General features: G+C 60.1%; 39 protein-coding genes and 1 tRNA gene (2 of these 40 only partly in view). 26 read left to right on the forward strand and 14 right to left on the reverse strand.

The features are described 5' to 3' along the window. On the forward strand, window positions 1-2087 hold the 3' portion of the coding sequence (locus J5M57_RS11615) for a UvrD-helicase domain-containing protein (protein ID WP_207848469.1). The gene continues 388 nt to the left of window position 1, outside the view; the window shows 2087 of its 2475 coding nt (coding positions 389-2475); its start codon lies off the left edge, out of view; it ends in the stop codon at window positions 2085-2087. Between the two features lie 58 nt (window positions 2088-2145). Here the strand turns inward: J5M57_RS11615 and J5M57_RS11620 are convergent, their stop codons facing one another. Further along, on the reverse strand, window positions 2146-2418 hold the full coding sequence (locus tag J5M57_RS11620; RefSeq protein WP_064590002.1) for a DUF1652 domain-containing protein: 273 nt from the start codon (window positions 2416-2418) through the stop codon (window positions 2146-2148). Window positions 2419-2857: 439 nt separating this feature from the next. Between J5M57_RS11620 and J5M57_RS11625 the strand changes: the two genes are divergently transcribed. From J5M57_RS11625 to J5M57_RS11690, 14 genes are all read left to right on the forward strand, one after another. Then, complete coding sequence (locus J5M57_RS11625) at window positions 2858-3673, forward strand: helix-turn-helix domain-containing protein (protein WP_207848468.1); 816 nt, start codon at window positions 2858-2860, stop codon at window positions 3671-3673. 52 nt (window positions 3674-3725) lie between these two features. Beyond that, window positions 3726-5132, forward strand: a complete 1407-nt coding sequence (locus J5M57_RS11630; protein ID WP_207848467.1) for an FAD-dependent oxidoreductase — start codon at window positions 3726-3728, stop codon at window positions 5130-5132. A gap of 31 nt (window positions 5133-5163) precedes the next feature. After that, entirely contained in the window at window positions 5164-5508 is a 345-nt protein-coding gene (locus tag J5M57_RS11635) for a cupin domain-containing protein (RefSeq protein WP_169841667.1), read from the forward strand. A gap of 56 nt (window positions 5509-5564) precedes the next feature. Then, window positions 5565-6650, forward strand: coding sequence for a polyamine ABC transporter substrate-binding protein (locus tag J5M57_RS11640; RefSeq protein ID WP_207848466.1), 1086 nt, complete (start codon window positions 5565-5567; stop codon window positions 6648-6650). A 480-nt stretch (window positions 6651-7130) separates the two neighbouring features. Further along, a complete protein-coding gene (locus J5M57_RS11645; protein ID WP_207848465.1) occupies window positions 7131-8594 on the forward strand; it encodes a serralysin family metalloprotease in 1464 nt (487 codons plus the stop codon). Between the two features lie 92 nt (window positions 8595-8686). Then, window positions 8687-9121 (forward strand): AprI/Inh family metalloprotease inhibitor, encoded by a 435-nt coding sequence (locus tag J5M57_RS11650; protein ID WP_207848464.1) that lies wholly within the window; start codon window positions 8687-8689, stop codon window positions 9119-9121. Window positions 9122-9326: 205 nt separating this feature from the next. Beyond that, window positions 9327-11102 (forward strand): type I secretion system permease/ATPase, encoded by a 1776-nt coding sequence (locus tag J5M57_RS11655; protein ID WP_064587606.1) that lies wholly within the window; start codon window positions 9327-9329, stop codon window positions 11100-11102. Further along, the gene (locus J5M57_RS11660) at window positions 11099-12448 is read left to right on the forward strand and encodes an HlyD family type I secretion periplasmic adaptor subunit (protein ID WP_064587605.1); all 1350 of its coding nucleotides are present in this window, start codon (window positions 11099-11101) and stop codon (window positions 12446-12448) included. Before J5M57_RS11655 ends, J5M57_RS11660 begins: the two co-directional genes overlap by 4 nt. A 2-nt stretch (window positions 12449-12450) precedes the next feature. Further along, entirely contained in the window at window positions 12451-13821 is a 1371-nt protein-coding gene (locus J5M57_RS11665) for a TolC family outer membrane protein (protein WP_169841671.1), read from the forward strand. A 190-nt stretch (window positions 13822-14011) separates the two neighbouring features. Beyond that, entirely contained in the window at window positions 14012-16963 is a 2952-nt protein-coding gene (locus J5M57_RS11670; RefSeq protein ID WP_207848463.1) for an autotransporter serine protease, read from the forward strand. 298 nt (window positions 16964-17261) lie between these two features. Further along, window positions 17262-20348: an autotransporter serine protease gene (locus J5M57_RS11675; RefSeq protein ID WP_207848462.1), complete on the forward strand. Its 3087-nt coding sequence runs from the start codon at window positions 17262-17264 to the stop codon at window positions 20346-20348. Between the two features lie 56 nt (window positions 20349-20404). After that, window positions 20405-22093 carry a polyurethanase gene (locus J5M57_RS11680; protein WP_207848461.1) on the forward strand — a complete coding sequence of 563 codons (1689 nt, stop codon included), beginning with the start codon at window positions 20405-20407 and terminating at the stop codon, window positions 22091-22093. Between the two features lie 272 nt (window positions 22094-22365). Beyond that, window positions 22366-24219, forward strand: a complete 1854-nt coding sequence (locus J5M57_RS11685; RefSeq protein WP_207848460.1) for a polyurethanase — start codon at window positions 22366-22368, stop codon at window positions 24217-24219. A gap of 238 nt (window positions 24220-24457) precedes the next feature. After that, window positions 24458-24832 carry a hypothetical protein gene (locus tag J5M57_RS11690; protein ID WP_207848459.1) on the forward strand — a complete coding sequence of 125 codons (375 nt, stop codon included), beginning with the start codon at window positions 24458-24460 and terminating at the stop codon, window positions 24830-24832. A 63-nt stretch (window positions 24833-24895) separates the two neighbouring features. On the opposite strand, the gene J5M57_RS11695 is transcribed toward J5M57_RS11690, so the two are convergent. Beyond that, a complete protein-coding gene (locus J5M57_RS11695) occupies window positions 24896-25120 on the reverse strand; it encodes a YgdI/YgdR family lipoprotein (protein WP_064590001.1) in 225 nt (74 codons plus the stop codon). 205 nt (window positions 25121-25325) lie between these two features. Here J5M57_RS11695 and J5M57_RS11700 point away from each other — a divergent pair, with 205 nt between their 5' ends. The 4 genes from J5M57_RS11700 to J5M57_RS11715 all read left to right on the forward strand — a co-directional run bounded on the left by J5M57_RS11700 (window position 25326) and on the right by J5M57_RS11715 (window position 31877). Further along, on the forward strand, window positions 25326-26978 hold the full coding sequence (locus tag J5M57_RS11700; RefSeq protein ID WP_207848458.1) for a VRR-NUC domain-containing protein: 1653 nt from the start codon (window positions 25326-25328) through the stop codon (window positions 26976-26978). Then, window positions 26975-29242, forward strand: a complete 2268-nt coding sequence (locus J5M57_RS11705; protein WP_207848457.1) for an ATP-dependent DNA helicase — start codon at window positions 26975-26977, stop codon at window positions 29240-29242. Before J5M57_RS11700 ends, J5M57_RS11705 begins: the two co-directional genes overlap by 4 nt. Window positions 29243-29339: 97 nt before the next feature. Then, on the forward strand, window positions 29340-31283 hold the full coding sequence (locus tag J5M57_RS11710; protein ID WP_207848456.1) for a PAS domain-containing sensor histidine kinase: 1944 nt from the start codon (window positions 29340-29342) through the stop codon (window positions 31281-31283). A gap of 57 nt (window positions 31284-31340) precedes the next feature. Further along, window positions 31341-31877: a hypothetical protein gene (locus J5M57_RS11715; RefSeq protein WP_064587595.1), complete on the forward strand. Its 537-nt coding sequence runs from the start codon at window positions 31341-31343 to the stop codon at window positions 31875-31877. Window positions 31878-31934: 57 nt separating this feature from the next. Here the strand turns inward: J5M57_RS11715 and J5M57_RS11720 are convergent, their stop codons facing one another. The 4 genes from J5M57_RS11720 to J5M57_RS11735 all read right to left on the reverse strand — a co-directional run bounded on the left by J5M57_RS11720 (window position 31935) and on the right by J5M57_RS11735 (window position 35977). Beyond that, complete coding sequence (locus J5M57_RS11720) at window positions 31935-32231, reverse strand: hypothetical protein (RefSeq protein ID WP_207848455.1); 297 nt, start codon at window positions 32229-32231, stop codon at window positions 31935-31937. A gap of 187 nt (window positions 32232-32418) precedes the next feature. Then, complete coding sequence (locus J5M57_RS11725; protein ID WP_207848454.1) at window positions 32419-33762, reverse strand: cation:proton antiporter; 1344 nt, start codon at window positions 33760-33762, stop codon at window positions 32419-32421. Window positions 33763-33768: 6 nt separating this feature from the next. Then, the gene (locus J5M57_RS11730) at window positions 33769-34626 is read right to left on the reverse strand and encodes a glucose 1-dehydrogenase (RefSeq protein ID WP_207848453.1); all 858 of its coding nucleotides are present in this window, start codon (window positions 34624-34626) and stop codon (window positions 33769-33771) included. 196 nt (window positions 34627-34822) lie between these two features. After that, entirely contained in the window at window positions 34823-35977 is a 1155-nt protein-coding gene (locus tag J5M57_RS11735; RefSeq protein ID WP_207848452.1) for a PatB family C-S lyase, read from the reverse strand. A 245-nt stretch (window positions 35978-36222) separates the two neighbouring features. Here J5M57_RS11735 and fdnG point away from each other — a divergent pair, with 245 nt between their 5' ends. The 7 genes from fdnG to J5M57_RS11770 all read left to right on the forward strand — a co-directional run bounded on the left by fdnG (window position 36223) and on the right by J5M57_RS11770 (window position 45294). Then, window positions 36223-39288 carry a formate dehydrogenase-N subunit alpha gene (gene fdnG / locus J5M57_RS11740; protein ID WP_207848451.1) on the forward strand — a complete coding sequence of 1022 codons (3066 nt, stop codon included), beginning with the start codon at window positions 36223-36225 and terminating at the stop codon, window positions 39286-39288. Next, on the forward strand, window positions 39289-40224 hold the full coding sequence (gene fdxH, locus J5M57_RS11745; protein ID WP_064587588.1) for a formate dehydrogenase subunit beta: 936 nt from the start codon (window positions 39289-39291) through the stop codon (window positions 40222-40224). It begins immediately after the preceding gene. Further along, window positions 40221-40886 carry a formate dehydrogenase subunit gamma gene (locus J5M57_RS11750; protein ID WP_064587587.1) on the forward strand — a complete coding sequence of 222 codons (666 nt, stop codon included), beginning with the start codon at window positions 40221-40223 and terminating at the stop codon, window positions 40884-40886. Before fdxH ends, J5M57_RS11750 begins: the two co-directional genes overlap by 4 nt. A gap of 3 nt (window positions 40887-40889) precedes the next feature. Continuing rightward, on the forward strand, window positions 40890-41816 hold the full coding sequence (gene fdhE, locus J5M57_RS11755) for a formate dehydrogenase accessory protein FdhE (protein WP_064587586.1): 927 nt from the start codon (window positions 40890-40892) through the stop codon (window positions 41814-41816). Window positions 41817-41865: 49 nt separating this feature from the next. Continuing rightward, complete coding sequence (selA, locus tag J5M57_RS11760; protein WP_207848450.1) at window positions 41866-43278, forward strand: L-seryl-tRNA(Sec) selenium transferase; 1413 nt, start codon at window positions 41866-41868, stop codon at window positions 43276-43278. Next, window positions 43275-45191, forward strand: a complete 1917-nt coding sequence (gene selB / locus J5M57_RS11765) for a selenocysteine-specific translation elongation factor (RefSeq protein ID WP_207848599.1) — start codon at window positions 43275-43277, stop codon at window positions 45189-45191. Before selA ends, selB begins: the two co-directional genes overlap by 4 nt. A gap of 7 nt (window positions 45192-45198) precedes the next feature. Next, window positions 45199-45294, forward strand: a tRNA-Sec gene (locus tag J5M57_RS11770). A gap of 93 nt (window positions 45295-45387) precedes the next feature. Here the strand turns inward: J5M57_RS11770 and J5M57_RS11775 are convergent. The 8 genes from J5M57_RS11775 to J5M57_RS11810 all read right to left on the reverse strand — a co-directional run. Continuing rightward, on the reverse strand, window positions 45388-46398 hold the full coding sequence (locus J5M57_RS11775) for a fimbrial protein (RefSeq protein ID WP_169841686.1): 1011 nt from the start codon (window positions 46396-46398) through the stop codon (window positions 45388-45390). Between the two features lie 84 nt (window positions 46399-46482). Continuing rightward, a complete protein-coding gene (locus tag J5M57_RS11780) occupies window positions 46483-48939 on the reverse strand; it encodes a fimbria/pilus outer membrane usher protein (protein ID WP_347709558.1) in 2457 nt (818 codons plus the stop codon). A gap of 199 nt (window positions 48940-49138) precedes the next feature. Next, on the reverse strand, window positions 49139-49876 hold the full coding sequence (locus J5M57_RS11785) for a molecular chaperone (protein WP_169841688.1): 738 nt from the start codon (window positions 49874-49876) through the stop codon (window positions 49139-49141). A gap of 71 nt (window positions 49877-49947) precedes the next feature. Next, window positions 49948-50544, reverse strand: coding sequence for a fimbrial protein (locus J5M57_RS11790; RefSeq protein ID WP_169841689.1), 597 nt, complete (start codon window positions 50542-50544; stop codon window positions 49948-49950). Between the two features lie 120 nt (window positions 50545-50664). Then, entirely contained in the window at window positions 50665-51312 is a 648-nt protein-coding gene (locus J5M57_RS11795) for a response regulator (RefSeq protein ID WP_207848448.1), read from the reverse strand. A 52-nt stretch (window positions 51313-51364) separates the two neighbouring features. Further along, entirely contained in the window at window positions 51365-54583 is a 3219-nt protein-coding gene (locus tag J5M57_RS11800; RefSeq protein ID WP_207848447.1) for a hybrid sensor histidine kinase/response regulator, read from the reverse strand. Window positions 54584-54650: 67 nt separating this feature from the next. Then, window positions 54651-57500 carry an ATP-binding protein gene (locus J5M57_RS11805; RefSeq protein ID WP_207848598.1) on the reverse strand — a complete coding sequence of 950 codons (2850 nt, stop codon included), beginning with the start codon at window positions 57498-57500 and terminating at the stop codon, window positions 54651-54653. A 97-nt stretch (window positions 57501-57597) separates the two neighbouring features. After that, a protein-coding gene (locus tag J5M57_RS11810) for an OprD family porin (RefSeq protein ID WP_207848446.1) crosses the window boundary here: on the reverse strand, window positions 57598-57671 show its 3' portion. It continues 1219 nt past the right edge of the window; 74 of the gene's 1293 nt are visible here — the last part of the coding sequence; its start codon lies beyond the right edge, outside the window — the gene reads right to left on this strand; the stop codon is at window positions 57598-57600.

Below are 57671 nucleotides of genomic sequence, written 5' to 3' on the forward strand. Positions count from 1 at the left end.
GCGCCCAATGGAAGATGATTTTCAGTGATACGCCTTCAACCTCGGTGATTGCCGGGGCCGGTGCTGGCAAGTCGACGACCCTGGTGCTGCGTATCCTGTTGCTCACGCACTACCTGGGGTTTGAGCTGGATTCGATGACGGTGGTGACGTTCACCCGCGAGTCACGCAAGGACTTCATCAACAAACTGATCGAGTTGTTCGCCCTGTGGGGGCAGGCACTGAGCCTGAAACAGGCGCGGGAACTGGTGCGAACCTTTCACTCGCGCATTCTGCCAATGGTCCGCAGCCTGCCGGGGTTCGAGCGCTTGCAGGCGTTCGAGAATCTCAGTGACCGGGTACAAGGTGCTGACGAGGAGGTCGACAGCAACTCGTTCGACCTGCGCATCAACGACGCCCAGCGGCGCCAGCTCAACGCCTGTTACCACCGTCTGTTTACTGAAGACGAACGTTTCCGTCAGTTGATTCAGCCGTTGGCCAAGGCCGGGTTGCAGCTCAAGGAGCTGGAACGCGATCACCCGGACGTGCAGAAGCGCGTGGCGGTGACCGAGTTGGCGGCCAAGCGCGATGAGGAGTTGTGCGATGCCATTGAAGATTTGTGGTTTCGCGCCGGTGCCTGGCCGATCAAGGGCATCGAACCCAGCCGGCAGACCTTCGAAATCAACGGCTCGACCTTCCATTGCCACGGCTACATTCCCAGCCTGAATGCCTGGGTGGTGCTCGGTTTCGACCCTCGGGAAAACCCGCAGATTTGCCGGCCCAACGCCAAGCTCAGCGTGCGCGCCGAGTGGGCGGTAAAGCGCACCCTGTTTCAAGCTTTCTGTCGTAAGCCATTGATTTGGCTTGATAGTTACGAAGCATCAAAACGGGTTTTGTCGACATTGGCCGGAGACGCGAGCGCGGGTCCCGGGTTCGATTACAAGGTCAAGGGTGAGCTGGTCTCAGCGCCGTTGCTGGATTGTTTTGTCGCGGCGGCCGGCTTCATCGAAAACCTCGGGCTGGATGTTCCTGACGCTGTCGGTCGCATGAGTTTTGCCAAGGACGATCCGGACCGGTTCTTCTTCGAGGCGCTGAGTCTGTTCTGGCGCGCACTGGAAGATCATCTGCTCGATCAGAAACCGCCGGTGATGACCTACAACCGGATGTTCGCGCTATTCAGCGAGCACTCCCCGGAGAACCTCAAACTCCTGGGTGATGAACTGTTACGGCCGATGTCGCACCTGATGATCGACGAGTTTCAGGACGTGTCGCCGCAGATCGTCTCGTGGATCCGTGCCAGCCTGGCGGAAATCCGCAGCCGTGGTCCGGCCATGCATGTCGGGCGCGGCGCGCAGCGCTCATCGTTGTTGTGCGTGGGGGACGACTGGCAGTCGATCTACGGCTGGCGCGGCAGTTCGCCGAGTTACTTCATGGAATTCAACAAGGAATTCCCGTCGCCGAGCACCACCCGGGTGATGCTCAGCGACAACTATCGCAGTCATCAGCACATCATCGATGCGGCTGAACACATCGTCCGCGCCGCTCCGGCGATCCCGGGGAAAAAAGCCAAGGCCAGCGGCGCCCCCAAGCCGCTGCAACCGGTCAACGTGCTTGATCGCGACGATCAAGCCATGGGGCAGCGCTTGGTCGAGCATTACAATCGCGGCGATTCAATCTTGATGCTTTATCGAAAAAGCAGCGATAAGTTATTGATAGAGCAGCATATTCAGCCTGTAGTTAATGTTGATTCCAGCTTGCCGTATGAAGCGCGACGCCTGAAACAGCTCACCTACCACAGTGCCAAGGGCCTGCAGGCGGATGCAGTTTTCCTGCTCGGTGATTGCCAGCACCTGACCAGTTCGCCCTATAAGAATCAGGTTTACCGCATGGCCGGACTGGGCAAGGCTGGCGACAGCGAGCCGTATGACACGGCGCAAAAGGACGAGATCCTGCGTTTGGCCTACGTCGGCATTACCCGCGCGGTCAGTCACTGTTATTGGTACGTTGAGCCGCAGGATGCCCAAGCCGTGAACATGCCAAGGGCGTCCGACCGGGTTGCCCAAGGCAAAGTGTTCTTTGCCGATCACCGCGCCAAGGTGAAAACCGCATAAAGACCAGGCATAAAAAAGCCCGCGATGATTCGCGGGCTTTTCGTTTTAAAACAAGAGGTTATGCGTAACTCTTAAGAGATTCCGAAGGAATAAAAGCCTCCAGTTCGTCCTCCACAGCTTCGATGATGCGCTCGACATCGGCAGCGTTCATCACCGTGGCGCAAGGAATACCGGCAATGGCGATCATGGTTTCTCCGCTGGCACGATCAAACAGACGGGCAATCATGCTGCCCGGTGCGTCCATCGTCGCTTCGAAGCCCATCGGGTGAAAGTGCCAGCGCATCAGCTGGCACGCGTTGGGGAACGTGACTTTACTGGAACCTTTATTCATGTGTTGCCCGCCTTCTTCATCGAGCGCTTCCATTTGCTCATGTTAGGTGGGAAGAACCTTCAATGGCTCAACCGGTCAGTGACATTAAAAGTAGCATCCAAAGGTGAATTTTCTGTGAGATTTTTCAGTTCATTTTGCGATTGCTGCGCATTTTTTGATGTAAGTCACGCCCGGATCAGCCATCGCCAAAAGGCCACTATGGCTTTAATGCTGCTCACTCAAGAAATTTCGCGTTCAATTGAAACCTGTGGCGAGGGAGCTTGCTCCCGCTGGACTGCGTAGCAGTCCCTCTTTTGGGGCCGCTTCGCGACGCAGCGGGAGCAAGCTCCCTCGCCACAGTCACAGTGTCGGGCTTGAGTGAACAGCATTACGCTATGGCTTAGCCGTTGATCGCTGCGCCGGACTTGGGCAAGCTCGATTCTTTTGTCCCGAGCGCCTTATGCACGCAGACGATGACGGCCCAGAACAGACCCCGGCCACGGCCGCCACGGTCATGCGCTATCACCTGAGCTGGAAACACCGCGATCTGGACAGCGTCATGGCGCTGTACCACCCGGAGGTCCAGTACAACGATTTCTTCCAGAACCGCGTCCTTGGTCTCGACGAATTGCGCGAGTACGTGCGCGTCAGCATGCCGCGAGAATCCGACGAAGCGCTGGAGCACTGCGACCGGATCCGGGTAGATGGCAACACGGCATTCATTCAGTACGAAGTGACGCTGCGCGGCGGCGACGGACTGGTGTCGTTCCGTTCCAGCGAAGCGATCACGGTCAAGGACGGCTTGATCTGGCGGGTGAACGAATATGCCTCGCTGGTTCGCGCACAATCTCATGGTGATGCCGTGCCCAGTCAGCGTCCGGCGGTCAGTCGCCTGGGGTTGTCGCCGCGTCAGTTGAGCTTCATGGCGCAAGACCTGCAGCAATACTTCGAACGGCAGCAGCCGTACCTCGATCCGGAGCTGGACCTGCAACGGGTGGCGAAGGAGTGCGGCTACAGCCGTAATCAGATTTCCTATTTGCTCAATCAGGTGTTGGGGCAGAGCTTCTATCGCTACGTCAACCAGGCGCGTCTGCAACATTTGCTCAAGTCGCTGGACCACGCCATGCCGCCGCTGCGTATCGACGAACTGGCGTTTGCCGCCGGGTTCAACTCGCTGTCGGCGTTCTACAGTTGTTTTCGCCAACACACCGGCCAGTCGCCCAAGGCTTATGCCAAACAAATTTCTTTGCGGGCACGCGCGCAAGACAGCCATTGAAGTCACGCACTAGGATCGACGCCATCGAAGGTTTTCAGTGGCGGAGTCTTGCATGCCGGCGTGGCGCACTATCAGTTTGTGGATGGATCAACTCGACGAGCCGCTGATCGCGCGGCCGACGCTCGAGCAGGATCTGGATGTCGACGTGGCAATCATCGGCGCCGGTTACACCGGTCTGTGGACCGCGTACTACCTGAAAAAACTCGCGCCGGGCCTCGACATCGCCATCGTCGAGGCGCAAACCGCCGGTTTTGGTGCGTCCGGACGCAACGGCGGCTGGCTGATGGGCAATCTGCTGGGCGAGGATCGTCTGCTCGCCGGTCTTTCGCCGCAACAGCGCCGCGCCTCGTTTGACTTGCTGCACAGCATCCCGGATGAAGTGGAAGTCGTCCTCGAACGTGAGGGCATCGACTGCGATTACCGCAAAGGCGGGGTGCTTTATTGCGCGGCGCGCTACCCGGAGCAGGAAGCCAGCCTGCGTGAATACCTCGCCAAATTGCATGCCCAAGGTCTGACCGACAACGATTACCGCTGGCTGAGCCCCGAGCAACTGGCGCAACAGATTCGCGTCGCCAAGCCTTATGGCGGAATCTATGCGCCGCACGTGGCGACCATCCACCCGGCGAAACTGGTGCGCGGTCTGGCGCGTACCGTGCAGAACATGGGGGTGAAGATCTACGAAAACAGCCCTGTCACCCACTGGCAGTCCGGCAGCTTGCGCACGGCCAAGGCCAGCGTGCGCAGTCGCTGGATCGTGCCGGCCGTCGAAGGCTATTCGGTCACGCTGCCGCCGCTGGGTCGCTATCAGTTGCCGGTGCAAAGCCTGATTGTCGCCACCGAGCCGTTGTCGGCAGCCACCTGGGATGAAATCGGCCTCAACCGTGGCCAGGCCTTCAGTGAGTTCAGCCGCCAGGTCACTTATGGTCAGCGCAGTGCCGACAACCGCCTGATCTTCGGCGCCCGTGGCGGCTATCAGTTCGCCGGCAAGCTGCGCCACAACTTCGACCTGACCCGCGATGAGGTCGAGCTACGCCGCTATCTGTTTGGCGAACTATTCCCGCAACTGAAAAACGTGCAGATCACCCACGCATGGGGCGGCAATCTCGGCATGTCCCGGCATTTCAAGCCGCACATGCTCTGCGACCGCGCCAACGGCATTGCGCTGTCCGGTGGTTACGGCGGGGAGGGTGTCGGTGCCAGCAACCTGGGCGGCCGGACCCTGGCCGATCTGATTCTGGAGCGCGATACCGAACTGGTGCACCAGCCGTGGGTGCTGCCGGACGGCGGGATTCATGCGTTGCGCGCCTGGGAGCCGGAGCCGTGCCGCTGGCTGGGCTACAACGCGATCATCAAAAGTTTCGTCCACGAAGACCAGACCCTGGCCAACCCGGCCACCGCACCGTGGCGGCGCAAGCTCGCCAGTCAGGTGGCGGGCTTCATGGAAGGTTTCATGCACTAACCGCCGTTTTCTTCAAAAGACAGGTCCCACCATGAGCATTACGCAGTTCAAGAACACTGCCACCCTGCCACTCGAGGAGTCGAATCCGGTGGCTGTGCCACTGGGTGAGCCGATCGCCATTGCCTCGACCACCAGCGTCGAGCGCGACGACGGCGTCGAAACCGGCGTCTGGGAATGCACCCCGGGGCGCTGGCGCCGGCAGATCACCGCTCAGGAGTTCTGCCATTTCATTTCCGGCCGTTGCACGTTCACCCCGGACAACGGCGGTGAAACCCTGCACATACAAGGTGGCGACGCACTGATGTTGCCTGCCAACACGCTCGGTATCTGGGATATCCAAGAGACTGTGCGCAAGACCTACGTGCTGATTTTCTGATTGTTTGATCCTTTGATTGCCTGCCAACAACAATAGTCTCTACAGGAATCGACCCCATGCTCCAGAAAGCCCTTACCCTGGCGCCGCTGCTGCTGGCCGCCTCGATCAGCCATGCCGCGGAAACGGTCAAGGTTTATAACTGGTCCGACTACATCGCGCCGGACACCACGAAAAACTTCCAGAAAGACACGGGCATCGGCGTCACCTATGACGTCTATGACAGCAACGAAACCCTGGACGGCAAGTTGATGACCGGCAAATCCGGTTACGACGTGGTGTTCCCGTCCAACCACTTCATGGCCCGGCAGATTCAGGGCGGGGCGCTGAAGAAACTCGACAAGAGCCAGTTGCCGAACTGGAAGAACCTCAACCCGGTGTTGCTCAAGGCTCTGCAGGTCAACGACCCCAACAACGAGCACGGCTTCCCGTACCTGTGGGGCAGCACCGGGATCGGCTACAACATTGCCAAGGTCAAAGCGGTGCTGGGCGACGACGCGCCGGTAGACTCCTGGGACCTGATCTTCAAGCCCGAGTACATGGAAAAGCTGCAGAAGTGCGGCGTCGCCATCCTCGATAACGGCCCGGAACTGCTGCCGGCGGCGCTCAACTACCTGGGCCTGCCGCACCACAGCCAGAACCCCGAGGACTACAAGAAAGCCGAAGCGCTGCTGATGAAAGTGCGTCCCTACATCAGCTATTTCCATTCCTCGAAATACACCAGCGACCTGGCCAATGGCGATATCTGCGTGGCGGTGGGCTTCTCCGGCGACATCCTGCAAGCGGAAAACCGCGCCAAGGAAGCGAAGAATGGCGTCGATATCGGTTACGCGATTCCCAAGGAAGGCGCAGCGATCTGGTTCGACATGGTGGCCATGCCCGCCGATGCGCCGGACGAGAAGGCCGGATACGCGTTCATGAACTACCTGCTGCGCCCGGACGTAATGGCCGGCATCAGCAACTACGTGCACTACGCCAATGGCAACGAACAGGCTGATGGCCTGATCGACCCGGCGATCAAGAGCGACACCAAGGTCTATCCGAGCCCGGAAATGATGGGCAAGCTGTTTGCGCTGGAGGCGATGCCGCTGAATATCGACCGGATTCGTACGCGGGTGTGGAACAAGATCCGCACCGGTAGCTGATCATTTTCAGTCCATGAAAAAACCTGTGGGAGCGCGAGCCTGCTCGCGAAGCATTCCGTCATTCGACGCAGTATTGTCTGACGGACGCCTTCGCGAGCAGGCTCGCTCTCACATGAGTATTGCAGTGATCCGAACGGTATTTATCAAATTGATATCAATACACTGGCATCGCACTAATAGAGTGCAGAAAAGTGAGACGTATCTATCAAAATGCAACTTACCGATATTTAATATTTAAATAGAAAATCGTCAGAAAATTGGACGGTGCGCGCCGCGCTAAAACAATCTTTCGACCCCGCAGGCTTTGTTTACGGCAGTTTTACGGAGCAGTGCAATTTGATCTCAAAAAAACGCTAGACGACAGATTTCAAATTGTGTCAGGTTTCTTACGCCTTCATTGGGCGAGTGATAGGACGATCTCGCCAGGGATTGTCGCTATCTGACAAAAACTGTTCCATTGCTAAACAAGGAAGTGTGTTTATGTCGAAAGTAAAAGCTAACGCTATTGATATCACCGCAGACACATTCGTGCCTGTCGGCGCCGTGCAGTCTCTGGCTGCAACCAGCTCCGCCTGGAACCAGATCAATAGCTTCAGCCATCAGTACGATCGTGGCGGCAACCTCACGGTCAATGGCAAACCCTCCTACTCGGTGGATCAAGCCGCTACCCAACTGCTGCGAGACGGTGCCTCCTGGCACGACCTCGACAACAGCGGCAAGATCGAACTGACTTACACCTTTCTGACCGCCAAAACCGCTAACTTCAGCGGTCTGGGCGTCACCGGTTTCAGTCAGTTCAGCGCCCTGCAGAAAGCTCAGGCCGTGCTCGCCATGCAATCCTGGGCGGATGTCGCCAACGTGACGTTCACCGAGTCGGCCCGTGGTGGCGATGGTCACATGACCTTCGGTAACTACAGCGGCGGCCAGGAAGGCGCGGCGGCGTTTGCGTTCCTGCCAGGCACCGAGCCGGGCTACGACGGTCAGTCCTGGTACCTGACCGGCAGTGGCTATGACGTCAACAAAACTCCGGGCCTGAGCAATTACGGGCGTCAAACCCTGACGCACGAAATCGGTCACACCCTGGGCCTGTCTCACCCTGGCGACTACAACGCCGGCGAAGGCAACCCGACTTACAAGGATGCTTCCTACGGGCAAGACACCCGCGGTTACAGCCTTATGAGTTACTGGAGCGAAAGCAACACCAACCAGAACTTCAGCAAGGGCGGCGTGGAAGCCTATGCTTCCGGCCCGCTGATGGATGACATTGCGGCGATCCAGAAGCTCTACGGCGCCAACATGAACACCCGTACCGGTGACACCACCTACGGCTTCAACTCCAACGCCGGTCGCGACTTCCTCAGCGCCTCGTCGTCGAGCGACAAGCTGGTGTTCTCGGTGTGGGATGCGGGCGGCAAGGACACCTTCGATTTCTCGGGTTTCACCCAGAACCAGAAGATCAACCTCAATGAAGCCTCGTTCTCCGACGTTGGTGGCCTGATCGGTAACGTGTCCATCGCCAAGGGCGTCACCATCGAAAACGCCATCGGCGGTTCGGGCAATGACCTGCTGATCGGCAACAGTGTGTCCAACGAGCTGAAAGGTGGTGCCGGCAACGACATCATCTACGGCGCCGGTGGTGCGGACAAACTGTGGGGCGGCTCAGGTTCGGACACGTTCGTGTTCGCGTCCAGTTCCGACTCCAAGCCGGGTGCAATCGATCAGATCCTCGATTTCGTCAGCGGTCTGGACAAAATCGACCTGAGTGCCATCACCAAAGGTGCAGGCCTGCACTTTGTCAGCAGCTTCACCGGTGCAGCCGGTGACGCGGTCCTGACCTCGTCGGGCGGCAATAGCCTGTTGTCGGTGGACTTCTCCGGGCACGGCGTGGCGGACTTCCAGGTCAGCACCGTGGGCCAGGCAGCGACCAGCGACATCGTGGCGTGATGTGAAAACGAAAGCGGCGCGTGATGCGCCGCTTTCTTTGCTTGCATCGTGTCGACTGCTGGGCAAGGCTAAGCGCCGGAGCGAATTTTCTCATGATCTATAAAGCTTTTACCTACAAGGCTGTGGCGTGGCTTTCGGCAGCGTTCATCATGATTTCTGGAGAAACAACCATGGCAAGCAGCCTCAGACTCGAAGATCCATCCGTTTTTGCCGGACAATGGCAAGCCATTCTGAGCACAACGGACGACGCTCCGCAGGCGCAGGCGCAGGCGCTGCAAGACAAGCCCTCGAACACCTGCCTGATCGACCTTGAGCCCAACCAGACGCTGGGCAAAGGTGCCGAATGCCTGGGGGCTTGGCTGGAACAGGCGCCAATCGGCTGGTTTCCCGACCCGGACGGACTGTCGATTACCGGAAAGGAAGGTTCAAGAATCCAGTTCTTCAGCCGACAACGTGATGGGCTTTATCTGGGCACTTTGAAGTCGGGCCTGGTGATTACGCTCAAACGTCATGTGCCACAGCCGTGAAGTTCAGAAATGACTGACAGCTGAATATAAGGTGCGACGTTGCAGTTATAAGCATCACGCCCATACAACGATTATCCGGTTGAATAACGGAAGTTGTGATTGAAGTGTCAGTGAGAAGTTGCAAAAGATCGTCCGGCCCGTGTACGGACAATTAATAGACGCGTCTCGCCAAAGAGTGGCGGGGAAAACATTTCAGGAATAATCAATGAAGATGGCGAAGGCCCCAGCCACCGCTCCCTTATTCAAGGCTTTGGGTGACTATAAGAGCATTCTGATCAGCGTCGGGTGCTTTACCGCTCTGATTAACGTGCTGATGCTGGTGCCCTCCATTTATATGCTGCAGGTCTACGACCGCGTGCTGTCTTCGCAGAACGAAACGACGTTGGCGATGCTGTCGTTGATGGTTGTCGGATTCTTTGCATTCATTGGCATGCTGGAGGTGATCCGCAGCTTCATCGTGATTCGCATCGGCAGCCAATTGGAGCGCCGCTTCAACCTGCGCGTGTATCAAGCGGCGTTCGAGCGCAACCTGTTCAAGGGCGAGGGCAACGCCGGGCAATCGCTGGGCGACCTGACGCACATTCGCCAGTTTGTCACCGGGCCGGCCCTGTTCGCGTTTTTCGATGCGCCGTGGTTTCCGGTCTACCTGTTTGTCATCTACCTGTTCAACGTCTGGCTGGGCGTGCTCGCCACGGCAGGCGCGCTGCTGCTGATTGCGCTGGCGTGTCTCAACGAATACATGACCAAGAAGCCGCTGGGCGAAGCCGCCGGTTTCTCGCAGAAGTCCAGCCAACTGGCGACCAGCCACCTGCACAACGCCGAAACCATTCAAGCGATGGGCATGCTCGGTGCGCTGCGCAAGCGCTGGTTTGGCGTGCACTCGCGGTTCCTCGGCCTGCAGAATCAGGCCAGCGACACCGGTGCGGTCATCAGCTCGATCAGTAAAACCTTGCGCCTGTGCCTGCAATCGCTGGTGCTCGGCCTCGGTGCCTTGCTGGTGATCAAAGGCGACATGACCGCCGGCATGATGATTGCCGGCTCGATTCTGATGGGCCGCGTGCTCAGCCCGATCGACCAATTGATCGCCGTGTGGAAACAGTGGAGCGGGGCGAAACTTGCCTACAGGCGTCTGGATTCCTTGCTGCAGGCGTTCCCGCCAAGTGATGACGCCATGGCGCTGCCGGCGCCGAAAGGCCAGATCACCTTCGAGCAAGTCAGTGCCGGCCCTCCGGGTCAGCGTGCGGCGACCTTGCAGATGATCAACTTCAATCTGGGCGCGGGCGAAGTGCTGGGTGTGCTCGGTGCCTCCGGTTCCGGCAAGTCGACCCTGGCCCGAGTGCTGGTCGGCGTGTGGCCGACCCTGGGGGGCACGGTGCGCCTGGACGGTGCCGACATCCATCGCTGGAACCGCGACGAACTCGGCCCGTACATTGGCTATCTGCCACAAGACATCGAACTGTTCAGCGGCAGCATCGCCGAGAACATTGCCCGCTTCAGCGAGGCCAGCCCCGAGAAAGTCGTGGCCGCCGCGCAACAGGCCGGCGTGCACGAAATGATCCTGCGCCTGCCGCAAGGCTACGACACGCAACTGGGTGAGGACGGCAGCGGCTTGTCCGGCGGTCAGAAGCAGCGCGTGGCTCTGGCCCGGGCTATGTATGGCGACCCGAGCCTGGTAGTGCTCGACGAGCCTAACTCCAACCTCGACACCGTCGGTGAAGCGGCACTCGCCAGCGCCATCGCCCAGCTCAAGGCCAAAGGCACCACCGTGGTGCTGGTGACACACCGCTCTTCGGTGTTGGCCCAGGCTGACAAGTTGCTGGTGCTCAATGACGGTCGCCTGCAGGCGTTCGGCGCCAGTCAGGAAGTCCTCAAGGCGCTGTCCGGCGCCCAGGAACAACAACGGGAAAAGTCTGCGCAGGCACCGGGCGGGCTCAGCATGAGCCGGCAGTACCAGCCCACGACAAGGAATTCGGGTGTATGAGCAGCGCCAGCATGAACACTGAAAACGAAGCGAGCATGGAACACGCGTACATCACCGAGCGCCCAGAGCGCGATGCGAAATTTTTCGCGCGCATGGGCTGGATTCTGGCCATCGTCGGCGCCGGCAGTTTCTTCACTTGGGCCGCACTGGCGCCGCTGGACCAAGGCATCCCGGTGCAGGGCACCGTGGTGGTCTCGGGCAAGCGCAAGGCCGTGCAATCGATGAGCAGCGGCGTGGTCAGCCGGATCCTGGTGCGCGAAGGCGAGATCGTCAAGCAGGGGCAACCGCTGTTCCGCCTCGATCAGACCCAGGTCGCCGCCGACGTGCAATCGTTGCAGGCGCAATACCGCATGGCCTGGGCCAGCCTTGCGCGCTGGCAGGCCGAGCGCGACAACCTCAAACAGATCACCTTTCCTGCGGAGCTGAGCAACGATCCGGATCCGCGCCTGGCTCTGGTCCTCGAAGGCCAGCGCCAACTGTTCAGCAGCCGCCGCGAAGCGTTCTACCGTGAGCAGGCCGGGTTGCGTGCGAGCATCGAAGGCGCCACGGCGCAACTGGCCGGCATGCGTCGCGCGCGCACCGACCTCAATGCCCAGGCTGACTCCCTGCAACAACAGTTGAGCAACCTGCAGCCGCTGGCGGACAACGGCTACATCCCGCGCAATCGCTTGATGGAATACCAGCGACAGCTGTCGCAAGTGCAGCAGCAACTGGCTGAGAACACCGGTGAAAGCGGCCGCGTGGAGCAGGGCATCCTCGAATCGCGCCTGAAGCTGCAACAGCATGGCGAGGAATACCAGAAGGAAGTGCGCACGCAACTGGCGGACGCGCAGCTCAAGAGTGTGACCCTCTCCGAGCAGTTGACCTCGGCCGGTTTCGACCTGCAGCACAGCGAAATCGTTGCCACCGCCGACGGCGTCGCGGTCAACCTCGGCGTGCACACCGAAGGCGCGGTGGTGCGTCAGGGCGAGACCCTGCTGGAGATCGTCCCGCAAGGCACCACGCTGGAAGTGGAAGGGCACTTGCCGATCAATTTGATCGACAAGGTCGGTACGCACCTGCCGGTGGACATCCTCTTCACCGCATTCAACCAGAGCAAGACCCCGCGTGTGCCGGGTGAGGTCAGCCTGATTTCCGCCGACCAGATGGTCGACGAGAAAACCGGCGTGCCGTACTACGTGCTGCGCAGCAGCGTCAGTGATCAGGCGATGGAGAAACTCCACGGTCTGGTGATCAAGCCCGGTATGCCGGCGGAAATGTTCGTGCGCACCGGCGAACGTTCACTGCTCAATTACCTGTTCAAACCATTGCTCGATCGGGCTGGCTCTGCGTTGACTGAAGAATAAGGATGTTCGGCTGTATGAATAAGCTTTCGATGTTGGGAGCAGCGTTCGCGCTGCTCGCAGGAAACAGCGCGCTGGCGGCCATGGGGCCATTCGAAGTCTACGAACAGGCATTGCGCAACGACCCGGTATTCCTCGGCGCGATCAAAGAGCGCGACGCCGGCCTGGAAAACCGCGCCATCGGCCGCGCCGGACTGCTGCCGAAACTGGGGTACAACTACAACCGCGGTCACAACACCTCGAAGGCCACGCAACTGACCAATCGCGGCAACGTGACCGAAGACCGCAACTACAACAGTTACGGTTCGACCCTGACCTTGCAGCAACCGCTGCTCGACTACGAAGCCTATGCCGCCTATCGCAAGGGCGTGGCGCAGTCGTTGTTCGCCGACGAGGCGTTTCGCGGCAAGAGCCAGGAGTTGTTGGTGCGGGTGCTGGACAACTACACCAAGGCCTTGTTTGCCCAGGATCAGATCGACATCGCCCAGGCCAAGAAAAAGGCCTACGAGCAGCAGTTCCAGCAGAACGAGCACATGTTCAAGCAGGGCGAGGGCACGCGGACCGACATCCTCGAGGCCGAGTCGCGCTATGAGCTGGCGACCGCCGAGGAGATCGAGGCGCGCAACGAGCAGGACGCCGCACTGCGTGAACTGGGAGCGCTGGTTGGCGTGCCGACGGTGGACATCAGTGAGCTGGCGCCGCTGGATCAGAACTTCCAGACCTTCGCGCTGATGCCAGCCAACTACGACACCTGGCACGAGCTGGCGATCAGCAACAACCCGAACCTGGCTTCGCAGCGACAGGCAGTGGAAGTGGCGCGTTACGAAGTGGAGCGCAACCGCGCCGGGCACCTGCCGAAAGTCAGCGCCTATGCCTCGCTGCGCCAGACGGAATCGGACAGCGGCAACACCTATAACCAGCGCTACGACACCAACACCATCGGTTTTGAAGTCAATGTTCCGCTGTATGCCGGTGGCGGGGTTTCGGCCTCGACCCGTCAGGCCAGCCGCACCATGGAACAGGCCGAATACGAACTCGACGGCAAGACCCGCGAAACCCTGATCGAGCTGCGTCGCCAGTTCAGCGCCTGCCTGTCGGGCGTCAACAAGCTGCGCGCGTACCAGAAGGCCCTGGCCTCGGCTGAAGCGCTGGTGGTCTCGACCAAGCAAAGCATCCTCGGCGGCGAGCGGACCAACCTGGATGCGTTGAACGCCGAACAACAACTGTTTACCACCCGCCGCGATCTGGCCCAGGCGCGCTACGACTACCTGATGGCCTGGACCAAGCTGCATTACTACGCCGGGACGCTCAACGAACAGGACCTGGCGCGGGTGGATGAGGCCTTCGGACAAGGCCCGAAAAGCAACCCGCGTTAATGCTTGGCACCGAACTTGTGGCGAGGGAGCTTGCTCCCGCTTGAGTGCGCAGCGCTCACTAGATTTTGGGCCGCTGCGCAGCCAGCGGGAGCAAGCTCCCTCGCCACAAATGGAGATTCGCTCGATATTTCAAGAAATGCTCGCCCGGTGAAACGGGTAATAAAAAACATAAGAAAAGTGAGTGGTGAACATGGACGTACGCATCAAGCCGGCAGCGGTCGGCACTCTGTTGCTCGCAGTATCCATCGCGCAAGCCAATGCGCAATACCTCGAATCCGGCCAGCCCGGCGATCCGGCCAGTTGGCGCAGCGCCGAATTCCAGCGCGACTGGGGCCTTGCGCGGATGCAGGCAGATCAAGCCTACGCCGCCGGCATCACCGGCAAAGGTGTGAAGATCGGCGCGCTCGATTCCGGTTTCGATGCCGCCCACCCCGAGTTCGCCACTGACCGCTATCACCCGGTGCTGGCGTCTGGCAGTTACGTCGACGGATCGCTGTTCAGCGTCAATGGCACCCTCAACCCCAACAACGACTCCCACGGCACCCACGTGGTCGGCACCATGGGCGCGAGCCGTGACGGCACCGGCATGCACGGCGTGGCGTACAACGCGCAGATCTACGTCGGCAACACCAACAACAACGACAGCTTCCTGTTCGGCCCCAAGCCCGATCCGCGTTATTTCAAAGCGGCGTACGACGCCCTGGCCGCTGCCGGCGTGCGCGCGATCAACAACAGCTGGGGCAGCCAGCCGCCGGATGTCAGCTATCGCACCCTGGCCGATCTGCACGCCGCGTACGCCCAGCACTGGAACCAGGGCACTTGGCTCGATGCGGCAGCGGACGTCTCGCGCCGTGGCGTGATCAACGTGTTCAGCGCCGGCAACAGCGGCTACCCGAACGCCAGCGTACGCTCGGCGCTGCCGTACTTTCAGCCGGATCTCGAAGGCCACTGGCTGGCGGTGTCCGGGCTGGATCAAAGCAATCAGCAGAAGTACAACCAGTGCGGCATCGCCAAATACTGGTGCATCACCACGCCGGGGGCGAAGATCGACAGCACCATTCCGGGTGGCGGGTATGCAATCAAGTCCGGCACCTCGATGGCCGCGCCGCATGCTACCGGGGCACTGGCGCTGGTGATGGAACGCTATCCGTACATGAACAATCAGCAGGCGCTCGAAGTGCTGCTGACCACCGCCACGCAACTCGACGGCTCGGTCACCGATGCTCCGAGCGAGCGAGTCGGCTGGGGCGTGGCCAACCTGAACCGGGCGCTGCACGGGCCGGGGCAATTGCTGGGGGCGTTCGATGCCAATCTGGGCGCCGGGCAAAGCGATGTCTGGAGCAATGACATCTCCGACAAGGCGCTGCTCCAGCGGCAGGGCGAAGACCTCGCCGAACACAACGCCTGGCAGCAAACCCTGCGGGACAAGGGCTGGCAGAACGGCATTCCGGCCGGCGCCAGTCAGCAGGACCAGACCGACTACGCGGTGGGCATGGCCCGTGATGCCGCAGCGGCGACCCGGGTCTATCAGGGCAGCCTGATCAAGTCCGGAGCAGGGCGCTTGCTGCTCACCGGCGACAACACCTTCCGTGGCCCGACCACGGTCAATGGCGGCTTGCTCAGCGTCAACGGTTCGCTGGCCTCGGCAGTGACGGTCAACGACAGCGGCACCCTGGGCGGTTCCGGGCGGATCGCTTCGCTGATCGCCAACAGTGGCGGCCGCGTGGCGCCGGGCAACTCGATCGGCACCTTGAATGTGGCCGGCGACGTGGCCTTCGCACCGGGCTCGACCTACGCGGTCGAGCTGTCGCCGATCAGCAGCGACCGCATCGTTGCCGGCGGCACCGCGCGCATCAGTGGCGCCACCGTCAGCCTGTCGCTGGAAAATAGCCCGACCTTGCTCAGCACCACCGAAACCCGCAGCCTGCTCGGTCACTCGTACGACATTCTGCAAGCGGCCGGTGGCATTCAGGGCCGGTTCGGCGCGGTGCTGCCGGACTACCTGTTCATCGGCGGCAACCTCGACTATGCGGCCAACGCCATTGAGCTCGACATCCAGCGCAACGCAACCGCGTTCGCCAGCGTCGGACAAACGCCGAACCAGCGTGCGGTTGCGGCGGCTGTCGAAGGGTTGGGCGCCGGTAATTCGGTGTACGAAAGCCTGCTGCTCTCACCCTCGGCGGCGTCGGCGCAACAGGCGTTTCAGCAACTGAGCGGGGAGGTCTACCCGGCGCTCGGTTCGATGCTGATCAATGACAGCCGCCAGTTGCGCGACGCGGTCGGTGAGCGTCTGCACGATGCCAGCGCCACACAAAGCAACGGCTGGATCAAAGCGCTCGGCGCCTGGGGTTCGACCGACTCCGGTTCTGACACGTCGCGCTACAGCACCTCGATCGGCGGTTTACTGGCCGGTGTTGATGGTGCGCTGGACGAGCAGACGCGCATCGGTCTGGTCACCGGTTACAGCGACAGCTCGCTGAACATGGGCTCGGACACGCATTCGTCAGCCAAGGTCGACAGCTACCACCTCGGCGCCTATGCCGGTCACGACATCGGCGCCTGGCGCCTGAGCACCGGCGCGGCCTACAGCTGGCATCGCGCCGACGTCAAACGCGATCTGCAATACGGCGAGGTCAGCGCCAAACAGAAAACCAAGGTCGACGCGGCCACCACGCAGGTCTTCGGTGAAGCGGCTTACCGGCTGAACCTGCAACCGCTGGCCCTGGAGCCGTTCGCCAACCTCGCTTACGTGCATCTGGATACTGAAGGCTTCACCGAAAAGGGCGACGCGGCGGCGCTGAAAAGCACCGGCGACCAGCGTGATGCGGTGCTCAGCACCCTCGGTGTGCGGGCGGTCAAGCGCTTCAACCTGTCGAATCAGCAGGCGCTGGACCTGAGCGGGCATCTCGGCTGGCAGCACAGCCTCAGCGATATTGACGCCGAACAACACCTGCGTTTTGCCAGCGGCAGCACAGCGTACTCGGTCGAGAGTTCGGCGCTGGTGCGCGACGCCGCGCTGGTCGGCGTGCAAGCCAGCCTGGCGTTGAGCAAGGACGTGCGGGTCAACCTGGATTACAACGGGCAACTGGCCAACCGCGAGAAGAGCCATGGCGTGGGACTTAGCCTGAACTGGCAGTTCTGACGGAGGGTGTACGCGCCCCCTGTAGGAGCTGCCGCAGGCTGCGATCTTTTAAAAGCCAGATCAAAAGATCGCAGCCTGCGGCAGCTCCTACAGATTCAGTCAACACATACCTGTGGCGAGGGAGCTTGCTCCCGCTCGGCTGCGTAGCAGTCGCAAATCCGACAAACCGGGTTCGACTGGAAAAATGCAGGGGGCCGCTCCGCGCCCCAGCGGGAGCAAGCTCCCTCGCCACAAAAAGCAGCAATCATGAATTTGAAGTAAACGGATTTTTCGCAACAACACTAAGGAAGGTCGCTGGATGAATAAGAATAATACCCCCGCGCAAACGGGTGCTCGTTTCGCCATGAAAACCCTTAATGGCGCCGTGCTCTGCGCGTTGGCCACCTGGGGCACCGCGCACGCGGCGCCTTACGTGGAAAACGGTCGCGCGGGCGATCCCGCCAGCTGGCGCAGCGCCGAGTTCCAGGCGGAATGGGGCCTGGGGGCAATCGGTGCCGATTACGCTTACGCCGCCGGCTACACCGGTAAAGGCGTCAAACTAGGGATCTTCGACCAGCCGGTGTACGCCGCGCACCCGGAGTTCTCCGGCAGCAATAAAGTCGTGACCCTGGTCACCAGCGGGATCCGCGAGTACACCGACCCGTACATCCCGGTCAAAGCCGGCGATGCGTTCCTCTATGACGGTTCGCCCTCGGTCGGTTCCGACGGCAAACTCGGTGCCCACGGCACCCACGTCGGCGGTATCGCCGCCGGCAGCCGTGATGGCGGGCCGATGCATGGCGTGGCGTTCGGGGCGCAGATCATCAGTGCCGACAACGGCGACCCGGGTCCGGAGGACGGCATCGTCCGTGGCAACGACGGCGCGGTGTACAAGGCCGGTTGGGATGCGCTGATCGCCAGTGGGGCGCGGATCATCAACAACAGCTGGGGCATCGGTATCACCGACCGTTTCGACCTCGGTGGCCGCAACCCGGCGTATCCGCACTTCACCGTCAATGACGCGCAATTGCAGTTCAACGAGATTCGCACGCTGCTCGGCACCAAGCCCGGCGGAGCCTACGACGGTGCGATTGCCGCCGCCCGCAGCGGCATCGTGACGATTTTCGCCGCCGGTAACGATTACAACCTGAACAACCCGGACGCCATCGCCGGCCTCGGTTATTTCGTGCCGGACATCGCGCCGAACTGGATCACCGTCGCCGCGTTGCAGAAGAACCCGGACCAGGCCAGCGCCAACCCGTACATCATGAGTACGTTCTCCTCGCGCTGCGGTTATACCGCGAGTTTCTGCGTCTCGGCTCCGGGCACGCAGATCTACAGCTCGATCATCAGCGGCACCAACGCCGACAACCTGACCACCGGCTACAAAAACTACAACGGCACCTCCATGGCCGCGCCGCATGTGGCCGGCTCCATGGCGGTGCTGATGGAGCGCTTCCCGTACATGAGCGGCGATCAGGTCGCCACGGTGTTGCGTACGACCGCCACCGACCTCGGCGCACCGGGCATCGACGCGTTGTACGGCTGGGGCATGATCAACCTGCGCAAGGGGATCGACGGCCCGGCGATGTTCGTGACCGAGAAGGACATCCCCGAAGAATTCCGTATCCAGGGCGCCTACGGTTCGGGGCAGTTTGTCGCCGATCTGCCGGGCATCGGCGCGGTCATCGACAAGGGCAAACCGACCGAGCGCGTGTGCAACGACATCACCTGCGGCCTCGACACCTGGCGCAACGACATTTCCGGCCACGGCGGCCTGACCAAGCAGGGCATCGGCACCCTGGTCATGACCGGCAACAACACCTACAGCGGCCCGACCCTGGTCAATCAGGGGCGTCTGGCTATCAACGGCTCGCTGGCGTCGGCGGTCACGGTCAACGACAGCGGCATCCTCGGTGGTAACGGCCGCATCGGCGCGCTGACCGCGAAAAGCGGCGGTACCGTGGCGCCGGGCAACTCCATCGGCACGCTGAACGTGGCCGGGGACGTGACCTTCGAGCGCGGTTCGACCTATGCGGTGGAAGTGTCGCCGACCAGCAGCGACAAGATCGTTGCCGGGGGCCAGGCGCTGATTGATGGCGCCACGGTCAGCCTGTCGCTGGAAAACAGCCCGACGTTGCTCACCACAACGGAAGTGAAAAGCCTGCTCGGCACTCAGTTCAACATCCTGCAAGCGGCCGGGGGCATTCAAGGCCAGTTCGGCCAAGTGCTGCCGAACTACGCGTTCCTCGGCGGCACCCTGGCGTACTCGGCGAACGGCGTGCAACTGGACGTGGGGCGCAATGGTGCGTCGTTCGCCAGTGTCGGCCTGACGCCGAACCAACGTGCAGTCGGTGCGGCTGCCGAGCGTCTGGGCGCGGGCAATGCACTGTTCGAAACCCTGCTGCTGTCGCCGAACGCGGCTTCTGCGCAACAGGCGTTCCAGCAACTGTCCGGGGAAATCCATCCGGCCATCGGCACTCTGCTGATCAACGACAGCCGCTATCTGCGTGAAGCGGTGGGCGAGCGTCTGCGCGAGCGCGATCTGTTCAATGCCGACGCACCGACTGACGATCGCAGCAACGCCTGGGTCAAGGTCCTCGGTTCGTGGGGCAAGAGCGATGGCGGGCATGACAATGCCGACTCCAACAGCTCCATCGGCGGCCTGCTGGCCGGGGTCGACGGCTTGATTGCTGAAGATACCCGTCTGGGTTTCGTTACTGGCTATAGCGACAGTTCGTTGAACATGGGCGGCGGCACGCATTCGTCGGCCTCGGTCGACAGCTACCACTTGGGTGCGTATCTGGGGCATCAGGTCGATGCACTGCGCCTGAGCGCTGGTGCGGCTTACACCTGGCATCGCGTGGATGTGAAACGTGATCTGCAGTTCGCGGGTGTCAGTGGTAAAGAGAAAACCAAGCACGATGCCGCAACGACTCAAGTGTTCACCGAAGCCGCATACGATCTGCGGCTGCAACCGATGAATCTGGAGCCGTTCGCCAATCTGTCGTACGTGCACCTGAACACTGATAGCTTCACTGAGAAGGGTGACGCCGCGGCGCTCAAGGGCGGTGAAGACAACCGCGATGTGGTGCTGTCGACCCTTGGCGTGCGCGCCAAGCGCACCTTCGCGCTGTCGGAGCAACATCAGCTGGAACTGGGCGCGACCTTGGGCTGGCAGCACAATCTGAGCAGCGTCGATGCTGACAGCCATCTGGCGTTCGCCAATGGCAACAGCGCCTTCACTGTGCAGAGTGTGTCGATGGATCGTGATGCGGCAGTGGTCGGCGTGCGTGCCGGGCTGGCGCTCAATCGCGATGTCCGGGTCAACCTGGACTACAACGGGCTGATCGGTAACAACGAGAAGGACCACGGCGTGGGTCTGACCCTCGACTGGCAGTTCTAACGGGCTACCGGCGGTTCCTTGGGGGCCGCCGGTTTTGCAGGAAGAGAGAGCACAACATGGGATTGTTCGATTATAAAAATGCCGATGGCAAAGCCTTGTACAGCGATGCCATCGCACTGACGCTGTATGCCTATACCCCGACCGGTCAGCCGTTGCCGGCCACCGCCTGGAAGCCGCTTACGGCGACCGCGCTGGGCTATCAGGGCAAGGTCGGGGCACAAGGCACGTTCTTCGGCGAGAAGGACGGCTTCACCAGCGCCGAGGCTGAAGTGCTCGGCAAATACGACGCAGCCGGCAAATTGATCGGCATCGGCGTGGCCTTTCGTGGCACCGGCGGGCTGGGTTACAGCGACACCTTCGGCGACATGAAAAACAATCTGCTGGCCGCCATCGGGCCGTCGGATTACGCGAGCAACTACGCAAAGAACGCCTTCGACAACCTGCTCAAGGCTGTCGCCGCGTTCGCCATTGCTCATGGCATTGCGGCCAAGGACGTGCTGTTCAGCGGCCACAGCCTCGGTGGTCTCGGGGTCAACAGCGTGGCCGAGTTGAGTGGCAGCAATTGGGGCGGGTTCTTCAAGGACGCCAACTACATCGCGTTTGCCTCGCCCACTCAGAGCAGCACTGGCAACAACGTGCTGAACATCGGTTACGAAAACGATCCAGTGTTTCGTGCACTGGACGGCACCACCTTCAGTAGCGGCTCGCTGGGCAAGCACGACGGGCCGCATGAGTCGACCACCGACAACATCGTCAACTTCACCGACAACTATGCGTCCACGGCGCAGAACCTGGTGCCGTTCAGCATCGTCAATCCGCTGAACTGGTCAGCCCATAGCTCGCTTGGCTACGCCGATGGCTTGAACCGGGTGATCAATTCGACGTTCTACAACCTGACGCACAAAGACTCGACGATCATCGTCTCCAATCTTGAAGAGTCTTCCCGGGGCAAGACCTGGGTCGAGGACCTGGGGCGCAGCGGCGAGCCACACACCGGCAGCACCTTCATCATCGGCACCCAGAGCAGCGACTGGCTCAAGGGCGGGGCGGGCAACGACTTCCTCGAAGGGCTGGGCGGCGATGACCGTTTCCGCGATGACGGCGGCTTCAACATCCTCCTCGGCGGTCAGGGTCACAACACCTTCGAGCTGCAGAAGCCGCTGCAGAACTTCAGCTTCGCCAACGACGGTGACGGCACACTGTACGTGCGCGACGCCTACGGCGGCATCAGCATGACCCGCGACATCGGCGCGCTGGTGAGCAAGGAGTCGGGTTCGTGGTGGGGCAGCAAGGAGATCACCTGGGGCGTTACGGCCAAGGGGCTGACCAATGGCAGCGAACTGACCCAGTACACCCATTCGCTCAACGGCGATGCGTACGGCAATGCACTGCACGCCACCGCTGACGGTGACTGGCTATTCGGTCTGGGCGGCGATGACAGGCTGATCAGCGACAAGGGCCACGTGACCTTCGTCGGTGGCGCCGGCAACGACGTGATGACGGCGGTGGGTGGCAACAACACCTTCCTGTTCAGCGGCGCGTTCGGTTTCGACGCGATCAATGGCTACCAGGGCAGCGACAAACTGGTGTTCATGGGCGTCGAAGGCGCGGGGCAGGGCTACGACTACAAACAGCATACGGCGCAGACCGGTAGCGATACCGTGCTGAAGATTGGCGATTTTGCCGTGACCCTGATCGGGGTAGGAGTGGCTAACCTGTCGGACTCGTCTTTCGTGTTCGCCTGAACAACGATTCCCCCTGCAGGAGCTGCCGCAGACTGCGATCTGTTGATTCTGTTTTCAAGATCAAAAGATCGCAGCCTCGTTTCACTCGACAGCTCCTACAGGGTTTTATGAATGTAGGAGCTGCCGCAGGCTGCGATCTGTTGATTTGTTTTTCAGGATCAAAAGATCGCAGCCTTTTATGCAAGTAGTACTGAAATGCTCCGGGGCGTCCCCGTGGGGCGCCCTGGCTGTGAGCTATCTCTGACAATTCCAACAAAAGAGAGGCAATAGCAATGGGTGTGTATGACTACAAGAACTTTGGCACAGCCGATTCCAAGGCATTGTTCAGCGATGCCATGGCGATCACGCTGTATTCCTATCACAACCTCGATAACGGCTTTGCCAGCGGTTATCAGCACAACGGCTTCGGCCTCGGCCTGCCGGCCACGCTGGTGACAGCGCTGCTCGGCGGCACGGATTCGCAAGGGGTGATCCCCGGTATTCCGTGGAACCCCGACTCGGAAAAACTCGCCCTCGACGCCGTGAAAAAGGCTGGCTGGACGCCGATCACCGCCTCTCAACTGGGCTACGACGGCAAGACCGACGTCCGGGGAACCTTCTTCGGCGAGAAGGCCGGTTACACCACCGCCCAAGTGGAAATCCTCGGCAAATACGACGCCCAGGGCCATCTCACGGAAATCGGCATCGCCTTTCGCGGCACCAGCGGCCCGCGGGAAAACCTGATCCTCGACTCCATCGGTGACGTGATCAACGACCTGCTGGCGGCCTTCGGCCCCAAGGATTACGCCAAGAACTACGTCGGTGAAGCGTTCGGCAATCTGCTCAACGATGTGGTGGCGTTCGCCAAGGCCAACGGCCTCAGCGGCAAGGATGTCCTCGTCAGCGGCCACAGCCTAGGCGGGCTGGCGGTCAACAGCATGGCCGACCTCAGCGGCGGCAAGTGGGGCGGGTTCTTCGCCGATTCCAACTACATCGCCTACGCCTCGCCCACCCAGAGCAGCACCGACAAGGTGCTCAACGTCGGTTACGAAAACGATCCGGTGTTCCGCGCCCTCGACGGCTCGACCTTTACCGGCGCCTCGATCGGCGTGCACGACGCGCCCAAGGAATCGGCCACCGATAACATCGTCAGCTTCAACGATCACTACGCCTCGACCGCGTGGAATCTGCTGCCGTTCTCCATCCTCAACATCCCCACCTGGATCTCGCACCTGCCGACCGCGTACGGCGACGGCATGAACCGCATCATCGAGTCGAAGTTCTACGACCTCACCAGCAAAGACTCGACGATCATCGTCGCCAACCTGTCGGACCCGGCACGGGCCAATACCTGGGTGCAGGACCTCAACCGCAACGCCGAAACCCACAAGGGCAGCACGTTCATCATTGGCAGCGACAGCAACGACCTGATTCAGGGCGGCAGCGGCAACGACTACCTCGAGGGGCGCGCCGGCAACGACACCTTCCGTGACGGTGGCGGCTACAACGTCATCCTCGGTGGCGCCGGCAACAACACCCTCGACTTGCAGCAATCGGTGAGCAAGTTCGACTTCGCCAACGACGGCGCCGGCAACCTGTACATTCGTGACGCCAACGGCGGGATCAGCATTACCCGTGACATTGGCAGCATCGTCACCAAGGAACCGGGCTTTCTCTGGGGCCTGTTCAAGGACGACGTGACCCACAGCGTGACGGCCGGCGGCCTGAAGGTCGGCAATAACGTCACGCAGTACGAGTCCAGCGTCAAAGGCAGCAGCGGCGCCGACACGCTCAAGGCGCATGCCGGCGGTGACTGGCTGTTCGGCCTGGACGGCAATGACCACTTGATCGGCGGCGCCGGTAACGACGTGTTTGTCGGTGGCGCCGGCAATGACCTGATGGAGTCGGGGGGCGGGGCGGATACGTTCCTGTTCAACGGCGCGTTCGGTCAGGACCGGGTGGTCGGTTTTACGGCCAACGACAAACTGGTGTTCCTCGGTGTGCAGGGGGTGTTGCCCAATGACGACTTCCGCGCGCATGCCTCGATGGTGGGGCAGGACACGGTGCTGAAGTTCGGCGGTGACTCGGTGACGCTGGTCGGGGTGGCGCTCAATAGCCTCAGTGCCGATGGAATCGTGATCGCCTGATGCCTCCGTAACCTGTGGCGAGGGAGCTTGCTCCCGCTGGGTCGCGAAGCGGTCCTGAAGACTTTGTGAGCGCTATGTGCTCAAGCGGGAGCAAGCTCCCTCGCCACAATCGGGTGTTAGAAGTGACTCGACAGCCACGTCCTGACTCAAAAGCTCTGCAAACAGCAAAAGCGGCCTAAAGCCAGCACGTGCACACACGTTCTACAGCTAGCCGCCATTGAGTACAGGAGATGCACACGTGAGAAGGGTCAAGGGGTATGTCGGGATTGTCGGACTGGCGCTGTTATCGGCCAATGCCTGGGCCGATCTGCCGCCAACCTCGATTCTGAGCCGCTACGGGGTCAGTACCGATCAACTGCCAAAACCGGCGAAGACCGAAGTGGCTGAGCCGTTCGAAGAGAAAAGCCTGTTTCAGATCCAGCCGGAACAGCCATTCGTGACCCTCCGCCTGGGCGACGGCAAACAACAGCAGGCCACTGGCAACCTGAGTATCGACCGCATGACCCAACTGGATCTGGAGCGCTGCCGACGCCTGCAAGCCGAACTGGCGCGCCGCGGCGAACAGTATTTCAGCTGCGATCACAGCATTATGGGCCTGCCTGCTTTCGAGTAACACCCAGCACTTTGACTGACTTCTGTAGGAGCTGCAGCAGGCTCCTACATCTGTACCGAGGGGTCAGTCTTCCTTGCGAACAGTCGCGACCTCATCACCGCGGACTCTCACCTTGGTCCCGGAAATATCCTCGAACTCATAGAACCCGTCCTTGTTCTTGGTTTTTGGCATGTCCTTGGTCAAATACTGAGTGCCGTTCTGCAGGGTCACCACGGTCGGCGTCGAGCAACCGCCCAATGCCAGAAAGGCGGCTACCGCCAGGGGAAGACCCAGAGTCTTGATGTTCATACCCACCTCAAATACCTCATTCCATATGAATTGACCGTCTTCGGTCTCTAACGCGGTTGGTGCCATCCAGCCGGGAAAAGTTCGATGGCACCCTGAAAAAATCCTGATTGCCGCTGCCATTGATCTTTTTCCGTTTGCACGCGACCGGGCAGAGCTGTTATCTGTACGCACAACCAGTATTCGCTCGCCATGGCCCAGAATTCCCGTGACTGCCAACCCCCTCGACGACCCGTTCTATTACCTCAACAACTTCCGGCAAGTGCTTGATTGGCTTGAGCTTCGCTATGCCGACGTGATGAGTGAAGCCGAGCACGGGTTTATCCGCGACTTCAAGGCGCTGCCGCGTGCTTCGCAGGGGTTGCTGGTGCGCATGGTCATGCGCAAGGGTGTGCATTTTCGTCTTGGCAAACTCAACTACAGCGAAATCGGTGACATCAGCGACGCCGCGCACCCTTTACTGAGTCACGGCTGGCTCGACGATCAGGCCCGGTTGACGCTGACCGAGGTGTTCGACGTGTTGCTCAAGGCAGAACTGCTGCAGGCGTTCGGCAGCGTGATCGAGCAACCCAAGGGCCGCAAGGACGAATGGCTGCAGGCGCTGGCCGAGCAGTTCACTGAATCACGCAGCCTGTGCGAGTGGGCGCCGACGCTCGATGAACGCTTGTTCAGCCTGACCATCATGGACCTGTGCGACCGCCTGCGGCTGATGTTCTTCGGCAACCTGTACCAGGACTGGTCGGAGTTCGTCCTTGCCGATCTTGGCATCTTTACCTACGAAAAAGTCGAGTTCTGCGCCGACTCCCGGGGCCTGCGCAGCCGTGAAGACGTCGACGCCTGCCTGTTCCTGCATCACTGCCAGTTGCGCTTCGAGGCCGGTGAACCGCTGGAAATCATTGTCGAGCAGGTCAGCGCGCTGCAGTTTGCCAACCCGTGGCTGCAACGCCGACGCGGCAAAGTGCTGTTCCAGATCGGCCAGTATTGCGAGCGCATCAGCGAGTTTGCCCTGGCCCTGAGCATTTACCGCGAATGCGCGTACCCCGGCGCCCGTCAGCGAATGATTCGCGTGCTGGAGCGCTGCGGCGAATACGCCCTGGCGCTGGAACTCGCGACGCACGCCGAACAGGCGCCGGAAAGCGCCGCCGAACGGCAGAGCCTGCAACGGATGCTGCCGCGACTGCGGCGCAAGCTCGGCGGACCGCCGCTCAAACGTGCAGCGCCGCGCCCGGTCGAGCGCCTCGACCTGCAATTGCCACGCACCGACCCGGCCTTGTCGGTGGAGTCCTATGTGCAGGCGCATCTGCACGAAGACAGCGGCCCGGTGCACTACGTGGAAAACAGCCTGATCAACTCGCTGTTTGGCCTGCTGTGCTGGCCGGCGATCTTCGCGCCGCTGCCGGGGGCGTTCTTTCATCCGTTTCAACGCGGGCCGGTGGATCTGCTCAATGAAGACTTTCAGCAACGCCGCGCGGAGTTGTTCCAGGCCTGTCTCGATCAACTCGACGACGGCCGTTATGCGGCGACCATTCGCGAGCGCTTCGTGGCCAAATGGGGTGTGCAGTCGCCGTTCGTGTTCTGGGGTGCGTTGAATGAACAACTGCTCGAGCAGGCGTTGGCGTGCTTGCCGGCTGAACACCTCAAGCACTGGTTCAACCGCCTGCTGCTCGACATCAAGGCCAACCGCGCCGGCATGCCGGACCTGATCCAGTTCTGGCCGCAGCACAAGACCTACCGCATGATCGAAGTCAAAGGACCCGGTGACCGCTTGCAGGACAACCAACTGCGCTGGCTGGAGTTCTGCCATGAACACCAGATGCCGGTCGCGGTGTGTTACGTGCAATGGGCGGAGCAGAGCGCTTGAGCTACAGCATTGCGGTGCGTGCATTGTGTGAGTTCACGGCCAAGACCGGCGACCTCGACCTGCGGTTTACCCCGTCGCCGACAGCGCTCGAAGGCATGCTCGGGCATCGCACCGTGGCCTCGCGGCGCAGCGACCAGTACCAGAGCGAAGTGGCGCTGGAAGGCGAGTTTCTGCAACTGAAGGTCAAGGGCAGGGCGGACGGCTATGACCCGGCGCAAAACTGTCTGGAAGAAGTCAAAACTTTTCGCGGCGACCTGAGCAAACAACCGGCCAACCATCGTCAGTTGCATTGGGCGCAGGCGAAAATCTACGGCTGGTTGATGTGCCGCAAGCTTGCACTGGAGCAGATCAATCTGGCGCTGGTGTATTTCGACATCGTCAGCGAGAAGGAAACCTGCCTGGTCGAGGCCTTCAGCGCCTGCGACTTGCAGGTTTTTTTCGAGGCGCAGTGCCGGTTGTTTCTCGACTGGGCCGAGCAGGAGATGGCCCATCGCGAAGCCCGTAATCGGGCGGCGCAGGCGTTGATCTTTCCCCACGCGGACTTTCGCCCCGGCCAGCGGCATCTGGCCGAGTCGGTGTTCAAGGCGGTCAGCACCGGCCGCTGCCTGATGGCCCAGGCGCCTACCGGGATCGGCAAGACCCTCGGCACGCTGTTCCCGATGCTCAAGGCGCTGGCGCCGCAGCAACTGGACAAGGTGTTCTTCCTGACCGCCAAGACCCCCGGGCGCAAACTTGCGCTGGATGCCAGTCAGGTGTTGTTCGATCAATGTGAAACCTTGCCCTTGCGGGTGCTGGAGATGGTCGCCCGGGACAAGGCCTGCGAACACCTGGACAAAGCCTGTCATGGCGACTCGTGCCCGTTGGCCCAAGGCTTTTATGATCGACTGCCCGCCGCCCGCGAAGCGGCCAGTCGCATCAGTCTGCTCGATCAGGCGGCGATGCGCGATGTGGCCCGCCAGCACACGGTGTGCCCGTATTACCTGAGCCAGGAAATGGCGCGCTGGGCCGACGTGGTGGTGGCGGACTACAACTACTATTTCGATTTCAGTGCGCTGCTGTTCGGTCTCGCCCAGCTCAATCAGTGGAAAGTCGCGGTCTTGGCCGATGAAGCGCACAACCTGGTCGAGCGCGGGCGCTCGATGTACAGCGCCAGTCTTGATCAGGCCGCCCTCGCCAGTGTGCGCAAGTCGGCGCCTGAAGCGCTGAAGAAGTCGCTGCAACGGGTCAACCGTGAGTGGAACGCGCTGCACCAGCCGCAACTGGCCCCGTATCAAGCCTACGACAAGGCTCCGGAAAAACTGCTGCAAGCGGTGTCCCTGTGCAGCGCGGCGATTGGCGATTACCTCAACGACCATCCGCAGGGACTCGACAGCGCCCTGCAGACGTTCTACTTCGACATGCTGCAGTTCGGCCGGGTCGCGGAGCTGTTCGACGAGCATTACCTGTTCGACATCAGCAAGCGCGACCTCGACCGCAAACGGCCGCTGTCGCAACTGTGCCTGCGCAATGTGGTGCCGGCCGCGTTCATTGGCCCACGCCTGAAAGCGGCGCGCAGCAGCGTGCTGTTCTCCGCGACGCTCAGCCCGCGGCACTATTACGCCGACTTGCTCGGCACACCGGCCGACACGGTATGGATCGACGTGGAATCACCGTTCAGTGCCGAACAGTTGCAGGTGCAGATCGTCAGCCGGATTTCCACGCGCTTCAACCACCGTCAGGCGTCGCTGGAGCCGATCGTCGAGCTGATCGCCCGCCAGTTCAGTGAGCGTCCGGGTAACTACCTGGCCTTCTTCAGCAGCTTCGATTACCTGCAGCAGGTGCTGACGCTGCTCGCCGAACGGCATCCGCACATCAACCTGTGGCAGCAGTCCCGAGGCATGGCCGAAGGGCAGCGGCAAGCGTTCCTCGATCAGTTCACTGCCGAGAGCCAGGGGGTCGGCTTCGCGGTGTTGGGTGGTGCATTCGGCGAGGGCATCGACCTGCCCGGGGCACGCCTGATCGGTGCGTTCATCGCCACGCTGGGGCTGGCTCAGCTCAACCCGGTCAACGAGCAGTTGAAGCGGCGCATGGCGGCGATTTTCGGTGCCGGTTACGACTACACCTATCTGTATCCGGGGGTGCAGAAAGTGGTGCAGGCCGCCGGGCGCGTGATCCGCACACGACAGGATCGCGGCGTGGTGATGCTGATCGATGACCGGTTTGCCGAACCGCGCATCCAGCAACTGTTGCCTCGCTGGTGGTCCCTCGGCGCGCCTTCTCAATAAGCACATTGCTCACGCCGTGAATTGAAGCATGTTTGCACCTTCCCAAGGCGCCGTATTGCCGCATACTTGCACGAGGAAAAAACCAGCGGTGAATTTGATGAGTGACAACCCGAGCAAAACCGCCGCGATCGAGGAGATGCGTTTTCGTCTGCTGATCGATGCGGTGGTCGATTATGCCATTTACATGATCGATCCCGACGGCATCATCACCAGCTGGAACTCTGGCGCCAAACGCTTCAAGGGCTACGAGAAGCAAGAGATTCTCGGCGAGCATTTCTCGCGTTTTTACACCGAGCAGGACCGCGCGGCGGGCTTGCCGCAACGTGCGCTGGACACGGCGATCCGCGAAGGGCGGTTCGAAGGGGAAGGCTGGCGGGTGCGCAAGGACGGCACGCATTTCTGGTCCCACGTGGTGATCGACCCGATCATCGATCCGGACGGTACGCTGCTGGGGTTCGCCAAGATCACCCGCGACCTGACCGACCGCAAGATGGCCGAAGAAACCCTCAAGCAAAGCGAGCAGCAGTTCCGCCTGCTGGTGCAGGGCGTCACGGACTACGCGCTCTACATGCTCAGCCCCGATGGTCGGGTTTCCAACTGGAACCAGGGCGCCCAGCGGATCAAGGGTTACCTGCCGGAAGAAATCATCGGCGAGCATTTTTCAATCTTCTACACCGCTGAAGACCGTGAGCGCGGCGAGCCGCAACGGGCGCTTGAGATTGCGGCGCGGGAAGGGCGTTTCGAAAACAAAAGCTGGCGGGTGCGCAAGGATGGCAGCCGATTCTTTGCCCATGTGGTGGTGGACGCCATTCGGGGCGAAACCGGGACCTTGCTCGGCTTCGCGAAAATTACCCGTGACGTGACGGAAGTCCATCAGTCGCAGCAGGCCCTGGAGAAAACCCGCGAAGCCCTGTTCCAGGCGCAGAAGCTGCAGGCCATCGGCCAACTCAGCGGCGGCATCGCCCATGACTTCAACAACCTGCTGACCGTGATCCTCGGCAACCTCGAGATCGTGCGCAAGCGGGTCGGCGATGACCCGAAAGTCAGCCGCCTGCTGGAAAACGCCACCCAGGGCGCGCTGCGTGGCGTGTCGCTGACCCAGCGCATGCTGGCCTTTGCCCGGCGTCAGGAACTCAAGACCGAGCCGGTCGATCTCGTCCAACTGGTGCAAGGCATCACCGGGTTGTTGCGCAGTTCGCTGGGGCCGGGGATCAGCATCGAGACCTCCCTGCCCGAAGGGCTGGAGCGGGTGCTGGCCGACACCAACCAATTGGAACTGGCGGTGCTCAACCTGGCCACAAATGCCCGGGACGCCATGCCCGATGGCGGCAGCGTGGCAATCAGCGCACGTGCCGAGGTCGTTCTCGAACAAAACCATTGCGCCCTGACAGCGGGGCGCTATGTCTGCCTGAGCCTGATCGACACCGGTGAAGGCATGGACGAGCTGACGCTGGCGTCAGCCGCGGATCCGTTCTTTACCACCAAAGGCCTGGGCAAGGGCACCGGGCTGGGGTTGTCGATGGTGCACGGATTTATCGAACAGCTCGGTGGCCGCTTTATCCTCAAAAGCCAGAAGGGGCATGGCACGACGGCGGAACTGTGGTTGCCGGTGGTTGCTGACGGCGTGACGAAGTCGTCGGTCGTGCCTGACGCAGAAACGGTTACGGTGCCGCGGCTCAGCGTGCTGGTGGTGGACGACGACTCGCTGGTATTGACCAGCACCACGTTGCTGCTTGAAGACCTTGGGCATCGGGTGCTCAGCGCCACTTCTGGCGCGAAAGCGCTGGCACTGCTGGATCAGGGCCAGGTCGTCGACCTGATGATCACCGACATGGCCATGCCGCAGATGAGCGGCGCGCAACTGGCTCATGCAGTGCGTCTGCTCAAACCGGACCTGCCGATCATTCTGGCCACTGGCTACGCCGAGCGCCTGGAAGGCTTCGCCGCTCAGTTGCCGCGTCTGCCCAAACCGTTCACTCAGCTCAACCTGATGGACATCATCGTCCAATCGATGAAACGACCGAGCGGCAGATCCGGCTGAACTAGTGCGTGACGAGGCGCTTCTAAACACTTTCCCTGCCCCCGGAGCGTGTTTCCCTTGTCTCGCATACTCACCGAGCCGACTGCTGAAGAAACCCTCACCGAACACGATGCGAAAATGTTTGGCTCGCCCAAGGAACGCCTGGATTTCTACCGCCGCGAGATTCAGTACGAAACCAGCATCCTCGCCAACCGCACCGACGCCTATCTGGCGGCGCAATCGTTTCTGGTGATCGCCTTCGCTTCGTGCATGGCCAACCTCAACCCTGAGTGGGGCAAGTTGTTCACCCTGGTCGTGCCACCGTTTCTGGCGCTGCTCGGGTTGCTCAGTTCGCTCAACGCCTGGCCGGGCATTCGGGCGGCGTACGACATCATTGATCACTGGCACTTCAAGCAAAGTCAGTTGCTGCAGAGCGAACCGCTGATGGGCCTGGCCTACGACGAATCGCCGCTGTTCAGCGAAATGGAGTCGAGCCACAAGGGTTATCGCAAATCGCTGCTGTTCTCGGTGCGCACGCCGTGGATCTTTGCGGTGTTCTGGATGCTGCTGGGGGCTTATGCGGTGTTCATTCAGGTGACCAATCCCGGAGGCTGATTGCCGCCCAAAGAAAAAGCCCGGACTTCGCAGCCGGGCTTTTCTTTGGGCGGTTTTTCATTCGACGGTTTCAAGCTGCCGACGCAGTTCTTGCGAATGATGCGGCGACATCGGAATCGGCGGGAAGTCCTCGTTGAGGACACACAAATGGTCGATGGCTTCCTCGAACTTTGCATCGGCTTTGCGGCGCAGCGCTCGATAGCGCTCAAACTGTTCGATATCCAGATTGTGCGCTTCCAGCAGCTCGTGAGCCGCTCGATTGAGGGCGTGGGCGTCATCGAACAATTGACGATTGCGTTCCAGGGCCAAGGCCCTGCAAGCCTTGATTTGTGCAGGAGTCGAGCATTCTTTCATGACCGTAACCTTGTTATCCAAAGATTCCTTTTCGTAGGCTGCAAGCCGCAGGGGAACCGAACCTGCCGGACCTCGCCGGGTGCATCCAGCGAGGGGTTATGGTTGTGACTGCGAGGCTCTGCGCAGGGATCCATTTATTTTCAGAAGAAAGTTCGATGGATTAGTCCAGCAACATTCGCAGGAAGAATCAGTTTTTTCGTTTTTGCCATTGTTCGTAGCGAGCGAGGATCGGCTGGGTACTGATGCCATGCAGCAAAATGCTCAGCGCCACCACCGACAGCGTGATGTCGGTGCACAGCGTGGCGACCGGGGCACTCAGGCCATGGTTCAAGGCATAAAACAGATAGAACAGGCTGCCGATCCCACGAATGCCGAACCAGCCGATCAACAACCGCTGAGGGCCGTCGAGCAAGCTGCCCCACGGCATTATTGCCACGCAGGCCGGACGCACCACGCAGAACAGCACCGCGCCCACCAGCAGCGCCCGCCAGTCCCAATGCGCCACCAGCACCACGCCGAGCAGGGTCACCAGAAAAACTTCCATGGCCCGTTCCACCAGACTGCCGAACGACAGCATGTCGCCCATCATGATCCCGGCGGCGACCTGGCTGCTTTCCAGCTGTTCGGTGTCACCGTGTACGGCGTGCTGCGGTTCGATGTTCTGGTGGCCCACCACCGGTTGCACCAGATGTTCGGCGGGTGGCTGACTGGCGCCGGTGGATTTCACTTCTTCCTGACGCAAGCCGAGGCCTGCGGCGAACACCGACAGAAAGCCAAAACCGCCAATGGCGTCCGCGCCGACGTAAGCCAGCGCTATCAACGCCAGGGCCAGGTAATCGTTCGGGCTCAGGGTGCTGTCGTCGTTATGAATGCGCAGCGACAAGGTCAGCCGCCCGATGCCGCGACCCATCCAGTAACCGGTCAGCAGGCCGAAGGGCACCGCCCACAGCACACTGCGCAACAGCCAGTCGGTCAGGGCGCCGGATGGCGCGTCGGTCTGCAACAGCAACAGCCCGAGGATCACGAACGGAAAGGCAATCCCGTCGTTCAGCCCGGCTTCGCCGGACAGCCCAAAACGCACGCCGTCGACATCCCGCGCATCGTTGACCTGCACCAGCGCGGCCAGTACCGGGTCGGTCGGTGCCAGAATCGCGCCGATCAGCAGCGACGGCGCCCAAGGCAAATCCAGGCCCCAATGCAGCAACAGGCTGACCCCGGCGATGGTCAGCACCATCACCGGGCCCGCCAGGCCGAATGCGATTCGCCAGCGTTTGTCGCGCAATGGCAGACGCAACTTGAGCCCGCAGACAAACAGCGAAAACAGCACCGCGACTTCCGTCAGGTGCTCCATCCACACCGCAGCGTTTTCCACCGACAGTTTCAACAGATCGAGCCCGGCCGGGCCGATGCCGATCCCCAGCAACAGGCACACGGCCGAGGTGGTGACCGGCATCCAGCGCAGGTACGAAGAGGTCAGCGCGAGGGTCAGCAATACGGCGCCCAGCACCGCGACCCAGATGACAAAGCTCATGGCGGCTTACAACATCGGCTTGCCGCCCGTGACGCCATAACGCTGGCCGGTGATGTAACTGGCTTCATCCGAGGCCAGCAGCACGTAGATCGGCGCCACTTCCACCGGTTGTCCCGGACGTCCCAGCGGGGTTTCGCTGCCGAAGTTCTGCACTTCTTCATCGGGCATGGTCGAGACGATCAACGGTGTCCAGATCGGCCCGGGTGCTACGCAGTTCACGCGGATTTCTTTCGGCCCGAGTATCTGCGCCAGACCGCCGGTGAAGTTGGCGATCGCGCCTTTGGTGGTCGCGTAGGCGAGCAGGCTGGGTTTGGGCATGTCCGAGTTGATCGAGCTGGTGTTGATGATCGACGCGCCGGGACGCATGTGTTTGATCGCCGCCTGGCACAGACGGAAGATCGCCGTGATGTTGACGTCGAAGGTCATCACCCATTCCTCGTCGGGGATTTCCTCGAAGGTCTCGTGGGTCATCTGGAACGCGGCGTTGTTGACCAGCACGTCGATGCGCCCGAAGCGTTCGACGGTCTGGTCCACCAGCGCCTGGCATTGGGCCTTTTGCGCAATATCGCCCGGCAGCAGCAGGCACTGGCGGCCCGCCTGTTCGACCCAGCGCGCGGTCTCTTTGGCGTCGTCATGTTCATTGAGATAGGCCACGGCGACGTCTGCGCCTTCACGGGCGAAGGCAATCGCCACGGCGCGACCGATGCCGCTGTCGGCGCCGGTGATCAACGCAATCTTGCCAGCCAGGCGTCCGGAGCCGACGTAGCTTTGCTCGCCACAGTCGGGATAGGGCTGCATTTTGCTTTGCGAGCCCGGGACGGCTTGAGCTTGTTTGGGGAAGGGTGGTTTTGGATAGTCGGTCATCACAAATCTCCGAGGTCTTAGGGCAGGTATGGGCGGTTGACCCGGACGGTTTGCCGTGAGTTCGATCGGATTTTGGATGACCACAAAACCATTGTAGGAGTGAGCCTGCTCGCGATAGCGGTGTATCAGCCGACATTGATGTTGAATGTCAGTCAGCTATCGCGAGCAGGCTCACTCCTACAGATTGGTGGTGTTTTCAGGTGTTGCGTTGTGCCAGTGCGCGCTCCATGCGGCCAATGCCTTCTTCCAGCAACGAACGCGGGCAGCCAAAGTTCAGGCGCACGAACTGTTGGTGCTGATCGCCGAAATCGACACCGGCGCTGAGGCCGACCTTGGCCTGCTCAAGGAAGAACTGCTGCGGATTGTCCAGATCCAGCGCCGAGCAATCGAGCCACGCCAGATACGTCCCTTGCGGCACATTGATAGACACGCCCGGCAAGCGACTGCGCACGGCATCCACCAGCCAGTCGCGGTTGGCCTGCAGGTAGGTTTTCAGCTCGGCAAGCCACGGTGCGCCTTCGCTGTAGGCGACGCGGGTGGCTTCCATGCCCAGCGGGTTGACGCTGTCGACCATGCCACAGCGGGCGTGGTTGACGCGCTCGCGCAGGGCGGCGTCCTGGATGATCATGAACGAGGTCTTGAGGCCGGCGATGTTGTAAGCCTTGCTGGCCGACATCAGGGTGATGGTGCGCTTGGCGATGTCCGGGCTCAGGGACGCGGTCGGAATGTGCACGCGGCCATCGAAGCACAGCTCGGCGTGGATCTCGTCGGAGATAATCCAGGCGTCATGCGCCATGCAGATGTCGGCGATATCCGTCAGCTCTTGCGCAGTGAACACCTTGCCAATCGGGTTGTGCGGGTTGCTCAGCAGCAGGGCGCCGCCATTGGCCAGAGATTGACTCAATGCCTCCAGCGGAGTGGCGTAGGTGCCATCGGCCTGGGCGACGAATTCCAGCTCGACCTTGTTCAGCCCCCAATGCCCGGGCGCATGCCGCAGCGGCGGGTAGTTCGGCACTTGCACCACAACGTTCTGCTGCGGCTGCACCAGGGCTTTCAAAGCCATGTTGAAACCGGATTCAACCCCGGGCAGGAAAATCAGTTCCTGTGGTTTGACCTTCCAGGCGAACTTGTTCCACAGGTCGGCGACGATGGCTTCACGCAGATTGTCCTGCGCCACGCTGTAGCCAACCAGCGGGTGCAGCAGGCGCTGCTGCAACGCCTCGATGATCACCGGCGGCGCGGCGAAATCCATATCAGCGACCCACATCGGCAACACATCGGCCGGGTAGCGGCTCCATTTGGTGCTGCCGGTGTTGTGGCGGTCGAATACCTGATCAAAATCGAAAGTCATGCGCGGTCTCGTGAAGGCGGGATTGGTCCTGGGCGCCATGATAAACCCGGAACCCCTGTATGAGCAGCCTTCGGCAGCTCATACAGGGGAATGGGGTGATCCGACAAACGGCCGACGGTCGGTTTTCACACAGAGCGTGTGGTCATTGTCTACAGTGAAAAAACCGGCAGCCATTCTGCCGTAACCGTGTCTGTCCAGAAAAAGCCCGGCATCAGTACCGGGTTCCACCTGATCAGGAGTGCACGATGGATCTCAGCCGTCGTCAGTTCTTCAAGGTCGCCGGTATCGGCCTTGCAGGCTCTAGCCTGGGCGCGTTGGGCATGGCCCCGACGCCAGCCTTCGCCGAGCAGGTGCGTCACTTCAAGCTTGCCCACACCCATGAAACCCGCAACACCTGCCCGTATTGCTCGGTCGGTTGCGGGTTGATCATGTACAGCCAGGGCGATGCCGCGAAGAACGTCGCGCAAAATATCATTCACATCGAAGGCGACGCCGACCACCCGGTCAATCGCGGCACCCTGTGTCCGAAAGGCGCGGGCCTGCTGGACTTCATTCACAGCCCGGGACGTTTGCTCTATCCGCAAACGCGCAAACCCGGCAGCAGCGAATGGACCCGGATCAGCTGGGACGAAGCGCTGGATCGCATCGCCGACCTGATGAAGGCCGACCGCGACGCCAATTTCATCGAGCAGAACGCTACCGGGCAAACGGTGAACCGCTGGCTCACCACCGGCTTCCTCGCGGCGTCGGCCGCGTCCAACGAAGCGGGCTACATCACCCAGAAGGTGATTCGCAGTCTCGGCATGCTGGGGTTCGATAACCAGGCGCGTGTCTGACACGGCCCGACGGTGGCAAGTCTTGCCCCGACGTACGGCCGTGGTGCCATGACCAATACCTGGACCGATATCGCCAACGCGAATCTGATCCTGGTGATGGGCGGCAACGCAGCAGAAGCGCATCCGTGCGGCTTCAAATGGGTGACCGAGGCCAAGGCGCACAACGCTGCGCGGCTGATCGTGGTCGACCCGCGTTTTACCCGGACCGCTTCGGTGGCCGACTATTACGCACCGATCCGTACCGGCACCGACATCGCCTTCATGGGCGGCTTGATCAATTACCTGCTGACCGAGGACAAGATCCAGCACGAATACGTGCGCAACTACACCGATGTCTCGTTCATCGTCAAAGCCGGCTATGGCTTTGAGGACGGGATATTCAGTGGCTACGACGCGGCCAAACGCAGCTACACCGACAAGTCCGGCTGGGGTTATGAGCTGGGCGAGGACGGTTTCGTCAAGGTCGATCCGACCCTGCAGGACCCGCGCTGCGTCTATCAACTGATGAAGCAGCATTACAGCCGCTACAACATCGATCTCGCGAGCCAGATCTGCGGCATGCCGGTCGATGCGATGAAAAAAATCTGGGAAGAAATCGCCACCTGCTCGACCCCGGGCAAGACCATGACGATTCTCTATGCCCTGGGCTGGACGCAGCACTCGATCGGCGCGCAGATCATCCGCAGTGCGGCGATGGTGCAACTGCTGCTGGGCAACGTCGGCATGCCGGGCGGGGGCGTCAATGCCTTGCGTGGGCACTCGAACATTCAGGGCCTGACCGACCTTGGGTTGCTGTCCAACTCGCTGCCGGGCTACCTGACCCTGGGCAGCGACGCAGAGCAGGATTACAACGCCTTCATCAAAAAACGCACGCAAATGCCGTTGCGTCCGGGGCAATTGTCCTACTGGCAGAACTACAGCAAATTCCACGTCAGCCTGATGAAGTCGTGGTACGGCGCCAACGCCACTGTCGAGAACAACTGGCTCTATGACCATTTGCCGAAACTCGACATCCCCAACTATGACGTCCTGAAGATGTTCGACCTGATGAGCCAAGGCAAGGTCAACGGCTACGTGTGCCAAGGGTTCAACCCCATCGCCGCGTTGCCGGACAAGAACCGGGTGATGGGCGCGTTGGCCAAACTCAAGTGGCTGGTGGTGATGGACCCGCTGGCCACCGAGACCTCGGAGTTCTGGCACAACGTCGGGCCGTACAACGACGTGAAAAGCGCCGACATCCAGACCGAAGTCATTCGCCTGCCCACCACCTGCTTTGCCGAAGAGGACGGTTCATTGGTCAACAGCAGCCGCTGGCTGCAATGGCACTGGAAAGGCGCCGACGGCCCGGGCGAGGCGCAGACCGACATTCGCATCATGAGCGAACTGTTCCTGCGCCTGCGCAAGCGTTATCAGACCGAGGGCGGCAAATTTCCCGATCCGCTGTTGAAACTGTCGTGGCCGTACAAGATTCCCGACGAGCCCTCGCCGGAGGAACTGGCGAAGGAAATCAATGGCAGCGCCATGGCCGACTTCACCGATGCCAGCGGCGCAACGGTCAAGGCCGGCTCGCAACTGGCCGCGTTCGCCCAGCTCAAGGACGACGGCAGCACCGCGTCCGGCTGCTGGATCTTCGCCGGCAGCTGGACCGAGGCCGGTAACCAGATGGCCCGTCGCGACAATGCTGACCCGTATGGCATGCACCAGCACCTGGGCTGGGCCTGGGCGTGGCCGGCCAACCGGCGAATCCTCTACAACCGTGCATCGGCTGACGTTGCGGGTAAGCCGTGGGATCCGAAGAAACGCCTGGTGTGGTGGAACGGCAAGGCCTGGGGCGGCACCGACGTGCCGGACTACAAGGCCGATGTGCCGCCGGAAGCCGGGATGAGCCCGTTCATCATGAACCCCGAAGGCGTGGCGCGGTTCTTCGCCGTCGACAAGATGAACGAGGGGCCATTCCCCGAGCACTACGAGCCGTTCGAAACGCCGATCGGCATCAACCCGCTGCACCCGCAAAACAAGAAAGCCACCAGCAACCCGGCGGCGCGGATCTTCGATTCGGTCTGGGAAAGCCTCGGCGAAGCCAAGGACTTCCCGTACGCCGGCACCAGTTACCGGCTGACCGAGCACTTCCACTTCTGGAGCAAGCATTGCAAGTTGAATGCAATTGCCCAGCCTGAGCAGTTCGTCGAGATCGGCGAAGTGCTGGCGAAGGAGAAGGGCATCGCCGCCGGGGATCGGGTGCGGGTCAGCTGTAAACGCGGGTTCATCGAGGCGGTCGCGGTGGTGACCAAACGCATACGGCCGCTGCAGGTCAACGGCCAGGTGGTGCATCAGATCGGCATCCCGCTGCATTGGGGGTTCACCGGCCTGACGCGTCACGGCTACCTGACCAACACCCTGGTGCCGTTCCTCGGCGATGGCAACACACAGACCCCGGAATCCAAGTCATTCCTGGTCAACGTGGAGAAAATATAGATGGCCAGCCAAGACATCATTGCCCGCTCGGCCACCACCACGGTGCCGCCCTCGGTGAGGAATCAGCAGGAAGTCGCCAAGCTGATCGACACCACCAAATGCATCGGCTGCAAGGCCTGTCAGGTCGCCTGCTCGGAATGGAACGAGCTGCGCGACGAGGTCGGCCACAACCACGGCACCTATGACAACCCGCAGGACCTCAGTGCCGAAACCTGGACGTTGATGCGTTTCACCGAGCACGAAACCGACGCCGGCAACCTCGAGTGGCTGATCCGCAAGGACGGCTGCATGCATTGTGCGGAGCCGGGTTGCCTGGCCGCCTGCCCGAGTCCCGGGGCGATCATCAAGCACGCCAACGGCATCGTCGATTTCGATCAGGACCACTGCATTGGCTGCGGCTACTGCATCACCGGTTGCCCGTTCAACATTCCGCGGATTTCGCAGAAGGATCACAAGGCCTACAAGTGCACCTTGTGTTCCGACCGCGTCGCGGTAGGGCTGGAGCCGGCCTGTGTGAAAACCTGCCCGACCGGGGCCATCGTCTTTGGCAGCAAGGAAGACATGAAGGAACACGCCGCCGAACGCATCGTCGACCTGAAAAGCCGCGGCTTCGACAACGCCGGGCTGTACGACCCGGAAGGCGTCGGCGGCACCCACGTGATGTACGTGCTGCACCACGCCGACACGCCGAAGATTTACGCCGGGTTGCCGAATGCGCCGGCCATCAGCCCGCTGGTGGGCTTGTGGAAGGGCATCAGCAAACCGCTGGGCTTGCTGGCGATGGGCGCGGCGGTGCTGGCCGGGTTTTTCCACTACGTGCGTATCGGGCCAAACCGCGTCGAGGAGGATGAACATCCGGCGCCACCCGACACCTCGGTGCATACCGTCGATCCGGCGGTGCACACCTTCGATCCACGCGGGGAGGACCGGCCATGAGCAACAAGACGATCCTGCGTTACACCGCCAACCAGCGCACCAATCACTGGCTGGTGGCGATTCTGTTCTTCATGGCCGGGCTGTCCGGGCTGGCGTTGTTTCATCCGTCGATGTTCTGGCTGACCCACCTGTTCGGCGGCGGGCCGTGGACGCGGATTCTGCATCCGTTCATGGGCGTGCTGATGTTCGTGTTGTTCCTCGGCCTGGTGTTCAGGTTCTGGCGCGCGAACTTCTTCATCGGCAATGACTGGAAGTGGCTGCGCCGCATCGATCGGGTGCTGGTCAACGACGAAGAGACGGTGCCGCCGGTGGGCAAGTACAACGCCGGGCAGAAGCTGCTGTTCTGGACTTTACTGCTGTGCATGCTCGGTTTGCTGTTCACCGGGCTGGTGATCTGGCGCGCGTATTTCAGCGCGTATTTCGGCATCACCGTGATCCGCTGGGCGATGCTGCTGCATGCGCTGGCCGGGTTTGTGCTGATCCTCAGCATCATCATTCACATCTACGCCGGGCTGTGGATCAAGGGGTCCATCGACGCGATGCTGCATGGTTGGGTCAGCCGTGCCTGGGCGAAGAAACACCACGAACTCTGGTACCGCGACATCACCCGCGACGAACGCCATCCGGATGCGCCGGAACGACCGATCACCAAAAAGGGCTGACCTTTGGCAACCATTCTTGAACCCGGGGAAATCGAAGCGGCGGCCAGTTCGCCGCCGTTTCTGTACCTGCCACCGCACAACCTGTTCAGCCTGCGCGCGCAACGCCTGGAACACCTGGCCGAAGGGCATGCGCTGGCCGACTACCTGCATCTGATTGCCGGGTTGTGCCGGGTGCAGCAGCAGGTGATGGATGATCCGCCGCTGTCTACGCCGATTGATGAACAGCGCCTTGACGTTTGCCAGCGCCACGGCCTGCCGCCATTTGCGGCCGACACGCTGGTGCGCGAGGAGAGCTGGCAGGCTTATCTGGATGCATTGCTGCAACGCTATGTTCCACCGGAGCAACCGGCGGTACTCGACGCGGTTGCCACGCTAGGGGAGGCCAGCCCCGGACAGTTGCGTGCGTGGGCCGTGGCATTGGTCAGCGGCCAATACTCGCTGGTGCCGGCAGCGCTGGTGCCGTTTCTCGGCGCCGGCCTGCAAGTGGCGTGGAGCCACTGGCTGCTCAGTGTACCCAACCTGCAGCTGAAACCCGGCGACAGCCTCAGCCAATGCCCGGGCTGCGGTTCACCGGCGATGGCCGGGGTGATCCGCCATCGCGGCAAGCACAACGGCCTGCGTTATCTGGTGTGCTCGCTGTGCGCCTGCGAATGGCACGTGGTGCGGGTCAAGTGCGTGTATTGCGAGTCAAGTAAAGGTCTGGATTACCTGAGCCTCGAAGACGATCGCCACGCGGCCAATCAGGCGCCGATTCGGGCGGAGGTCTGCCCCAGCTGCAACAGCTACCTGAAACTGGTGTATCTGGAAAACGATGCCGAAGGCGAAGCGCTGTCGGCGGACCTTACCAGCCTGTTGCTCGACATGCGTCTGGCGCAGGACGGTTTTCAGCGTTTGGCCCCGAATCTGTTGCTGGCGCCGGGAGACGAATGACCTTAGCGTCTACACTCGCCGGACAGTCTTGTTTTTTCGGGAGTGGCTGATGTCCGCAAGTGTTGCCCCGCGTTTACCGTCCATTGATGCTTTGTTGCGTCACCCGGCTTGTCTGCCGCTGCTTGAGCGTTATGGTCGTGAGGCGTTGCTGAGCCGTTTGCGGCAGTTGCTGGATGAATTGCGTGCTGACGTGTTGAACGGGCAATTGTCGGCCATCGAAATCAGTCCGCAAGTGCTGGCGGGCCGGGTCGGTGAGCGCCTGGCCCAGCAACAGCGCAGCCACGTGCGCCGGGTGTTCAACCTCACCGGCACGGTGCTGCACACCAATCTGGGCCGGGCGCTGTTGCCGGATGAAGCCATCGACGCGGTGCAGATGGCCGCACGTTATCCGCTCAATCTGGAATTCGATCTGGCCAGCGGCAAGCGCGGGGACCGCGACGATTTGATCGAAGGTCTGATCCGCGAGCTGACCGGCGCCGAAGCCGTCACCGTGGTCAACAACAATGCCGCCGCCGTGCTACTGACGCTGAACAGCCTTGGCGCGCGCAAGGAAGGCATCATCTCACGCGGTGAGCTGATCGAGATCGGCGGCGCGTTCCGCATTCCCGACATCATGGCCCGTGCCGGTGTGCGCCTGCACGAAGTCGGCACCACCAACCGCACCCACGCCCGCGACTACGAAGCAGCGATCAACCCGCGCAGCGGTTTGATCATGCGCGTGCATGCGAGCAACTACAGCATCGAAGGTTTCACCGCGCGCGTCCCCACCGCTGAACTGGCCGAACTGGCCCACCGGCATGGCTTGCCACTGCTGGAGGATCTGGGCAGCGGCAGTCTGCTGGACCTGACGCGCTGGGGCTTGCCGGCGGAACCGACGGTGCGCCAAGCGCTGCTGGATGGCGCGGACATCGTCACCTTCAGCGGCGACAAATTGCTCGGCGGGCCGCAGGCCGGGTTGATCGTCGGGCGCAAAGAGCTGATCGCGAAGATCAAGAAGAATCCGTTGAAGCGCGCCTTGCGCGTCGACAAGTTGACCCTGGCCGCACTGGAGGCGGTGCTGGGTTTGTATCGCGACCCGGATCGCCTCGCCGAGCGTCTGCCGAGTCTGCGGCTGTTGACTCGCCCGCAAGCCGACATCCACGCCCAGGCCTCTCGTTTGCAACCGGCAATGGCCGAGGCCTTGGGCGAACCCTGGCAGGTCAGCGCCGTTCAGGCCTTGGGCATGATCGGCAGCGGCAGCCAACCGGTGGCGCGATTGCCCAGTGCGGCGCTGTGCCTGCGCCCGCACGTGTCCAAGCGTCTGCGCGGACGTTGCCTGCTCAATCTTGAGGCGGCATTGCGTGCCTTGCCGATCCCGGTGCTCGGTCGCATTGACGACGATGCGCTGTGGCTGGATCTGCGCCAGCTCGACGATGAGCCGGCGTGGCTGGCGCAGTTGCCGCAGTTGCGGGTCGAGCAGTGATTGTCGGCACCGCAGGGCACATTGACCACGGCAAGACGTCACTGCTGCAATCGCTGACCGGGCAAACCGGCGACCGCCGCCCGCAGGAACGCGAGCGCGGGATGACCATCGACCTCGGTTATCTCTACGCCGAACTGCAACCCGGCGCCGGCCTGACCGGTTTTATCGACGTGCCAGGCCACGAGAAATTCACCCACAACATGCTCGCCGGGGCGCAGGGTATCGATCTGGTGTTGCTGGTCGTCGCGGCGGATGACGGGGTGATGCCGCAGACCCGCGAGCATCTGGCGATTGTCGAGTTGCTGGGGATTCCCCGGGCGTTGGTGGCGATCACCAAATGCGATCGGGTCGAGGCGGGCAGGGTGGAAGAGGTGCAGCGCCAGGTTCTGGATTTGCTCGAGGCCGGGCCTTTTGCCGAGGCGCCGATAGTGCCTGTGTCGAGCGTGACCGGGTACGGTGTCGATGAATTGCGGCAGAGCTTGTTGCACACTCAGGGCGAAGTGCATGAACGCAGTCGCGAAGGTGGATTTCGCCTGGCCATCGACCGCGCTTTCAGCGTGGCCGGTGCGGGGATTGTGGTCACTGGCACGGCGTTGTCGGGGGTTGTTTCTGTAGAGGACAGACTGGTTTTGGGGCCTCTGGGTAAAACCGTCCGGGTTCGCGGCCTGCACGCGCAGAATCGGCCCGCCGAACAGGCCTCCGCCGGGCAACGGGTAGCCTTGAACATCAACGGCGATCGCCTGACCCTGGAGCAGATCCATCGCGGCCAATGGTTGTTGGCCGAATGGCTGCACGCACCGACGCAACGGGTCGACATCGAATTTCAGCTGTTGCCCGGTGAGCGTACATTCGAACACTTCCACCCGGTGCACGTGCACCTCGGTACCCAGGACGTCATCGCTCGCGTGGCGTTGCTCGAAGGCCCGCGCTTGAGCCCCGGTGAGCGCATGTTCGCGCAACTGCTGATCAACGCCCCGGTGCATGCGGTGAAGGGCGATCGGTTGATCCTGCGAGACTCCAGCGCCCAGCGCACCCTCGGCGGCGGCCAGGTGCTCGACCCGTTCGCCCCGGCCCGGCAACGTCGCAGCCCGGAACGGCTCGCGCAACTGCAAGCCCTGGCCGGCCATGACAGCCTTGAGCAGGCGCTGCCGGTGCTGCTCGACCACTGCGCTGGCGGCCTCGATCCGCAGCAGCTGGAGCGCCAGTTCAATCGCCCGCGTGACGACTGGTCGCTACCGGCCAATGTGCGCCTGATCGACACCCGCCAAGGCCCGGTGCTGTTCAACGTGCAGCGCTGGGGGCAGTTGAAGTTCACCCTGTTGGAGCAGCTGGCGAAATTGCATGAGCTGGAACCGGACCAGATGGGGCCGGACCGCGATCGCCTGCGCCGCTTCAGTGGTCTGGCGCTGGAGCGTTCGACCTTTGCCAGCCTGCTGGACGAACTTCGCGCTGCCGGGTCGATCAATGCCAGCGGGCCGTGGCTGCATCTGCCCGATCATCAAGTGCGCTTGAATGCCGAAGACGAAACCCTGTGGCAGCAGATGCAGCCGCTGTTCGAGCAGACCGGGTTTGATCCGCCGTGGGTGCGCGATGTCGCAAAAACGCTCGGTGTAGACGACGCGGTAGTACGCCTGCTGCTGCGCAAACTGGCGCGCCTGGGTTTGATGCACCAAATCGTGCGCGACCTGTTTCTGACGGACGTGCAACTGCGGCGCATGGCCGGCGTGCTGCTGCACCTGGAACAGGAAAATCCGCAAATCCAGGTGACAACCTTTCGTGATGCGCTAGGCTTGGGACGCAAACGCTGTATTCAGTACCTCGAATACTTCGACCGCCTCGGCCTGACCCGGCGCATCGGCGAATCCCGCGTGATCCGCCCCGACAACGCGCTGGCCAGTGCCGACGCACCCTGAGTTCAAAGGAAGGCAATCGCGCCCGGTGGCGCGGCCGGGCTTCAAACCCGGTTGGGGACGGCATCCGTTCCCGGGCAGGTTCGACTCCGGCTGCCTTCCGCCATTTGAAAAGATCCTTCTCAATGCAAATCACATCGCTGATTGAGAGGCCTGAACAAAAACATCAGTGGACACATTCAAGCGCATGCCCGGCAGACTAGAGATAACTTATCGCCATGGTCAATTCGCTATTTGCGGTGCCGGGCGAGACTGCGCCGCCTGGAAGATGTACATATGCTGCAGACAGGGGGATTTCATAATCTCCTTTAGTACCGTTGTAACCCGTGTAAGTATGCACGGCATTTAGCGGCAGGCCGCTTCCTCCCTGCGTCATTATTCGCAGGCCGACTTGTTTTGCAGTTGAGTTTTTGTTCAGTGAAACTATGCCGGTTTCAGCATCAATGGCAGGAGTGTTAGAGATAAGTTTGTAGGTGATTTTCTTGATTCCAGGCGGACAATTTAAAAGTTTTATCGAGAATGGAACAGGCTTGGACTGCGCCCAGTCAGCAGAAAATTCACTGGTGCCATAGTCTTCTCCCATCGAAACCAAAACGTCGGGAGTGGTACATGAAAGAAGTTGGGCGGGTATCTCTTTTTTAAGGTTTATCTTCAGGATTGTATTAGTGCTGCTATTACCAAAATCTATTTTTCCGTAGACTCCGGCTGGGAGTTTGACAGTTCCCGCTTTGTTGCCAGTTTTGATTAGCGTCATTCGTAAACGTTCTCCGTATCTTCCGAGGAAGTAATCTACATCTAAAAATGGAGGGGGAGGGATTTTTAAAGCGGCTCCTTTCGATGGAATTGGTATATTAGTAATATTGCTTCCTAAAATTTGGACTTTATAAGAAACACCCGTCCCATCAATCACAAAAAGATTGGCGCCAGCGGGGTTCGGACCTATTGTGCTGTCAGGTGTTAACCAAAGATTAAAGCTGGCACGCATACACGAGAAAACAACCAGTGAAGGAATAACGGACTCCTCGCTATAAATTTCCTCACCTATTGGTGTGTCGCTAGGTACACCTAGTATGGACGGTCCGTTGAAATTTACGGTCACTGGGTTGAAAGGGCCTGAACAAAAGTCAAAACCATAGGCTGGCGACATTTTCATTAAGATAATCCAAGTCGTAAATGTCATTAAAGCTACAGCGTATTTGTTTTTTTTCATCATTTTCATCATTGATTTAGGAGTGTTCTGCAATTAGAGTGTTTTGCGGCAATTCGTGTGCCCCTCCCGCTATAATTTATGCTGTCACTCAGGTAAACAATAAAGCGGGTAAGTGTCATAGTTTCGGCTTTTGTCCTGCACAGGTAATACATAAGACACCTGGCATTGTTTTTCGCCCCATTTTATATTGATCACGCCTTGCTCTTTCTCCATCAATGCCAACGCTTTCCCACTCGGATCACTGAGCGACAGTTGTTTACCTTCGCTGTCCTCAAGTACTGCGCCAAACGGTAACGGCTGTTTCTGCGCGTCGAACAGTTCAAATTGCACGCGCCGGCCGGTCTTGCCGGCATAACGTGCCTTGACCACCGCACCACGGCGCGGCACGCGTTGTTGGCTGGCGTTGTCGATTTCGAGATCGGCACCGAGGTCGCGGGTGTCCAGGGTGATCCAGTTGACCCGATAGGGTTGCGCACTGGGGATCACCGCATAGCCATTTCGGCCGGTGGTCACACCGCTGTAGCTGCTGATTTTGGCGTCCTTGACCCCCGGCACTTCAACCAGGGCGAAGGTTTCGCCCACCGTCTGGCCAAGGTTTATGCCGCCGGCATGGGCCACAACCGATCCTGATGCATTAAGGCTTTGTGATTTATAACCACGGCCCTCGCTGTAGCCCAGGCTCAAGTCGCCCACTGATGTGCGGGTGTTGAGATTGAACGAACCTGAATTTCCGCCGCTGGAGCTATTCCCGGCCTGTACGGAGTAGAAGGTATCACCGGTTTCCGAGACATAACCGTTGATACCGGCCTGCGTGCTGCTGTTGTTTTTCTGACGGGTAGTGGTCATGAAAGCGCGAGGCGCGCGAATTTTTCTACCCAGCGGAAACGAGATTGACAGGCTCATTTGGGTGTCATTGCTGGTCGAACCGTAATAGCCCTGATCCTGGGTACGCGTGGCGCCGAAGTTGTAATTCAGGTCGCCCCAGTTATTGCTGTAGCCCGCGGAAACGCTCCGCGAACCGCCACGATTCCAATAGCGTTGATCGCTCGCCGTCAGATAGAGGTTGCCTAGCTGTTGATCCCGGCCAAGGCTTTGGTTAATGGTCAAGTCGGTGCGGGTTTTCGAGCTGCCGCTGCTGCGCGCGCCGTCATCACTGATGGCCTGTACGTGTTCGGTCAGGGTACGAAAACCCTCGGTTGAATAGCGGTAGGCCGCCAGGGTGAAGCTGGTGTTGGTGCCCGTGAACGTTTTCGCATAGAGGGCACGCACGCTGTCACCTTCGGTGGTTACGCCGCCAACCTCGCTGGTGGAGTGGGTCATATCCAGTGAAACCGCGCCCAATGAGGTGTTTTTACCCATACCCAAGCCCAGCGCTTTGTAGCCATCACTGACCTGAACACCGGCGATGCCGGTCAAATTGCTGGTGAGGCCGTACGCCAGTGTGCCGCTGACCAATTGCGGGTTTTTCTCACCCTCGGTGTGGCTGCTGTATTCACCGGCCGAGACGCTGTACTTCAATTGACCTTCACGCACCATAATCGGAAGTGCGGAGAACGCCTGTCGGGTGACGTGACGGGTACCGTCGGCTTCGATGACGGTGATTTCCAGATCGCCGTTGGAGCCACTGGGGTAAATGTCGCTGATCTCGAACGGCCCCGGCGGCACGTTACTGGTGTAAAGGATGTAGTCGTTCTGGCGGATTTCCACCTTCGCACTCGTCTGCGCTACACCCCGAATGACCGGGGCATAGCCGCGTTCGCTGTCAGCACGCATGCCTTCGTCTGACGCCAGTTTCAGGCCACGATAGCGCACGCTGTCGAACAGATCAGGATCAGAAAAGATATCGCCCGCACTGAACTGGCCCTTGATCGCCGTGACGTCATGCTGCAGGTAGGTGCGATTGCTGGTGAAGGTATTCGGGCGTCCGGTGCCGGTGCTGAAGTTGGATTCATTGCGCAGGCGCCAGCCAGCGAGGTTGATGCCGTTGCGCAGCCCCAGGTTGTTGGAAATCTTGACGCCGTAATCGCCAGCATTGCGATTGGTGTTGAGTTGGTAGTTGATGAACGCCGCTGACACGCCTTCGTCCCACAACTCGGGAGCGACATAGCCGCGAAGGCCTTTCTCCATCGACATCTGCGGCACGCTGACGGCCAGGCGCAGGTGACTCGCGTCGTAACGCACGCTGGCCTGATCAATCATGCCGGGTAAGTCATAGCAGGCTTGCGGCTCGTCCGGGTTGAACGTGCCCTGCGCCTGAAGTTTATTCAGATCGATGCCCAGTTGTTTGAGCAGATCGAACGTCAGGCACGGTTCAACCCGACCATTGATAGCGTTGCGCATGAAATCGATATCGCGCCGACCGACCAGCACTTCATTGCTGTAAAGATCGACCCGATAATTGCCAGGCACCACGCTGTCGGCTGCCAATAGCAGCTTGAGGTCGACATTGGACTGCGCACCTTGCAGGAACGTGGTGTTGTAATCGTCCAGTTGCAAATCTTCATCCGCGCCCAGAACGAGAGTGGGCAGGCCAATGAAAATGGCCAATGCCAGCGCATTGAATGGTGTCGAATCAAATGCCTTGAGCGCATATGAATTGCACGCGGGCTTCCCTGAACAACTTCCGGTTTTGTTTAGAGTGGAAAATGGCATGCAATAAAACCTGTATCGGCGCTCACAACTCAATCGCTGGCCGAGCGCAAGCGAGCACCTGGTTTAAAGGTGCTTGCGCAAGGACGTGTTACTTGGATTCAGTCGGTTCGGCGTTGACGGCTTGGCCGTTGATCAGCGACGCCTGGTAATGACTCATCGCCCCGTAGTCATTGATGCTGGAAAAAGTCAGGCGCACCGGGGGACTGGCGGATGGGAAGCGGCTCAGCGAAAACCTGGCTTCCGTTCCCGGTCCGACCATCTTCGTTTCCAGTGCAAATTCACTTCCTTTCGAATCCCGAAGTGCCAGATCCGCCATTGATACGTGGTACGCACCGGGGTTTTTTACAATAAGAACGGCATTGCCGTTTTCTTGTGTGACTTGCCACTGCAATTGAGTCGGCGCCAGGATTGGGTCGCCGGGCAGGCCAGGGGGACGGAAAAAAACCTTGATCCGTTGGCGCACGGCCAATTGCAAGGTATTGGCAGTTTTGGACGCTTGCGGGATCTCCTGGACATTAAGCCAGACCACCGATTCTTTATCTGTTGGCATGCCTTGGCCTTCGTAAAGAATGCGAAGAAGTTGTTGTTCTTTGGCAAATACACGGGCCAATGGCGGTGTTACGGCGAACGGGGTCGCTTTATCACTGGTGTCTTCCCGGTCGATCCAAGATTGAATCAGCGCATCCTGGTTGCCGTTGCGCACGGTGATATTGGCTTCTTTATGAGCCCCATCAAACACCACTCGCGTGGCACTCAAGGAAATACTACCCAATGCCTGTGCACTCACCAGCAGTGCCAGGAAGGCGAAAATGAATTGACGCAACATAGTGGTTACCGCTGTTTCAATATAAAAGGCGAGGCCGAGGCCTCGCACGAACTCAGGCAGGCGCCAGGGACTTATTCGTATTCAAGAATGAAGGGCAGGGTGGCGTCGCCACGACCGGCAGTTGCGCTACCTTCCGCGCCTGTGGTGACGTAGGCGGCAGAAAAGCTCAGTGTGCTGTCGCCACCAGCTGAGCCAGTGCCATGCATGCCGGCTACGATACGAGCGTCCTTGCTCAGGTCGATTTGCACGCCGTTACTGTCCAGCAACGCGATACCGACGTTGGTTGCCGTGCCGTTGCCAGGGGTCAGTGCCAGCAATTTTTTGTCGTCAGGGACAAAACCGGAGCCGCCGCTGCTCGGATCGAAGACCATCGCGACTTTGGTGCCTTTGTTGCAGTTGACGTTGAGGTTGAAGTGGTTACCGGCGACACGCCCGCCAGCCGGGTTAGCAGCAGTGCCCATGTCTTTGATCGAAACATCGCCCATATTGACGGCGATCACTCGATTGGCATCGCTGCCGTCGACGGAGCAGGCATCGTTGTTGATTACTCCAGTAAAGCTGATTTGGCCGCTGCCACCCTGTGTTGGTTTTACTGGATCTTCTGCGAGCGCGTTGCACGAAGCACTCAGTACTGCGCAAGCAAGAAGAGCAAGGGAAAATTTTTTCATCATGATGTCCATTTATATGAAAGTGAAATGTGCTGAAAGAAATTGCATGAGCAAGATAATCAGCGAGCACTTTCGAGGACATCAGACGAATCTTAATCATCGCAGCTGTTGCAATGCCTTCTAGTTAAAAACATTAAGTGCGTGACAGTAAGCCAACAAATCCTGGTCGCTTGAAACTTCCAGTTTGCGCATGGCCGATATCTTCTGCGCGCTGACTGTTTTGGTACTGCGATTCTGACTGCGGGCGATATCACTGACGCTTTTTCCTGACACAAACAGCCGCAGAATCTCGAACTCCTTTGGCGACAGCATTGAAAATCGCTGTTGGATATCGGCGTTGGACTTGATGACAGACTGCGGTGCGGGTTGCTGGCTGAGGTACTGGCCGTTGCGGGCAATGGTTTCGAGGGCCAATTGAATCTCATTGTGCAATTGACTCTTTTGAATCACGCCGGCCACACCCAACTCATGCAAACGCGTGAGTATCAGTTGATTGGACAGCATGGTCAGTACCAGCACCTGTACCGCAGGGAAGTGTCGCTGTAGATATTCGACCAGTTTCAGGCCATCGCCATAGGGCGAGTCGGCGGGCATGTTGTAGTCGGTGATGACGATGTCTACCGAATGGAGGTTGAGCAGGTCGATCAATCCTTGTGAGCAGACCGCTTCGCCTACCACGCAAAAGCGACCATCGCGCTCGACCAGTTCGCGTACTCCGAGCAGGACGATCGGGTGATCGTCAGCAATGACTACGTTCAACTTTTTCATGAAAACCAACCCGTGGACACGTGTATCAATGAGGGAACTGCATGTGAGTCGTTCAAGGGGAAACCTTGTCGAGCAGGTTCTGAATGCGCAGCACCATTTGCCCGACATCTGCCAGCAATGTCGCGGTGACTGCGCCTGATGACAATCGGCACTCCAACTCGGTGCAAGCATGAGCCAGCTCGCCCGCCTGTACGGCCCCCATGGCACCTGCAATGCTGTGAAGCCTTTGCGCCACACCCAGCATGTCAAGGCTGTCCAGGGCTGAATTGAGCCGTGCCATGTCCTCGCGCATGGTCACGGAAAAGATGTCGCGCATTCGCGGTGAAAGCACCACATTGTCATCAAAAAACTCGGATTGAACAGAAGTCGAGACCTCAGCGACTGACGCCGCTTCAACCGGCAACGAGCAAAATCCGAGCAACTGCTCGCGCAATGTTTTGAGGCTCAACGGTTTTACAATCCAGGCATTCATCCCGACCTCAAGGCAGCGCGTGCCTTCTTCACGCATTGCGTTTGCCGTTACACCGATAATGGGGGTACGCAAGTCCATTTCCCGCAGTGCCTTGGCCAGTTCATAACCGTTCATCACGGGCATGTTGACGTCAGTCAACACCAGATCAAAAGCCTGCTCGCGCCACCGTTCCAACGCTTGCTCGCCGTTGGCTGCAACGCAGACACTACAGCCCAGTGCTTCCAGTTGTTCTTTGATGATCGCCTGGTTGATCGGATTGTCTTCGGCGACCAGAATCCGCAACTCAAGCGGTGTCTGGGCAGGGCGTGTCAGTTCGGTTGCGTTTACCGCCTTGCCTTTTTGTACAAGACTGACCGCCCGGGCAATCGCTCGGATGTCATACAAATCGACATCTGGCGTGTCGATCGTTTCAGGCTGATCAAGGCCGTTTATCCGGCAGACAATCCGCGAGCCCTGCCAGGCCGCGACGTTGTCGGATGGAAGAATGTCGACCAGCACCGCGCCAGGCTCAACAGTCAGGTTATCGCTGAATGGGCGGGCTGTCAGTCCGAAACGCTTGAGCCAATCGCAGACGTTTTCTGCCAGTTCAGGTACTGGGGCGCGAACAAGGACAGTCGCCGGGCTTGGCGTGATATCCATGCAATCGGTCAATTCGCCGGGCAGTCCCTTGAGCCTCAGGTCCAGCGAAAAACTGCTGCCAAGCCCCGGCTCGCTGATGACAGTCAACTTGCCATCCATCATTGCGCAGAGTCGTTGACAGATCGCCAGCCCCAAACCGGCCCCGGCCTCGCTGGAGGCGTCGCGTACCTGAAAAAACGGCGTGAACAGCTGTGCTTGTTGTGCCTGGGCGATACCTATTCCGGTGTCGCAGACTTGCCATTGCAGCGAGACTTGATCCAGGTCGTTGGCCAGCACCCGAGTGCGCAGGACAACCCGGCCTGAATCGGTGAATTTGATCGCGTTGCTCACCAGATTGTTGAGGATCTGGCGGATACGCACCGGGTCACCCTGCAACCGATTGGGCAGGGCCGGGTCGGTGCATGCACAGAGCAACAGCCCCTTGCGCTGGGCGAATGCGGCATAGGTGTGCAGCGTGTCCTCGATCAGTTGCAGGGGGCAAAAACCGATGGACTCGATCAGCATTTGTCCGGACTCGATCTTGGAAACGTCCAGCACATCGCTGATCAACTGAAACAACGTGGTCGATGAGCGTTGAATAGTTTGTAGATAGTCCTCTTGATGTGCGCTGAGGCTGGTCATGCCAAGTAACTCAAGCGTGCCCAGAACGCCGTAGAGCGGGGTGCGGATTTCGTGGCTCATGGTCGCCAGGAACCGGGTCTTGGCCTGGTTCGCCAAATCGGCGGTACGCCGAGCCTTTTCCAGGGCCAGGGCGTCCTCGACGTGGCGCGTGATGTCATTGAACGCGCAAAGCAGTACGTCCTGCCCTTGATAGCGGGTCGAAATGAAGCCCACATGCAAGTGCCGGCCTTCGATGTCCAGGCGCGTTTCGCCGATATCCGCCAGATCGTGATGGCGGTCCAGTACCGCCACCAGTTTTGCGGTGCCTTGCCACTGCTGGGCGCGCTGGTTTTCCAGCAGCACTTTGAAATCGGTGCGCCGCACCACACACAACCCGGTAGGGGCGGTATCGATCACCGCACGGCTGAACGCTTCGCTTTCGGTGATGCTTTGATGCGCTTTTTCGGCTGGCTGGACGACGCGAATCCTGTACCAGCGACTGATCATCCAACTGATACCCGCACCGCCCAGTAACAACATCAGCAGACCGACCAATGGCCACATCAGTTGCCCGAAGTAACTTTTGAAGCTGATGGTGTAAATGGCTGTCCAGGGTTGCTCGGTTTTGGCCACGACCTTGAACACCATGCCATTGCGATTGATGTTCAGACCTTCATGCAGTGTTTGATCGGCATTGATTGAGCCGATGACCGCACGCCCGTCGGGGGTTATCAGGGTGAAACTGTCGTAAATCGACCATTCCATGATGCGTTCAACATCATTGACCTGGTTCATGTTCAATAGCGACGCCACCACGCTCGACTCACTGGTGCCATGGATTTTCAGTTCGTCGGGATCAAGCTGAATATTGATATAGGCGAGCATTTCGGTTGAGCGCGGGTAATCGTCGGGCACGTTGTAGGCTTCCCAGTGCACCCGACCATCGGCGAGTCCGTTGTTCTTCACTTTGAGATGTCGGGCCACGCGGGCGACGATCGTGTTGAGCGGTTCCTCACTTTCTTTTGTGCCGGCGTGCAGAACGCCATTGGATGGAACGGTGATGTCGAAATTGTCATTGTCGTTGTACAAGAAGATCTGCGGCGACTGGTAGTGCGACGTCGACCAAAAAGCGCTGTACAGACTTGAAAGGTGGACGCCGAGGGTGAACACTTTAGGCAGTTCACTTTCCTTGAGTTTCTGGTGGTTGAAACTCAAGCCGAAAGGAACGGAATAGGGAAACTCATAGCCTTCGTAAATATTCGGGCCTTCGGTTGCCAGCTGTCTGGCGCTGTAACGTGCATTCAAGCCCTTGTAGAACATTTCCCCTCTTACACTTTGCTGCGCTACCTCACGCAGAAATGCTTCATGGCGCTGCACGTTCTCCATCAAACGTGCGAAGTGAAATCGCACGGTGTCATTTTGTTCCCTGAGCAAGCGCTGGAAAGCCCAATAGCTGAATCCCACCAACAGGATGGCAATGCCCAACAACACCAGCAGCCCCTTGTTCAGGCGCATGGAACTTCGAGAAAGGTTTTCAAGCAAGGAGGGGTTGTGTTTCATGTTCGGTCATTTCCAAAGGGCATGCAGGTGCCTCGTTAACGGGCATCTTGTCTCCAGGCTCCTTCTGTCATTGGTTTGAGCTCGGCTGCACCGTAGCGTTTTGCGGGGCTGCCCGACCATAGGGCAGCAAGCAATTGAACAGCGCTCGTAATGCAAACGGCTTGACCAGGCAGTGGTCCATTCCTGCCTCAAGGCACAACGCTTCTTCGCCACGCATGGCATTGGCCGTCGCGCCGATGATGGGCTGTACATAGCCTAGACGTCGTAATTCTTTTGCCAACTCGTAGCCGTTGAGTTTCGGCATGTTTACATCACTGAGCACAACATCGAAGGTGCCGGTTTTCCAGAGTGCCAGGGCTTCTTCTCCGTTGCAGGCCAACTCCACCGAGCAACCGAGTTCTTCGAGTTGATCACGAAGAATCAGTTGGTTGATGTCATTGTCTTCTGCAACCAAGAGATGCAGATTGAGTTTTTTCAAGGCGCTGGTCGTCAAGCTTTGTGTGGTCTGGTCGACCCACAAGCCCTGTGCCTGGCTGACAGCCTGGTGAATGGCATACAGGTGGCTGACGTTGACGTATCGGCATTCGGGCTGCGATGCAGGCGTATTGCGCAGGTTGGCGGTGGCGATTATAAGTGGGCCGCACCAATTCGGCATCAGACGTTGTTCAACATCACCTGCATGCAATTCGATCAACAGGCTGCCACGCGCCGCCGTGGTGTTTCCAAGGGGCGCCACCTGAGCCCGCGCCCCCCACCGACGCAACCAGCCCGCGATGGACTCGTTCAGCTCTCGCACCGCAGACGCCACGTAGATTGTGTTCGGTAGCAGGCAATGGGTTGCCGGCAACGATCGGGTGACGATGTCGAGTGGCAACGTCAGCGTAAAACTGCTGCCCAGTCCCTTTTCGCTCACCATGCGCAGTGTGCCATTCATCAACTGCGTCAGGCGTTTGCAGATCGGCAGGCCCAGACCGGTTCCGGCAACGACATTGGTATTGCCTTCAGTCTGGTAGAACGGCTCGAAGATATGGGCCTGGTCATCCCGGGAAATACCACGGCCGGTATCTGTCACTTGCCACGCCACCTGTGCTTTTTCGTCAGCGCAGTCGAGTAGTCTGACCCGCAAAACCACCCGCCCTGAATCAGTGAACTTGACTGCGTTGCTCAGCAGATTATTCAAAATCTGCCGGATACGTGTAACGTCGCCAATCAATCGCTCGGGCATTTGCGGGTCCATGCACGCATACAACTGGACACCTTTGCTCTGCGCCGCCGCGGCGTACCCCTGAATGGCCTCGTATACCAATTCCGTCGGGGCAAACTCGTGCAGTTCCAGGGCCAGTTGCCCGGCCTCGATCTTCGATACGTCCAGGACATCGCAGATCAATTGCAGCAAGGTCGCGGAGGAACCTTCGATGGCACGCAGATACCCTTTCTGTTGGCTGTCCAGCCGAGTCCGGCCCAAGAGTTCCAGTGTGCCCAGCACGCCATACAGTGGGGTGCGGATTTCGTGGCTCATGGTTGCCAGAAACAGGGTTTTGGCTTCATTCGCCGCATCAGCCAATCGGCGCGCCTCTTCAAGCGCCGCCTCGACCTGCTTGCGCGCACTGATATCGCTGAACGCGCAGAACAGCACGTCTTCACTTTTGTAGCGAGTCGGTGCGCTGCTCAAATAAAGGTGGCGGCCGTCGACGGTGGAAAAATAGTCACTGCGATTGGGTTGTGTCGTATCGAATGCTTGCTCGATCCAGCTTTTGCAGAGCATTTCGCGCTCAATACCATTGCCCAGCCATCGCTCGGACAGGGTGTTTTCGAGCATCACCTGGCCGTCGGTGCGCCGCAGCACGCAAAGGGCGACGGGCGCGGTTTGAATCACGTCACGGCTGAATGCTTCGCTCTCGATCAGTGCCTGCAAGCGGTTGAGTGCCGGTGTAATAAACCTGTGCTCGACCCGACGAATCAATAGCCAGATCAAAATCATGCTTGCCAGGCAGAACGCCAATGCTGCGAGCAGTTGTGGCATCAGTGCCTTCAGCAGATCCAGCAAGTCGAACGAGTACACCAATTGCCAGTCCGTGGACTTCAACTGTTTGCGGATCACCAGATGATCGGGAAGCCAGCCGCTACCGACAAAACCGAAGTAGTTGTTCTCATGCGATCGGCTCAACGCCTCGCCGAGTCGGTGCGCTGGGGTGTTGGCAAACAACAGGGAACCTTGGGAGTTGAGCATCATGAACGTGCCGGCACTTTGATCGTTCAGGGCAGCGGAGATTTCTGCGCCGTCCATTTCCAGCCCCAGCCAGCCTGAGTTTTTCACGCCATCGTCCAGACGGATGAAGATGTACAACTGCGAAGCGGTCGCCGCTTGATCGGTCAACCACAACTCCTGATCCCGTTCCGGTAATTGGTCATTCAATGCGGAAAGTTGATCCAGGATCGACCGGGGAAGCCGCGGAAGATTCGTACTGGCGGTATACAGCCGATTCACCTGCGGATTCGCTTCGGCGGAAACGTAAATCAGATTCAACTGATTGCGCTGCATGTAATCCAGCATTCTGCGTGTCAGCCAGAGGGTCCACTGAGCGCCGCCGGAAATGCCCAATTGAACGGAATGGTCCTCAATCGACGGCGAGTAGGAGAGTGGGGTGGCCATCATCGGCTTGCATACGGCTGAGAGCCCCAAGCTCTCAAGCAAGGACTCGCGGCTGGTAAAAAATGTCTGCGCCTCTGCGACCGCGCTGCTCATGTAGCTGCGGCGCTGGGAAATATCGTTGGCGAGGGTGGAACGCAAGAAGTTGTACGAGGCGCTGAGGATACCGGCCATCAGGACCAGCGCAAACAAACGAAGCAGCCGGCGGGCTGCTTCGGGACTGGATAAGAACGGGTTGATCTGATGCAGGTAACTTTTGAGTCTCATCACCCCAATGTAAGGACTGTGCCATCCGCGGGGCATAAGACGATTCTTAAAGTCGCGTCTTTGTGAGCCTCTTCACCCACACTGGCGGTCGACTGTTTCAGAACCCCAACGGGTACTGAACCACCACATAGATCCGGTCAATATCATCGCCTGCCTGCGCTTCATTGGCCC

Origin of the sequence: Pseudomonas sp. 86_A, assembly GCF_017491705.1 — a bacterium.
Classification (GTDB): domain Bacteria; phylum Pseudomonadota; class Gammaproteobacteria; order Pseudomonadales; family Pseudomonadaceae; genus Aquipseudomonas; species Aquipseudomonas koreensis.

Coding starts and splice junctions, on each gene's coding strand:
- J5M57_RS11620 (WP_064590002.1), bottom strand. CDS start 2,418: ATGAATAAAGGTTCCAGTAAAGTCACGTTCCCCAACGCGTGCCAGCTG.
- J5M57_RS11625 (WP_207848468.1), top strand. CDS start 2,858: ATGCACGCAGACGATGACGGCCCAGAACAGACCCCGGCCACGGCCGCC.
- J5M57_RS11630 (WP_207848467.1), top strand. CDS start 3,726: ATGCCGGCGTGGCGCACTATCAGTTTGTGGATGGATCAACTCGACGAG.
- J5M57_RS11635 (WP_169841667.1), top strand. CDS start 5,164: ATGAGCATTACGCAGTTCAAGAACACTGCCACCCTGCCACTCGAGGAG.
- J5M57_RS11640 (WP_207848466.1), top strand. CDS start 5,565: ATGCTCCAGAAAGCCCTTACCCTGGCGCCGCTGCTGCTGGCCGCCTCG.
- J5M57_RS11645 (WP_207848465.1), top strand. CDS start 7,131: ATGTCGAAAGTAAAAGCTAACGCTATTGATATCACCGCAGACACATTC.
- J5M57_RS11650 (WP_207848464.1), top strand. CDS start 8,687: ATGATCTATAAAGCTTTTACCTACAAGGCTGTGGCGTGGCTTTCGGCA.
- J5M57_RS11655 (WP_064587606.1), top strand. CDS start 9,327: ATGAAGATGGCGAAGGCCCCAGCCACCGCTCCCTTATTCAAGGCTTTG.
- J5M57_RS11660 (WP_064587605.1), top strand. CDS start 11,099: ATGAGCAGCGCCAGCATGAACACTGAAAACGAAGCGAGCATGGAACAC.
- J5M57_RS11665 (WP_169841671.1), top strand. CDS start 12,451: ATGTTCGGCTGTATGAATAAGCTTTCGATGTTGGGAGCAGCGTTCGCG.
- J5M57_RS11670 (WP_207848463.1), top strand. CDS start 14,012: ATGGACGTACGCATCAAGCCGGCAGCGGTCGGCACTCTGTTGCTCGCA.
- J5M57_RS11675 (WP_207848462.1), top strand. CDS start 17,262: ATGAATAAGAATAATACCCCCGCGCAAACGGGTGCTCGTTTCGCCATG.
- J5M57_RS11680 (WP_207848461.1), top strand. CDS start 20,405: ATGGGATTGTTCGATTATAAAAATGCCGATGGCAAAGCCTTGTACAGC.
- J5M57_RS11685 (WP_207848460.1), top strand. CDS start 22,366: ATGGGTGTGTATGACTACAAGAACTTTGGCACAGCCGATTCCAAGGCA.
- J5M57_RS11695 (WP_064590001.1), bottom strand. CDS start 25,120: ATGAACATCAAGACTCTGGGTCTTCCCCTGGCGGTAGCCGCCTTTCTG.
- J5M57_RS11710 (WP_207848456.1), top strand. CDS start 29,340: ATGAGTGACAACCCGAGCAAAACCGCCGCGATCGAGGAGATGCGTTTT.
- J5M57_RS11720 (WP_207848455.1), bottom strand. CDS start 32,231: ATGAAAGAATGCTCGACTCCTGCACAAATCAAGGCTTGCAGGGCCTTG.
- J5M57_RS11725 (WP_207848454.1), bottom strand. CDS start 33,762: ATGAGCTTTGTCATCTGGGTCGCGGTGCTGGGCGCCGTATTGCTGACC.
- J5M57_RS11730 (WP_207848453.1), bottom strand. CDS start 34,626: ATGACCGACTATCCAAAACCACCCTTCCCCAAACAAGCTCAAGCCGTC.
- J5M57_RS11735 (WP_207848452.1), bottom strand. CDS start 35,977: ATGACTTTCGATTTTGATCAGGTATTCGACCGCCACAACACCGGCAGC.
- fdxH (WP_064587588.1), top strand. CDS start 39,289: ATGGCCAGCCAAGACATCATTGCCCGCTCGGCCACCACCACGGTGCCG.
- J5M57_RS11750 (WP_064587587.1), top strand. CDS start 40,221: ATGAGCAACAAGACGATCCTGCGTTACACCGCCAACCAGCGCACCAAT.
- selA (WP_207848450.1), top strand. CDS start 41,866: ATGTCCGCAAGTGTTGCCCCGCGTTTACCGTCCATTGATGCTTTGTTG.
- J5M57_RS11775 (WP_169841686.1), bottom strand. CDS start 46,398: ATGAAAAAAAACAAATACGCTGTAGCTTTAATGACATTTACGACTTGG.
- J5M57_RS11785 (WP_169841688.1), bottom strand. CDS start 49,876: ATGTTGCGTCAATTCATTTTCGCCTTCCTGGCACTGCTGGTGAGTGCA.
- J5M57_RS11790 (WP_169841689.1), bottom strand. CDS start 50,544: ATGAAAAAATTTTCCCTTGCTCTTCTTGCTTGCGCAGTACTGAGTGCT.
- J5M57_RS11795 (WP_207848448.1), bottom strand. CDS start 51,312: ATGAAAAAGTTGAACGTAGTCATTGCTGACGATCACCCGATCGTCCTG.
- J5M57_RS11800 (WP_207848447.1), bottom strand. CDS start 54,583: ATGAAACACAACCCCTCCTTGCTTGAAAACCTTTCTCGAAGTTCCATG.
- J5M57_RS11805 (WP_207848598.1), bottom strand. CDS start 57,500: ATGAGACTCAAAAGTTACCTGCATCAGATCAACCCGTTCTTATCCAGT.